This is a genomic window from Bradyrhizobium sp. NC92 (genome assembly GCF_025200865.1).
GTDB lineage: Bacteria > Pseudomonadota > Alphaproteobacteria > Rhizobiales > Xanthobacteraceae > Bradyrhizobium.
In genome coordinates, this window is the sequence record NZ_CP104171.1 from 281,293 (window position 1) to 338,305 (window position 57,013).

The window sequence follows — 57,013 nt, forward strand, 5'->3', positions numbered from 1 at the left end:
TTTCACCACGATTGGCGGCTTCGTTTGTCCCGGTGTGGGATTCCTCGTTTTTGAGCCCTGTAATTCAAGCGCCAGCACCGATCGTGTCGGCTGGGTGGCAGGTGCCGGTGTCGAGTGGGCCTTCGCCCCGAACTGGTCGGCCTTGATCGAGTACACTCACTACGGCTTCGACAGCAAGCGCGTGGGGTTCGCCAATCCAGTCGCCGCCACCACCGCGTTGATCGATATTCGTCAGGACATCGATATCGTGAAGGTAGGCATCAACTATCGGTTCGGCGGATCACCCGTCGTCGCGAAGTACTGATTGATCGCGTCAGCAGACAAAGGGAGCGGCCGGGGACTCTAACCTCGCGCCGCTTCCATGCGATTCACGATCCGCTGCCCGATCGGGCTCTTCAACCAGGCCTGGAAACCTGGCCTGTCCCAGGTCATCCGACGCAGCACCAGAAGCGATCCATCCGTGTGCGATCGCACGGGATTGTCGGGTTCTGGCTCGAGCGTCCATCCGAGCTTCGACAGATATTGAATGGTCGTCTGGTTGCGCTCCAGCACGAACGCGCGGATGCGGCTCAACTTGAGATCGTCGAACACGAATCTGAGCAGCGGAATGAAGGTGTTCACCGTAGCGCCGGCATTACGGTGCTCCTTTTCGCCGATGACGGCGCTGACGAGCGCCTCGCTCGCCGCTGCGTTGATGTCGAGGCGAATGAAGCCGACATGGATGCGGCTGCCGCGCTCGAAAATCCCGAGCAGCAGCCGTTCGCGCTGATCGAAGGATTTGATGTAGTCGGCGATCTCCGCCTTGGTCATCGCGCGCGGTGACGTGTTGAGCACATGCACCGTCCAGGGGTCGGACAGCCAGTCCGCCCAGCGCTGCGAGGCGTCATCGCGCTTGATGGTGCGCAGGAAATAGCGCCCGGCCGGAAACCACAATTGCTGCTTGGCGAGACGCTCCACTTTCGGCGGCATGCCGCATCTAAGCAGTTTCGAGTCGGACGATCAATTTGGATGGCTCAACGTGCAGGTCTCGAGCGGCGACGCCTTCACGGGCGCCGCTCGTGCGCTTCAGCAGACCGTCGGTAGCAGGCGCCGGACTTCCTCGAGCAGTTCGGGAACCGCCGTCTTGTCACCCGCGAGGTGCTTGAGCAGCGCACTCTGGAATAGACCGTCGAACAGCGCATAGAGCGCGCCTGGCGACGACGCCGGCCGCTTGCCGCCGAATTCGGCGTAGCGAGAGGCAATGCGCCAGATCATCGCTTCCAGGCTCTTGTCGATCTCGAGCACATCCTTGCGAAACGCCGCCTCGAACATCGCCTGCGAGCGCAAATCGTACCAAAGCCGGTGCATGCGGGCTTCGTTCTGCAGCGTTGCTGCGAGCTTGGCGAGGAAGCCCTCCGTCAATTCGTCGCGGCTCGTTGCTGTCGCGACGACCTCGTCATAGCGCGTCACGCACTTCGCCTTGTAGTGGCGAACGCAGCAGCAGATCAGGTCGAGCTTGTCGCTGAAATAATAATGAAACACGCCGTGCGTGAACGCCGAGTTCTGCGCGATCTCCCGCAGGCTGGTCCGGGCGAAGCCAAGCTCTCCAAGCGTCTCGAGCGCGGCCTCGGCGAGCTCGATGCGCCGCGCGTTGAACTTGTCGTCCCGCACGATCTCCGCCACGGCCTCTCGCTTCGCCGCCCCTGTCGCTTGCCGCGCCATCGTCGCGCTGTCTCCCGTCTCTTGGTCACCACGATCACATCGTCGGTCATCGTCTACAGACCATCCTCTTTGACAACTGTCAAATTTTTACCTTGACAACTGTCAAGTCCCGGGAGGAGTGTGCGCGCCAAGAAATTTGGACAGTCGTCAAGACGCCAGCACATGGAGGAAATGCACCCACCGGCGCCGCGCCGCCGGAACGGACTCGCATGCCGTTGCGCAACCGCGCCGGCACCGTGCTGCCAGCCGCAGCACGCACCGATCATCAGCGAACAGATCAGTTCAACAGATCAGTCCAAGCAAAGGGAGGACGTGCGATGAGTGAGAAGAGTCTTGATGGCCGCAAAGCCCTGGTCACCGGCGGAGCCCGCGGGATAGGAGCCGCCATTGCAGAGGCACTGGCGCGCTCCGGTGCGGCAGTCATGATCGGCGACATTCTCGATGACGTCGGCAAGGACAGCGCCGGCCAGATCGCCAGGCTCGGTGTGAAGACCGGCTTCGTGCATCTCGATGTCACCGACGATGCGCAGTGGGAGAAAGCGACTGCTGCGACCATTGCCACCCTCGGCGGCTACGACATCCTCATCAACAATGCCGGCATCGAGATCACGTCGCTCGTCAGCGAGATCAGAGCCGAGGATGCGCGGCGGATGTGCGACGTCAACATCGTCGGCACCGTGCTCGGCATGAAGCACGCATTCCGCGCGATGCGGCCGGGCGGAGCGGCGGGCAAAGGCGGCGCGGTCGTCAACATCGCTTCCGTCGCGGCGACGATCGCCTTCCCGAGCATCGCGGTCTATTCCGGTACCAAATCTGCGGTCGATCGCATGACACGGGTCGCTGCGATGGAAGCCGGCAAGCTCGGTTATGGCGTGCGCGTCAACTGCATCTATCCCGGCTTGATCCCGACCGACATGGGCCTGCAGCTGGCCAACGACATCGTGAAGATCGGTCTCGCGCCCGACGTCAACGCCGCGGTCGGCTCGGTGGTGGAGCAGACGCCTCTCGGCAAGCTCGCGGAGGTCGGCGACATCGCCAATGCCGCGGCGTTCCTGTGCTCGAACGAGGCGCGCTTCATCACCGGCATCGGACTGCCGGTCGATGGCGGCATGGGCATGTGAGCTGCAACCTGACAACGAACATTTCGGAGGAACGAGAATGAGCGCGAAGAAGCCCGTCATCGTCTATGGAGCGTCCGGCTACACCGGCCGCCTGGTCTGCGAATACTTACGCGAATACAACATCCCCTTCATCGCCGCCGGCCGCAGCGCGGAGAAGCTCAACGCCGCAATGAAGGCGAACGTGGCCGGCATCGAGACCGCCGACTACGAGGTGGTGGAAGTGCCGCACACCGTGAGCGCACTGACCGAGTTGTTCAACGGCGCCTCGGTGGTGCTCAACACCGTGGGTCCCTTCGCCAGGTTCGGAGGCGAGGTGGTGCAGGCGTGTTGGGCTTCCCGATGCCACTACACCGACACGACAGGCGAGCAGGACTGGTTGATCACGCTCGAGCAGGAGTGGAGCACCAAGTTCGCCAATGCCGGCCTGCTGCTCGCGCCGGGCATCGCGCAGATGTACACCACCGGCGAGATCGCCGCGCAGCTGTGCCTGGAGACGCCCGGCCTCGACACACTGGATATCGCCGTGTTCTGGGGCGGCAGCCCGACCATCGCCTCGACCCAGACCATCCTGGTCAACGCCGCGATGGCAAAAGCCTACTATTTGGAACAGAACAAGTATGTCGAGCATCAGCCCGACGCCGGTCTCTACAACCTCGCCATCCCCGGCCAGCATGAGCTGGCGCTGGCGCTGCCTTGGGGCGGCACCTCGCACCCGGTGTGGTTCAAGCGCGATCCGCGCGTTGCCAACGTGAAGGTGCTGGGCGGCGTGTTCAACCGCGCGCTGATGCTGGGCGTGCCGCAGATCGTCGCCGCCGCGCTGGATGCGACCAAGGACATGAGCCCCGACGACCGCTATGCCGCGTTGGCGCAGACTGCCGCCGGCGTGATGAACACCATGCCGCCGCGGGAGAACCCGCGCGTCAACAAGTCGCTGGATTCGGTGCATGCCTCCGGCCCGTTGGGGCGCGCGCACTGCGTCATCAACGGCAACAGCAATTACAAGCAGACCGGCTTGCTGCAGGCCTATGCCGCGGCGCACCTGCTGCAGCAGCCGCCCAAGCGCGTGGGCTTCGCCTCGGGCTGCCAGGCGTTCGGTCACCACGAGCTCCTCGGCCAGCTGCGGAGCTTCGGGCTGGTCAGCAGACCGATCCTCACCGTGCACGACTGAGCAGGATCGCGGGTGGCGCGGTCGCGCGCCACCCACCAGCCGTTTCGGGGATTGATCATGCGCTTTATCGATTACCTCGACAAAGGTGCCTCGCTCGGCGCCGATGCGCCGTGCCTGACCATGGACCGGCGCGATCTCAGCTATCGCGAGGTGCAGTTGCTGAGCTACCGGGTCGCGCGCGGGCTCGCGCGATCGGGTATTGCTGCTGGCGAGAAGGTCGCAATCCTGTCTGGCAACGATCCGGTCGCGTTTGCGTGCGTGTTTGGCATCTCCCGCGCGGGCTCGGTTTGGTGCCCCATCAATCCGCGCAACGAGGTGGCCGAAAACCGGCTCATCCTCGACCAATTCGACTGCAACCTGCTGCTGTTTCATTCGAGCTTCGCGCCGATGGTCGAGGCGGTGCGTGCAGAGCTGCCGAAGCTGCGCGTCCTGGTCTGCCTCGATGCCGAGCTGCCCTTCGCGCCCTCGTTCGACGGCTGGCTCGCTGGCCTCCCCGCCGACCCATATCAACGCGAGACGGTCGACGATCTCGCGATGATTCCCGGCACGGGCGGCACCACCGGAAAGCCGAAGGGAGTCATGCTGTCGGGCCGCAACATCGAGGCCATGACGGCACTGACGCTGATGGGCTATCCCTTCAAGGGCCGTCCGGTCTATCTCGCGCTCGCGCCGTTGACCCATGCGGCCGGCGTGCTGTGCTTTCCGATCATGGCGCTCGGCGGTCGCATCGTGATCATGCATCACCCCGACATCGCCGAATTCCTCGATTTGATCGAGCGCTACCATGTCACGCACACCTTTCTGCCGCCGACATTGATCTACATGCTGCTCGATCATCCCAGGCTCGACTCCGCGAAGCTCGGGTCTCTGCAATGCTTCTGGTACGGCGCGGCACCGATCTCGGCCGCACGGCTTGCAGAGGCGCTCCGGCGCATCGGGCCGATGGCGCAGCTGTTCGGTCAGACGGAAGCGCCGATGATGATTTCGATGATGGCACCTGGCGAGCATTACAATGCCGATGGCACGATCGCGATGGAGCGCCTCGCCTCGGCGGGGCGAATCAGCCCGTTGGTGCAGGCCGGCATCATGGATGGTGACGGCAATTTGCTGCCCACCGGTTCACGCGGCGAGATCGTGGTCCGCGGCTCGCTGGTGATGCAAGGCTACTACAAAAACCCCGAGGCCACGGCGGAGGCCTCCGCGCATGGCTGGCACCACACCGGCGACATCGGCTACGTCGACGACGAGGGCTACCTCTATATCGTCGATCGCGCCAAGGACATGATCATCACCGGCGGGTTCAACGTCTACTCGATCGAGGTCGAGAACGCGCTGCGGGCGCATGAGGCGGTCCAGGATTGCGCCGTGATCGGCCTTCCGGACGACAAATGGGGTGAGCGGATCGTCGCCGTGGTGCAGCCCCGTGCCGGCCAGAGCGTCGATGCGACGGCGCTGGCGGCCTTCGTCAAGCAGCGGATCGGCAGCGTCAAGACACCGAAGCAGATCGAAGTCTGGCACGATCTGCCGCGCTCCAAGGTCGGCAAGGTGCTGAAGCCGGATATCCGAGCGCGGCTGGCAGGTCGCTCAGGCGGCTAGAGCGTGATGAATTGAGGCTTGATCGCCCAACGACGAAGGTGCGCTCCCTCTCCCGCTTGCGGGAGAGGGTTGGGAGAGGGTGCTTCCGCAATGGGACAATCCCCAAGAGGAGGAAGCCCTCACCCGGCGCGCGGGACGATGCTTCGCATCGCCCGGACGCGCCGACCTCTCCCGCAAGCGGGAGAGGTTGCACCGAGTCCGCGGCAATCGATTCGACCTAAAGCCATTCCGCTCTAATCCGAGAGCCGCTCCAGCACGTCGCGCACCAGCCCTTGCAGAAGATCGAGCTTGTAGGCCGTCATCGGCAATGGTTTGGCACCCGAGCTCGCCGCTTTCGCCGCTTCCGCGATCGATGCCGCGTTGGCAGTCTTGCCACTGAGCGCGACTTCCACGGCGGTGAGGCGAAGCGGCGCGGGCGCGACGCCGCCGGCAGCGAGACGCACGAGCTGGAACTTGCCGCCGGCGATCACGACGCGGGCGCAGAGCTCCACCAGCGGCCATTCCGCATAGGTCCGGCTGATCGCCCGCTTGTAGGAAGCGCGCTCGCCCTCGAGCGGAGCGGGAAGCGCAATGCTCTTGATCATCTCGCCTGCTGCGAGTGTATGATCGGCGTGCGAGATCGAGCCGTCGCCGAGCAGGTCGGCAATCGTCAATCCGCTGCGCCGGTCCGTGGTGATGGTCGCATCATAGGCGAGCAGAGCCGCCGCCATGGTCGAAGGATGCGGCGCGACACACGGGCCGAGATCGAAGGCAACGCCATAGAGGTGATTGCCGGACCGGGCGGGGCAGGTGCTGCCGCCTTTCTTCAGGCAATCGATGTCGGCCCGGCGGAAATACCAGCAGCGTGAACGCTGCGCGAGATTGCCGCCGAGCGTTGCAACCTGGCGCACCTGTGGCGTGGCGAGCCCTTGCGCGCTCGCCGCAATACCGGGATAGGCAGCGGCGATGCGCGCGTCGGTCGCGATCGTGGCGATGGTGGTCAGCGCGCCGATCCGGGCTGCTCCGTCGGCGTCCCAGGTGATCGTCTTGTCGCCGCTGGCCGAGATATCGATCAGCATTCCCTGCGACACGCCGCTGCGGCGGCGTTCGCTGAAGTCGGTGCCTCCGGCGCGGAATTCCGGCGTGGGCTTGGCAGTGGGCTTGGCGGTCATGACGGCGACACTCATGCTGCATCCCTCCCTTTCAGCGCGGCCACCAGACGATCGGGCCGGAACGGAATTTCGGTCAGTCTCACGCCGATCGCATCGCGGATGGCGTTGGCGATCGCGGGCGAGGTCGGCACGGTGGCGACTTCGCCGATGCCGACGCTGCCGCCCGGCACATGCTCGAAACCGGCCTCGTCGAAATGCACTTCCAGTTTCGGCATGTCGGCAATCCCCGGAATGCGGTAGTCCTCCATGCTGCCGCTCAGGATGTGGCCGCTCGAAGGATCGGTCTCCCGCGACTCATAGAGTGCGTAGCCGATGCCCTGGATCACCGCGCCCGCGGCCTGGCTTCGCGCCAGCGTCGGCGCAGCGAGCTTGCCGACCGCGAGGCCCGTATAGGCGTTGAGCACGCGCACATGGCCGAGCCAGGTATCGACCTCGACTTCCATCACCTGGACCGAGCTCGGCACGCCGGCGCCGACCACCATGTGGTTCATCAGACGCAGCACCCAACCGAACACCCGGCCCATGATGCCCGCCTCGTGCAGCGCGGGCCTGACGCCGGGCGGCGGCCTGCCGTCCTCCTGGCGTCTCGCCGACACGGCGATATCGGGAGAAGCCGCGATCATCTCGCGCCACGGCGCGTTCGAGCCCGGAGCAGGTGTGCGAGACGCGGTGCGCTTGATTTCCGCTTTCAGCTTGTCGATGGCAAGCAAGGTCGGCGGCACCACCGAGGCGGTGACGCGGCTGCCGCCGGAGCCCGGTCCGGGGGGAAGGTTGGAGCGGCCGATGCGAACGTCCACATCCTGCGGCTCGAGATCGAACGCCTTCGCGACGGTGTTCGCGATCACGCTGCGCGTGCCCGTGCCGATATCCTGTACCGCGCAGCTTGCGACGATGCGTCCGCCCTTGATCGCGAGTTCGACCGAGGAGCCGGTCTGCCAGAGATAGAGCCAGTAGCCCGTGGCGACGCCGACGCCGCGCCGGTAGCGGCCGGTTTGCGAGGCGGCCGGCTTGCGGTTCTTCCACACGTCGAGGCCGGCGGCCCAGTCGTACAATCGCTGGCGGTTGGGATCGGGATCCCAGAGCCTGCGCAATTGAATCGGATCGACCTTCATGCGCAGCGCCGCTTCGTCGACCGCCTGCTCCAGCGCAAACGACATCGGCGGACCGCCGGGGCCGCGGAACGGCGCGCCGGGCGGCAAATTGCTGAGCACGTCGAAGTCGACGAGCTCTTTTGCTTCGGCCGGATAGATCAGCCGCGCCAGGCCGGCGATCAGCGAGTTCACGGCGGCGCCGGTATCGGCATGGGCGGTGAGCGACAGCGCCTTGAGGCGGCCTTCCGCCGAAGGCAGCAAGGACAGCTTCAGCTCGGCGGCCGGACGATAGCCGGCGACGGAAAGCTCTTCTTCACGATCGAAGGCGACACGCACCGGCGCCTTCGCGGCGCGCGCAAGCTCGATTGCGGCGATGGTCTCCAGCCCAACGCTGCCCTTGGAGCCGAACCCGCCGCCGACATGATCGGCGATCACACGCACCTTGTCGTGCGGAAGGCCATAGCGCTTGGCGATCTTCTCCATGCTCTCGTGAATGGCCTGGGTCGAGATGTGCACAATGAGCTGATCGCCGTCGAACCTGGCCACCGCGGCATGTGGTTCGAGGCTTGCGTGCTGTTGCGTCGAGACGCGGAAGGTCTCCTCTATCAGCAGCGGATTGCGTTGCTGGCGCGCCTCGTCGAGCCAGCTCTTGGCCCGCTTGGCTTTTTGCGAGAACGGCGCCGAAGGCCCACGCACATTGCCGTTCCACGACACCGGAGCGCCGCCGGCGCCCTCGGACACGTTGCCGGCACGCTTGCGGTCCTTCTTTTCGAACACGACGGGCGCATCGTCGCGTCGCGCTGCATCGAGCCCGATCACGGCGGGCAAAGGCTCGGGCTTGAAGCTGATCGCGGCAATGGCCTTCAGTGCGGTGCCGCGATCCCTGGCCGCGACGGCTGCAATCGGCGCGCCGACGAAGCGTACCATGTTGTCATCCTCGAGCAGCGGAACGACCGCGGCAACACCGGCAATGGCGCGCGCCGGCGCCAGATCAAGCCCGGTGATCCTCGCATGCGCGACGTGCGCGCGCAGGATGACGCCTTCGAGCTGGCCGTCATGGTGGATGTCGACCGTGTAGCGGGCCAGTCCCGTCACCTTGTCGCGGGCTTCCAGCCGCGGCGCGATGGGATCGATGCCGTCGAAGCGGCCTGAACAAGCCTCCGCCACCGCGCGAAAAATGCCTTCATAGGCGCCGCAGCGGCAGAGATGTCCCGATAGCGCGGCGGCGATCTCCTCGCGCGAGGGCGTCGCCGCGCCCTTGGTCGCGCGCCAGCTGTCATGGAAGGCGGTGGCATCGACGACAAAGCCGGGCGTGCAGAAGCCGCATTGCAGGGCGTCGTGCGCCATGAACGCCTTCTGCACGGGATGCAATCCGGCTGCTCCGACGCCCTCGATAGTCGTCAGCGATTTGTCGGCGGCCGCCTGCGCCGGCAACAGGCAGCTCACGACCGGCGTGCCGTCGAGCAGCACGGTGCAGGCGCCGCAGACGCCGGAGCCGCAGACGAGTTTGGTGCCGGTGAGGCCGCCATCGCGGATCACGTCGATCAAGAGCGCATCCGGATCGTCGGGCAGCACCAGGGGCCGTCCATTGATGGTCGTGGTGGTCATTTTCGAACTCCCGGTTTGCGGTGGGACTTCTTTGCGGACGGCGCCATTGCGCCGGCGATCAGCATGCGCAGCATGGTCTCGAGCTGTTTCAGGAACGCATCGACCGGCTGCATGGAAGGGAAAGCGGATTTGGTGCCGTGGATCGCCATCTCGACGCAGCGCGCGAGCTCGCGCACGCTGACGCCGCTTTCGAGGTTAAGCTTTCGCTTGCGGCACACCCGCGCGATCGTGGTTGCGATCTCGTCGGCGAAACGGTTGGAATAGCTCTGGTAGAGGTCGCGCGCCTGCGCGAGGTGCTCGGAAAACAGCTCCTCGGTGTGGGGCGAGTCCTTGAGCGAAGCGAGCAGCGACTGCATCCGCGCGCCGATCTCGGCGACCAGGATGTCGGCAAGCTCGAGGCCGGCCTCTTCCGCCGCCTTCGCTGCCGCGATTTCGGCAGCGAGCCCCTGCTCGTAGATCCGCTCGAGCACGGCGCGAAACAGCGCCTCCTTGGAGGCGAAGTGATGATAGAGCGCCTGCCGCGTCAGTCCGGCTTCCTCAGCCGCCTGCTCGATCGAGGAGCGGCGGAAGCCGTGGCGCCGGAACACGCGCAAGGCAGCGTCGAGGATCCGGTCCTGGGGAGGGGCCTTGGCCTGCATTTTGTCAGATTTGACAAACATGAAGGAACCGTCAAATCACGGATTGATGAGTTTCGCGCAAGAGTCCAGGGACGCCCCGCACCCAGGGCTATCGCAATTGAGGGTTTTTCCCTGCGGCCATCCTTCGAGACGCCCGCCTGAGGCGGGCTCCTCAGGATGAGGGCGGGGTGCGCGGCAGCAGTTTCAAAGGGCACTGACGCTGATGAGGCCTCATCCTGAGGAGGCGCGTCAGCGCCGTCTCGAAGGACGAGGCGTGCGCGCAGGCCGCCGCCACAAGTCATATGTGATAGCCAATGCCCCCACCCGGGCAGGGACATCACCTCTCAAATGAAAGCGGGCACGCCTTCTTGCGAATGCATGCCCGCCAAAACTCTATTCGTGCGAGGGGCGCGTGCTTTAGTGCACGCTCACCGCTTGCAGCTCGTTGCTCCAGGCGTTGGCGACCGCGGCTTCGCGGCTGTCGGTCAGCATGATCGGCGTGCCGTCGGCGGCATGGAGGGCGAACAGCTTGAGGCCAGGCGCGATCTTGGGCGCCTCGGGGAACAGGTCCGGCACGTCCTCGGAACGGATCTGCTTCACATAGGCGATATGGCCTTCGCCCAGGGTTGCCAGCGTCTCAGGAGAGACGTTCTTGGCTTCGTATTCGAACGCAACGTGACCTTCACTCATGGTCTCGACTCCTCTGGAACACTAAGCGGTCGAGTCCGCTACTCGTTCCATTATTCGTGCTCATTGATAGCGATTGTCTTAACGATCCGCTCCGGTTCAGGCCGGGCCAGATCGATCGACAACAGCCCGTTCTTCAGATCCGCACCCAGCACCAGCATCCCCTCCGCCAGCACGAAGGTGCGCTGGAAGTGGCGCGCGGCGATGCCGCGATGGATGTATTGCCGGGACTTGTCGTCCTGCTGCCGCCCGCGGATCACGAGCTGGTTTTCCTCAATGGTTACATCGAGTTGGTCGCGCGTAAATCCGGCGACCGCCAGCGTGATACGCAAACGCTCGGGCTGGCCGTCCGCGCCGCCGCACCTCTCGATATTGTAGGGAGGGTAGCCGTCGGCACCTTTGACGACGCGGTCGAGCACGCGCTCGATCTCGTCGAAGCCCAGCAGGAAGGGACTGGAGAGCGTTGGAACACGAGACATAGTTTACAAAGTCCTCTCGAAGCGACTTTGGTGCATCAGGGCCCGATCAAGGCGCCCCTTGGTCAGCAATATGGGCATGTTCCCCTGTGGGTTCAAGCAGGTAGCGGGGATCGCTGTGGATGGGCGATTTTCCCCAGTCGCCGGATGTCTCCGGTTCGTCATGGCCGGCATGACCAATTTCGAGGCGATTTATCCCAGCAAAAACAAACCCCCTCCTACTGTGCATGGGGTTGTTTTCGCACTTTTGTTGTCTGGCCCTCCGGAGCCCTCAGGCCTCGATCCGCTTCCGCCCGTCGCCGCTGAACAGATGCAGCTTCGCCCGCACTGCCGCCACACGGATTCTCGCGCCGATGGCGGGCGCCTGGGTTCCGGGAATGCGGACGATGACCTCGCCGGGCGGCAGCTCGCCGGGCGTGGCGGCGACGCGCTGGTCCTCCTGCTCGCGGGAGCCGTAGACGAAGGTCTCGGCGCCGACGCGCTCGATCGCCTCCACGGTGAGCGGCAGGGCGACGCCGCCGGCCGGCGTTTCGTCGGTGATGACAAAGTCCTCCGGGCGGATGCCGAGGATGCCGGCATCGGCAGCAGTGCTGCCGGCGAGCTGCGAGCGGATCTCCTCGGGCCGCGTCGACATCAGGTTCATCGGCGGCGCGCCGATGAAGGAGGCGACGAAGGTCGTCGCCGGCTTCTCGTAGATCGCCAGCGGATTGCCGACCTGCTCGACCTGGCCGCCGTTCATCACGACGAGAATATCGGCGAGCGTCATCGCCTCGAGCTGGTCATGGGTGACGTAGATCGACGTCGTGTTGAGCCGGCGCTGCAACTTGCGGATCTCGACCCGCATCGCGATGCGCAGCTTGGCGTCGAGGTTGGAGAGCGGCTCGTCGAACAGGAACACCTTCGGCTGGCGCACGATGGCGCGGCCCATGGCGACGCGCTGGCGCTGGCCGCCGGAGAGCTGGCGCGGCTTGCGCTCCAGCATGGCGGAGAGCTCGAGCACGCGCGCGGCTTCCTCGACGCGAGTCTTGATCTCGGCCTCGGCCATGCCGCGGTTGCGCAGGCCATAGGCCATGTTGTTGTAGACGCTCATATGCGGATAGAGCGCGTAGTTCTGGAACACCATCGCGATGTCGCGATCGGCGGGTTCGATCTGGTTGACGACGCGGCCGCCGATGTCGATCTCGCCGCCGGTGACCGTCTCCAGCCCCGCGACCATGCGCAGCAGCGTGGACTTGCCGCAGCCGCTTGGTCCGACCAGCACGCAGAACTGTCCGTCGCCGACATCGACGTCGACGCCCTTGATGGCCTCGAAGCCGCCGGGATAGGTTTTGCGGACGCTGCGCAGGGTGACGTTGGCCATAAGTCTCTACTTCTCCGTCTCGACCAGGCCGCGCACGAACAATTTCTGCATGGCGACGACGACGAACACCGGCGGCAGCATGGCCAGCACGGCGGTTGCCATCACGATCGGCCATTCGGTCAGCGCGTCGGTGGTGGTGATCATCTTGCGGATGCCGATCTGGATGGTCTGCATGTCGTCGCGCGTGGTGATCAAGAGCGGCCAGAGATATTGATTCCAGCCGAGAATGAACAGGATCACGAACAGCGCCGCCATGTTGGTGCGCGACAGCGGCAGCAGCGTATCCCAGAAGAAGCGCAAGGGGCCGGCGCCGTCGATGCGCGAGGCTTCCAACAGCTCGTCCGGCACGGTCATGAAGAACTGGCGGAACAGCAGCGTCGCGGTGGCCGATGCGATCAGCGGCAGCGACAGGCCGGCATAGCTGTCGAGCATGTGCAGGTCGGCGACGATCTTGTAGGTCGGATAGATGCGGACCTCGACCGGGAGCATCAGGGTGATGAAGATGAGCCAGAAGATCGGCATCCGGAACGGGAAGCGGAAATACACGATCGCATAGGCCGAGATGATCGAGATCGCGATCTTGCCCACCGCGATCAGCAGCGCCATCACCAGCGAGTTCAGCATCATGTTGCCGACCGGCTCGCGGGTCGAGCCGCTCGTGCCGACGAAGATGGTCTGGTAGTAGGTCTCGAAGAAGTGGCCGCCGGGCAGCAGCGACATCTGCCCGTTCGCGATCACGGCGTTGTCCTGGGTCGAGGCGACGATTGCGATGTAGACCGGGAAGGCGACGATCGCGATTCCGATCCATAGGATGATGTGGGCGACGTAGCGCCGAAAGCCCTCTTCCTCGACCATCAGTAGGTCACCTTGCGTTCGACGAAGCGGAACTGGATGCCCGTGAGCACGATCACCATGATCATCAGGATCACCGACTGCGCCGCCGAGCTGCCGAGATTGCCGCCGAGCAGGCCGTCGGAATAGACCTTGTAGACCAGCGTCTCGGTCGACTTGCCGGGGCCGCCGCGGGTCATGGTGTCGATGATGCCGAACGTGTCGAAGAAGGCGTAGACGATGTTGACGACCAGGAGGAAGAAGATGGTCGGCGACAGCAGCGGGAAGGTCACGGTCCAGAACCTGCGCATCGGGCGCGCGCCGTCGATCGCGGCGGCCTCGAGCACGCTTCTGGGGATGCTCTGCAGGCCGGCGAGGAAGAACAGGAAGTTGTAGGAGATCTGCTTCCAGGCGGCGGCCAGGATGATCAGCGATGCGGCCTGGTCGCCGTCGAGCAGCGGATTCCAGTCGATGCCCAGAGTGCGCAGGTAGCGCGAGAGCACGCCGAGCGAGGGATGCAGCATGAAGATCCAGAGCACACCGACGACGGGCGGCGCCACCGCATAGGGCCAGATCAGCAGCGTGCGGTAGAGCATCGAGCCGCGCAGCGGCTTGTCCGCCATCACGGCGAGCAGCAGCGCGAACGACAGCGACGACACCGCGATCGCGAACGAGAAGAAGAAGGTGCGCAGGATCGCCTCGAAATAGGCGCGCTCCCTGAACAGCTCGAGATAATTGTCGAACCAGACGAAGCTGGTCGAGAGGCCGAAGGCGTCCTGGAGCAGGAAGGACTGGATCACCGCCTGCAAGGCCGGCCAGTAGAAGAAAATCAGGACGATCGCGAGCTGCGGCGCAACCAGCGCATAGGGCAACAGCTTCGACTGGAAAATGGCTTGCTTTTGCATGATGCCCCAGAGAAGCGGCAGGCCGGTGACGGCCTGCCGCTGGTCGCCTTACTTCACGGCGGTCTTTTCGAACTGGCGCAGCATGGTGTTGCCGCGCTCGACGGCGGCGTCTAGCGCCTGCTTGGCGGTCTTCTTCCCCGCCAGCGCCTGCTCGATCTCCTCCGCCCAGACGTCACGGAGCTGCACCATGTTGCCGAGCCGCAGGCCGCGCGAGTTCTCGGTCGGCTCCTTGTTGGTCAGCTCGAGCAGCGGCGTCTCGAGATAGGGCTGGTCCTTGTAGAAGCCCTCGGCCTTGGCCTTATCATAGGCCGCCTTGGTGATCGGCAGATAGCCGGAGGCCTTGTGGATGTAGACCTGGCGATCGGTGTCCGAGAGGAAGGTGAGGAACTTCGCGACGCCCTTGTAATCGTCCGCCGGCTTGCCGCCCATCACCCAGAGCGAGGCACCGCCGATGATCGAGTTCTGCGGCGCGCCCTTGGCGTCCGGATAATAGGGCATCGGCACCGCGGTGAAGGCGAACTTGGCCTGCGCCTTGACGTTGCCGAAGAACGCCGACGAGGTCAGGTAGAGCGGGCATTCGCCCGACGTGAAGCGGCCTTCGCCGGTGTTGGTGCGGCCGGCATAGTCGTAGGTCTTGTCCTTCTGGAGCTCGACCAGGTTCTCGAGATGCTTGACCTGGAGCGGCCCGTTGAAGGAGAGCACGGTGTCGAAGCCGTCGAGGCCGTTGGCCTTGGTCGCCAGCGGCACGTTGTGCCAGGCGGACAGCTGCTCGAGATTGACCCAGGTGATCCAGGAATTGGAGAAGCCGCAGGTGGCATGGCCGGCCGCCTTCAGCTTCTTGGCGGCGTCGAACACGTCAGGCCAGGTCTTCGGGATCTCGACATTGGCCTTCTTCAGCTCGTCGAGGTTGACCCACATCACGGTCGACGACGAGTTGAAGGGGAAGGACAGCATCTCGCCTTTCGAGGTCGAGTAGTAGCCGGTGATCGCGGGCAGATAGGCCTTCGGATCGAACTTCTCGCCGGTCTCGGCCATCAGCTTGTAGACCGGCTTCACGGCGCCGGTCGCAGCCATCATGGTGGCGGTGCCGACCTCGAACACCTGCATGATGTGCGGCGCGTTGCCGGCGCGGAACGCGGCGATGCCGGCGTTCATCGTATCGGCGTAGTTGCCCTTGTAGGTCGGGATCACCTTGTAGTCGCTCTGCGTGGTGTTGAAGTCGTTGGCGAGCTTGACGATGACGTCGTTGTTGGCGCCGGTCATCGCGTGCCACCACTGGATTTCGGTCACGGCAAGTGCCGGCGAGGCGCCGAGACCAACCGTGAGCGCGACAGCCGCAGCCGCGCCAAAATGTCGAAGAGCCATCAAGAAAACCTCCCTTGCCCGTCACTAAGAAGCGCTTGCGCTAGCAGCGCCATATGACGTTCACATGACTGTGTAAGCGGGAGAAACGAAAGCAGCAAGCGCCGCCAAATGGGAAGTCGTCAAATAGGCGAACACGGAGCGGTCAGCCACCGCCGTTCGCGCTGCACATGCGTGCGCGCGCCGCAGTGCGGCATTGGTTGATGTGAAGGGTGAGGGCCCCTAGCGTTTCCGCTCGGGACCGCAGACCGTGCCTTTTTCGACCATCGCGTCGATCTCGGCCTTGGAGTAGCCGAACTCGCCCAGCACCTCGGCCGCGTGCTGGCTGAATTTCGGCGGCACGCGGCGCAGGCTGGGCTTGCTGCGGTCGAGCCGGATCGGCGAGGCGACGCCCTTGTACCAGTCCTTCTCGATGATATCGCCACGCGCGATCGTGTGCGGGTTGGTCAGCGCCTGGTCGATCTTCTGCACGGGGCCAGCGGGCAGGCCGGCCGCGAGCAGGCGGTTGCACAGCGGCTCGGCCTCGTGCTGGCTGAACACGGCGGCAAGCTCGGCGCGCAGCGCCTCGCGATTGGCGATGCGGTCCTTGTTGCGGGCAAAGCGCGGGTCGGTGCCGAGCTCGGGCTTGCCGATCTCCTTGGCGAGCTTGCGGAAGGTGCCGTCGTTGCCGACGCCGATGAAGATGTTGTCGGTCTTGGTCGGGAAGATGGCGTAAGGCACGAGGTTCGGATGCTCGTTGCCGGTGAGCGAGGGCGGCTTGCCATGCATGAAATAATTCGCGGTGTGCGGATGCATGATGGCAAGGCCGGTCTCGTACAACGTCGTCTCCAGGAACTGGCCCTGGCCCGAACGCTGCCGCTCCGACAGCGCCATCAGGATGCCGATCGCCGCATAAAGTCCGGTGGTGATGTCGACCAGCGGCACGCCGATCCGCATCGGCCCGCTCTCGGGCGAGCCGGTCGCCGCGATCATGCCGGTCATGGCCTGGATGATGGCGTCATAGCCGGGATTGCCGCCGCGCGGGCCGTCAGCGCCGAAGCCGCAGATCCGGCAATGCACGAGGCGCGGAAATTTCTTGCCGAGGACGTCGTTGCCGATGCCCCATTTCTCCAGCGTGCCCGGCTTGAAATTCTCGATCAGGACGTCGGCCGTTTCCAGCATCTTCAGCAGCACGACACGCCCGCCTTCGGAGGCGAGGTCGAGGCCGATCGAGCGCTTGTTGCGGTTGATGCCGACGAAATAGGCCGCATCCTCCTCGTGGAACGGAGGGCCCCATTCGCGCACCTCGTCGCCTGCGGGCGGCTCGACCTTGATCACGTCGGCGCCATGGTCGGCGAGGATCTGGGTGCAGTAGGGACCGCCGAGCACGCGCGTGAGATCGATGACGCGCAGTCCGCTCATGGCACCCGTTGCGGCTTCGGAACTCATGCCTTCGCTTCTCCTGTGTCGACGTTTGAGCCCAGGCCTAGCGAGGTTTGTTTGCGCCAGCAATGGGCCCTCGCGTAGGGCCGCATGCGCGGCTGCGCTGCCATGCCGCGCGGTGGCAAATTCAGTCGGAAGCGGCCGGCCCGAGGGGGATCCCGGGCCAGCCAATCCGCGCTGCCGATCAGACGACCGTCAGGCGAACGTCGACATTGCCGCGCGTGGCATTGGAGTACGGGCACACCTGGTGCGCCTTGGCGACCAGCGCCTCGGCCTCCGCGCGGGCAAGGCCCGGCAGCGAGACGGCAAGATCGATGTCGAGGCCGAAGCCGCCTTCCGAGCGCGGGCCGATGCCGACGGTCGAGGTGACGGAGGCATCGGCCGGAACCTTCGGGCCGCCCTGCGAAGCCACGAACTTCATCGCGCCGATGAAGCAGGCGGCATAGCCGGCCGCGAACAGCTGCTCGGGATTGTTGCCGGCGCCGCCGCCACCGCCGAGCTCCTTCGGCGTGGTGAGTTTGACGTCGAGCGCGCCGTCGAGGGTCGCAGCATGGCCGTCGCGGCCGCCGGTGGCCTTGGCGCTGGTCTTGTAGAGGACGTTCACGGACATTTTCGTCTCCTCGGGTCTTTCCAGGTTGGGGTGCCAGCTTTATCGCAGGCAATTTAGATTGCGCGCAATCTAAATCGGCGCGTCTCACATTTAATTGTTCGCAATTGAATGCGCCGCCGGCCGGGCCCAGAATGGGAGAAACGTACGAGATTCGTCATGGCCCGGAAATCAACGGCGGTCGACCCGCTTCGCCTCGACAACCAGATCTGCTTCGCGGTCTATTCCGCCACGCACGCCTTCAACCGCGTCTACAAGCCGCTGCTCGATCGGCTCGGCCTGACCTATCCGCAATATCTGGTCATGCTGGTGCTGTGGGAGCGCGACGACGTGCCGGTGAAGGACATCGGCGACAAGCTGTTCCTGGATTCGGGCACGCTGACGCCGCTGCTCAAGCGGCTCGAGGCCGCCCATCTCGTCAAGCGCACCCGCTCGCGCGAGGACGAACGCCAGGTCCTGATCGCCCTGACGCCGCAGGGCCATGCACTGAAGGAAAAGGCGCGCGCCGTGCCGCACTCGATCCTGGCGGCATCGGACTGCTCGGTGTCGGAGCTGGTGGCGATGAAAGACGAGATCGTCGCGCTGAGGGATCGGCTGAATGCGGTGATCGGGGAGTAGGGGTTAGAGCCGCTTCTTGGCGAAGGCGCGACCGGACGCTGACTTCAAGTACTTCTCGAATGCGACGGCCTGCTTCTCGTTGCTGAATGCGACGTAAGTCTTGAGACGCCAAGGCCCGTATTTCGAGGTGTGGGGCACCTCGCCAGCATTGTGCTTTGCCAGTCTGGTTCGCAGGTCGTCGGTGATCCCGACATAAAAGTGAAGGGAATCGAGGAAAGTGAAGGGAATCGAGGCTCTCAGAATGTAGACGTATTTCACGGCACACTCCCCAGTCGTCGAGGGGGAGCTTACACCCGCGTTCTATCTGATGGGGCCCGGCTTCGCCCTTCGGGCTACGCCGCGGCAGCCTTCGCTCACTTCGCTACGATGGAGCGGGGCTGGCTTGCCGAGCCGTAGCTCGCGAAGCGAGCGAAGGCTGGTGGAGCCAGGCGGGATCGAACCGCCGACCTCTTGCATGCCATGCAAGCGCTCTCCCAGCTGAGCTATGGCCCCTTAACCTTAGACGGGGTGAACCTGGTCGATCACCCCGGACCGGCGAGCCTATCCGACTCGCGCGGTGCACCCTTTTTCACAGATCAGGGCTGATCTCAAGTCTCTTCATCACCTCCAACATCACCAATGATGTCGGTCACGTCCTCATCGCCCTCTTCCTCGTCGGCAATGAAGGTCGAATCGTCGTCATCATCGTCGTCGAGGGTCTCGTCGACCTCGATATCGTCCTCCGATTCGGGCACGACGGCCTTGACCTTGCCGGTGTTCTCCTCGGCATCGGCCTCCTCGAGCGAGACCAATTCCTCGGCCTCTGCCGGCTCCGGCGCGTTGTCCTGGGCCATGTTGCGGGCCTCGGCCCCACGAGGCGCGCGCGCAGGAGCAACCGGAGCGATCGGCACCACTTCGCCGGTATAGGGCGAGATCACCGGATTCTTGTTGAGGTCATAGAACTTCTTGCCCGTGGTCGGGCAAATACGTTTGGTTCCGAGTTCGGACTTGGCCACGGCAGGAATCCTGGGAATGTCTGAAAAGCGGTGCTTCACTTGGCTAGTTGGCGGCCCGCTGTCAATAGCGCATTACGGGAGAACGACATGCCCGTGACGGGGCGCGGACCATGTGATACCTGCGCGCCAGCCCATCGGGCCTATTCAAGGACACAATCTTGACCCATTCCGACCAACCGAGACCGCTCCAGTCTCGCGCCAGCGGTCCCCTGACCGGGAAAGTACGGGTGCCCGGCGACAAGTCGATCTCCCACCGCGCCCTGATCCTGGGCGCGCTCGCGGTCGGCGAGACCAGAATTTCGGGCCTGCTCGAGGGCGAGGACGTCCTCAACACTGCCAAATCGATGCAGGCGCTGGGCGCCAGGGTCGAGCGCACCGGCGATTTCGCCTGGAGGGTCAACGGCGTCGGGGTCGGAGGCTTCGCCCAGCCCAGGGCGCCGCTGGATTTCGGCAATTCCGGCACCGGCTGCCGGCTGGTCATGGGCGCCGCCGCCGGCTGCCCGATTTCGGCGGTGTTCGACGGCGATGCCTCGTTGCGCAGCCGTCCCATGCGCCGGATCCTCGATCCCTTGGAAAAGATGGGTGCCAAGGTCACCGCGGGCAGCGAGGGCGGGCGCCTGCCGCTGACCCTCCAGGGCGCGCGCGATCCGCTGCCGATCACCTACAAGACCCCGGTTGCCTCGGCCCAGATCAAATCGGCCGTGCTGCTGGCTGGCCTGGCTGCCCCGGGCGTCACCACTGTCATCGAGAGCGAGGCCAGCCGCGACCACACCGAGCTGATGCTGAAGCATTTTGGCGCGGATATCACTTCGGTGCAGGAAGGCCAGCACGGCCGCCGCATCACGCTGGTCGGCCAGCCCGAGCTGCATGGCGCCAATGTCGTGGTGCCCGCCGATCCCTCGTCGGCCGCCTTCCCGATCGTCGCGGCGCTGATCGTCGAGGGCTCCGATGTCGTGCTGTCAGACGTCATGACCAATCCGCTGCGCACCGGCCTGTTCACCACGCTGCGCGAAATGGGCGCCTTCATCGAGGAGAGCGAAGTGCGGGGCGATGCCGGCGAGCCGATGGCGCAATTGCGCGTGCGCGCCTCGAAACTGCGCGGCGTCGAGGTGCCGCCGGAGCGCGCGCCGTCGATGATCGACGAATATCTGGTGCTGGCGGTGGCGGCGTCGTTCGCCGAAGGCACCACGATCATGCGCGGCCTGCAGGAGCTGCGCGTCAAGGAATCCGATCGCCTGGAGGCGACCGCCGCCATGCTCCGCGTCAACGGTGTCAAGGTCGAGGTCTCCGGCGACGATCTGATCGTCGAGGGCCGCGGCCACGTCCCGGGTGGCGGCACTGTCGCCACCCACATGGACCATCGCATCGCGATGTCCGCGCTGGTGATGGGCTGCGCCTCCGATCAGCCCGTGACCGTCGACGACACCGCCTTCATCGCCACCAGCTTTCCGGATTTCATTCCGATGATGCGTTCGTTAGGGGCCGAGTTCTCATGATCATCGCCATCGACGGGCCCGCGGCCTCGGGCAAGGGGACGCTCGGCAAGCGTCTCGCCCACCATTACGGCTATCGTCATCTCGATACCGGCGTGATCTATCGTGCGGTGGCCTATGCCCTGATGCAGTCAGGGCACGATCTCAACGACGAGGCGGCTGCGGTGCAGGCCGCATTGGAGCTCGATCCCGAAAAGTTCGGCAATCCCGCGCTGAAGACCCAGAAAGCCGGCGAGGGCGCCTCGATCGTCTCGGCAATCCCTCGGGTTCGCGAGGTTCTGGTCAATTTCCAGCGGCAATTCGCCGCCGATCCGCCGGGCGCCGTGCTCGACGGCCGGGATATTGGAACCGTGATCTGCCCCCACGCCGACGTGAAGATCTTCGTGGTCGCCGACCCCAAGGTCCGCGCCCGTCGCCGCACCATGGAAGCCAGGGCGCGGGGCGAGGATGCGGACGAGGCGGCCGTGCTCGCCGACATCCTCCAGCGCGACGAACGCGACAAGAACCGGCCGATTGCGCCTTTAAAACCGGCCCCGGATGCTTACTTGCTAGATAACTCCCAACTGGATATAGAAGGCGGCGTCCGGGCCGCCATCGACATTATCGAGGCTGTCCGAGCGGGCCGGTCGCGGGGTTAAGCCGCCGCCGTCATTGGAGGAAGTGCCCGCTCCCGCTCTTTGAGGTCGATACGCTTCGTCCCGGTTTCGGGACCGGCGCGATCCAGGTTCCGGACAAAGCTTTCAACGTATCGAACGCGCGGGCCTCAGCCGGCCCGCTTCCGCTGCTCTGGTCGCAAGGCCGGGGCAACGAGCGGTCGCTCGAAGGTCTTGCGGACCTTCCGACACTGCGCGCGCGATGCGCCCATGAACCCAACGGCCGGCAAGACATCCGCAACTGGAGAACAAATGGCTTCGACTTCTGCTGATACCTATAGCCCGTCGCGCGACGATTTCGCCGCGATGCTCGACGAGTCCTTCGCAGGCGGCAACCTGCAGGAAAGCTCCGTCGTCAAGGGCAAGGTGGTTGCAATTGAAAAGGACATGGCCGTCATCGACGTCGGCCTGAAGACCGAGGGCCGCGTTGCGCTGCGCGAATTTTCCGGCCCCGGCCGTGACAGCGACCTCAAGGTCGGCGACGAGGTGGAAGTGTTCCTCGATCGCATCGAGAACGCCCTCGGCGAAGCCGTGCTGTCGCGCGACAAGGCGCGCCGCGAAGAGAGCTGGGGCAAGCTGGAGAAGGCGTTCCAGAACAACGAGAAGGTCAACGGCGTCATCTTCAACCAGGTCAAGGGCGGCTTCACCGTCGACCTCGACGGAGCCGTGGCCTTCCTGCCGCGCTCGCAGGTCGACATCCGTCCGATCCGCGACGTTGCGCCGCTGATGAACAACTCGCAGCCGTTCCAGATCCTCAAGATGGACCGTCGCCGCGGCAACATCGTGGTGTCCCGCCGCACGGTGCTCGAAGAGACCCGCGCCGAGCAGCGCCAGGAGCTGGTGCAGAACCTCGAAGAGGGTCAGGTCATCGACGGCGTGGTCAAGAACATCACCGACTACGGTGCGTTCGTCGACCTCGGCGGCATTGACGGCCTCCTGCACGTCACCGACATCGCGTGGCGCCGCGTCAACCATCCGACCGAGGTGCTCTCGATCGGCCAGACCGTGAAGGTCAAGATCATCAAGATCAACCACGAGACGCACCGCATCTCGCTGGGCATGAAGCAGCTGCTGGACGATCCGTGGCAGGGCATCGAAGCCAAGTACCCGCTGGGTGCCCGTTTCACCGGCCGCGTCACCAACATCACCGATTACGGTGCGTTCGTCGAGCTCGAGCCGGGCATCGAAGGCCTGATCCACGTCTCCGAGATGTCGTGGACCAAGAAGAACATGCACCCCGGCAAGATCGTGTCGACCTCGCAGGAAGTCGACGTGCAGGTGCTGGAAGTGGATTCCGTCAAGCGCCGCATCTCGCTCGGCCTCAAGCAGACCATGCGCAACCCCTGGGAGGTCTTCGTCGAGAAGCATCCGACCGGTTCGGTTGTCGAGGGCGAGGTCAAGAACAAGACCGAGTTCGGTCTGTTCCTGGGTCTCGAGGGCGACGTCGACGGCATGGTCCACCTCTCCGATCTCGACTGGAAGCTTCCGGGCGAGCAGGTGATCGACAACTACAAGAAGGGCGACATGGTGAAGGCCGTGGTGCTCGATGTGGACGTCGAGAAGGAGCGCATCTCGCTCGGCATCAAGCAGCTCGAAGGCGACCCCTTCGCCGAGCCGGGCGATGTCAAGAAGGGCGCGGTCGTGACCTGCGAAGTGCTCGAAGTGAAGGAGAGCGGTATCGAGGTGAAGATCGCCGGTACCGACTTCACCACCTTCATCAAGCGCTCCGAGCTCGCCCGTGACCGCAACGACCAGCGCGCCGAACGCTTCGCCGTCGGTGAGAAGGTCGATGCCCGCGTGATCCAGTTCGACAAGAAGGCCCGCAAGGTCCAGGTGTCGATCAAGGCGCTCGAAGTCGCCGAAGAAAAGGAAGCCATCGCGCAGTACGGCTCCTCGGATTCGGGTGCGACGCTCGGCGACATCCTCGGCACCGCGCTCAAGAACCGCGACAGCAAGTAAGCGAAACGTCCGTTTTGCTGCATCAAGGCCCCGGCGCAAGCCGGGGCTTTTTTGTTGCGGCATACGCGACTGTCGTCCCGGGGCGCGCGAAGCGCGAGCCCGGGACCCATAACCACAGGATCAAGTTTGGCGAAGACTCGTTGTTTACAGCTCGCGCGACTACTCCTCCCTTGGGTATGGGTCCCCGCCTCCGCGGGGACGACGTCTGAATATGTGGCGGCCTCCTGCCCGCACCGCCGCCAGGCCTTGTTTTCTTCAAATTGCGCCGCAATTGATGTATCCAGATAGGCTGATGGTCACGCCGTGACGGCACAACGCGCCTGATCTTTCATTTGGAGATATTCCGATGTCGCTCGATTCGGACATCATCGTCGATCGCCGCAGGATTCGCCGCAAGCTGACGTTCTGGCGCGTCATCGCTGCGCTGATCGCGATCGCGGCGATTGCAAGCTTCGCACTGATTGCGACACCCGGTGCACGCGGCACCTTCGCATCGGCCGGCTCGATCGCGCGCGTCCATATCGAGGGATTGATCCGCAGCGATTCCGATCGCACGCAGGCGCTGGAGCGGCTCGAGAATTCGCAGGCCGCCGCCGTCATCGTTCACATCAACTCGCCCGGCGGCACCACGGCCGGCTCCGAGCAGCTCTATGACTCGCTCGTCCGTCTGAAGGCGAAAAAGCCGCTGGTCGTGGTGGTGGAGGGCCTCGCTGCCTCCGGAGGCTACATCACGGCGATTGCAAGCGACCACATCGTCGCCCAACAGAGCTCGCTGGTCGGCTCGATCGGCGTGCTGTTCCAGTACCCCAACGTGACCGAGCTCCTGAAGACCATCGGCGTGAAGGTCGAGGAGGTGAAGTCCTCGCCGCTGAAGGCAGCGCCCAACGGTTTTGAGCCGACCAGTCCCGAGGCGCGCGCCGCGCTCGACGCGCTGGTGAAGGATTCCTATGCCTGGTTCAAGGGAATGGTGAAGGAGCGGCGTGGCATGGATGACACGCAGCTCGAAAAAGTTGCCGACGGCCGCGTCTTCACCGGGCGCCAGGCGATCGATCTCAAGCTGATCGACCAGATCGGCGACGAGAAGACGGCCGTGACCTGGCTGGTCGAGCAGAAGGGCGTCAAGAAGGGGCTTCCCGTGCGCGATTACAAGCTCCAGCCGCGCTTCGGCGACCTGCCGTTCCTGAAGACCGCGGCCGCATTGACGCTGGAAGCGCTCGGTTTGGGCTCGATCGCGCACCAGATCGGGCAAACCGGCGTCGCACAGGCGGTGGATCGGCTCGGAATGGATGGCATGCTGGCCTTGTGGCAGCCGGCTGCGTCCAACTGACCGTCGGCAGGCGAGTTCCAGAGCTTTTTCCCGTCCGGCGCGTGCCGGCGCAGCCTGCTTTTTCGGCATTTGTCACGTATTTTCACGACGCCCAACCTTGATTTAGCGTCTTGACAGATCACGGTATTTTCACGGAAATGGTCATCCGCATGCTTCCGGGTCCTATCTCTCGATGATCAAATCCGAACTTGTTCAGCGTATCGCCGAGCACAACCCGCATCTGTACCAGCGGGATGTCGAGAACATTGTGAATGCGATTCTCGAAGAGATCGTAGCGGCGCTTGCACGCGGAGATCGCGTCGAGCTGCGCGGCTTCGGTGCCTTCTCGGTCAAGCATCGCCCGGCGCGCGCCGGGCGCAATCCACGCACCGGCGCCCATGTGCCCGTCGATCAGAAGAGCGTTCCGTTCTTCAAGACCGGCAAGGAAATGCGCGAGCGGCTCAACCGCGACCATCCGGATCCCGGCGGCGCAGACTGAAGCGCGATGTGAGCGCGCTTGAGGGTTTTTCGCGGTCGCACAGGATGCGGCCGCAAGCTTGATTCAAGGCGAGCGAAGCGAGATGCGAAAGTTCCTGACCGCGCTGATCGTGATTCCGCTGGGCCTGATCCTGGTGGCGTTCGCCGTCGCCAACCGGCATTTCGTCACCGTCTCCTTCGACCCCTTCATTGCCGACGACCCATCGCTGTCGATTACCCTGCCGCTGTTCCTGCTGCTGATCCTGGCGGCGGCCCTGGGCGTCGTCGCGGGCGGCTCCGCCGTCTGGTTCGGCCAGCGGCGCTGGCGGCGCGCGGCGCGCCGGAATGACGCGGAGGCCCGGATTGCCAGGGCCGAACTGGCCGATCTGCGGGCCCAGGCGACCGCGGCGAAGCCGGCGTCCCAGCGCCTTCCCGTTCCCTCCGGGATGGGCCTGTACGGGCCCGTCGGGCGAGACAAGCAGCGCGCGACGTTGTAGAAGCGGCCCCGACCGAAAAGCCCCGTTTTCCGGCCGCGGACCTGCGGCCTCTACCTGCTTTGAGACCATGTCCCTGCTCGTCAAGATCTGCGGCCTGTCCACGCCCGAGACGCTCGAAACGGCGCTCGGCGCCGGCGCCGACATGGTCGGGTTCGTGTTCTTCCCGCCGTCGCCGCGGCACCTGTCCCTGGAGCTCGGCCGCGATCTTGGCCGTCAGGTGCAGCGGCGTGCGCTCAAGGTGGCGCTCACGGTCGATGCCGATGACGCAACGCTCGACAACATCATGGACGCGCTGTCGCCGGACATTTTCCAGCTCCACGGCAAGGAGAGCGTCGCGCGGCTGCGCGACATCAAGCACCGCTTCGGCCGCCCGGTCATGAAGGCGGTGCCGGTCGCAACCTCAGCCGATCTCGCGGTGCTGCCCGGTTACGCCGCCGTCGCCGACCGCATCCTGTTCGACGCGCGCGCGCCGAAGGATGCGACGCGGCCCGGCGGTCTCGGGGAACCCTTCGACTGGCACCTGCTCGAAAACCTCGATCTGAAACTGCCCTACATGGTCTCGGGCGGGCTGCACGCCGACAATCTCACTGAGGCCCTTCGCGTCACCCGCGCCGGCGGCGTCGACGTGTCCTCCGGTGTCGAGAGCGCCCCCGGCGTGAAAGACCCGGAGATGATCAAGGCCTTCATCCGCGCCGCCCGCGCAAGCAAAGATGCAAGTCAAGAGTTGAGTGTCCGATGAACATCGCCAAGCCAAACTCCTACCGCAGCGGCCCGGACGAGCGCGGCCATTTCGGCATTTTCGGCGGACGCTTCGTCGCCGAAACGCTGATGCCGCTCATCCTCGATCTGGAGAAGGCCTACACCGCGGCCAAGGCCGATCCGGCGTTTCAGGCCGAGATGAACGGCTATCTCAAGAACTATGTCGGCCGGCCCTCGCCGCTCTATTTCGCCGAGCGCCTCACCTCACATCTCGGCGGCGCCAAGATCTACCTCAAGCGTGAAGAGCTCAACCACACCGGCTCGCACAAGGTGAACAACGTGCTCGGCCAGATCATGCTGGCGCGTCGCATGGGCAAGAAGCGCATCATTGCCGAGACCGGCGCGGGTCAGCATGGCGTCGCCACCGCGACGCTGTGCGCGCGCTTCGGCCTCGAATGCGTGGTCTATATGGGCGCCGTCGACGTCGAGCGGCAGCAGCCCAACGTCATCCGCATGGAGATGCTGGGCGCGAAGGTGATGCCGGTGCAGTCGGGCACGCGCACGCTCAAGGACGCCATGAACGACGCGCTGCGCGACTGGGTCACCAACGTGCACAACACGTTCTATTGCATCGGCACGGTGGCGGGCCCGCATCCCTATCCGACGCTTGTGCGCGATTTCCAGTCGGTCATCGGCGACGAGACCAAGGCGCAGATGCAGGAGATCGAGGGCCGCCTGCCGGATTCGCTGGTCGCCTGCATCGGCGGTGGCTCCAACGCGATGGGCCTGTTCCATCCGTTCCTCGACGATCCCACGGTCGAAATCTTCGGCGTCGAAGCTGCCGGCCATGGCCTCACCCAGCTGCATGCCGCCTCGATCGCGGGCGGCCGTCCCGGCGTTCTCCACGGCAACCGCACCTATCTCTTGATGGACGCCGACGGCCAGATCCAGGACGCGCATTCGATCTCGGCCGGTCTCGATTATCCCGGCATCGGCCCCGAGCATTCCTGGCTGCACGAGGTCGGTCGCGTGAATTATCTCTCCGCAACCGACGACGAGGCGCTCGCCGCGTTCCAGCTGCTGTCCAAGCTCGAAGGCATCATCCCCGCACTCGAGCCCGCGCATGCCATTGCCAAGGTGATGGAGCTCGCGCCGAAGCGGCCCAGGGATCACCTGATGGTCGTCAATCTCTCCGGCCGCGGCGACAAGGACGTCCCGCAGGTCGGCGACATCCTGAGGGGCAAGAAGTGACCACGCGTATCGATACCCGTTTCGCCGATCTGAAAAGCCAAGGCCGCGCGGCCTTTGTCACCTATGTGATGGCCGGCGATCCCGACCCCGCGACTTCGCTCGAGATCGTCAAGGCGCTGCCGAAGTCCGGCGCCGACGTCATCGAACTCGGCATTCCCTTCACCGATCCGATGGCGGATGGTCCCTCGATCCAGGCTGCAGGCCTGCGTGCGCTCAAGATCGGCATGACCTTGAAGAAGACGCTGGAGCTGGTGCGCGACTTCCGCAAGGACGACAATGTCACGCCGCTGGTGCTGATGGGCTATTACAATCCGATCTACATCTACGGCGTCGACAAGTTTCTGGCCGATGCCAAGACATCAGGCGTCGACGGCCTGATCATCGTCGATCTGCCGCCGGAGGAAGACGACGAGCTCTGCATTCCCGCTCTGAAGGCGGGCCTGAACTTCATTCGCCTCGCGACCCCGACCACCGACGACAAGCGCCTGCCCGCGGTGCTCGCGAACACATCAGGCTTTGTCTATTACGTCTCGATCGCCGGCATCACCGGTGCAGCAGCGGCGGACGCCAATGTCGTCGGCGAAGCTGTCGCGCGCATCAAGCGGCATACCAGGCTGCCGATCTGCGTCGGTTTCGGCATCCGCACGCCGGAGGCGGCGCGTGCCATTGCCGAGAAGGCCGATGGTTCGGTGGTCGGCACCGCGCTGGTCGATGCGCTCAAGAACAGCCTCGATGCCGAGGGGCGGGCGACCGCCAAAACCGTTAACGCCGTCGCCGAACTGACGGCCGCCCTGGCCCAGGGCGTCAAGGGCGCACAGCACGCGGCGGAATAGGCCATAATTCCGCTGTTGGGACGGGCGACACGGCGGCTTGCCGGGCAGATGTCCGGCCGCCATATATCCTTCAGGCGATTCCCAGCGGGATCGCACATCGGAGCAAACCATGAACTGGCTTACCAATGTGGTCCGGCCGAAGATCCGCAACATGCTGCGGCGGGAGACGCCGGAGAACCTGTGGATCAAGTGCCCGGATTCCGGACAGCTCGTGTTCTACAAGGACGTCGAGGCCAACCAGTTCGTCATCCCCGGCTCGAACTACCACATGCGCATGGGCGCGGTGGCGCGTCTCAAGTCGATCTTCGACAACGAGACCTGGTTCGACGTCGCGCTGCCCGAGGTCACGCCTGACCCGCTCAAGTTCCGCGACGAGAAGAAATATGTCGACCGCATCAAGGATGCGCGGGCGCGGACCAATTTGAACGACGCGGTCAAGGTCGGCTATGGCAAGCTCGAAGGTGCCGCCGTCGTCGTCGCCGTGCAGGATTTCGACTTCATGGGCGGCTCGCTCGGCATGGCCGCGGGCGAAGCCATCGTGCGCGGGATGGAGCTCGCGGTCGAGAAGAGGTCGCCGTTCATCGTGTTCGCGGCGAGCGGCGGCGCGCGCATGCAGGAAGGCATCTTGTCCTTGATGCAGATGCCGCGCACCACCGTTGCGGTGCAGATGCTGCGCGAGGCAAAGCTGCCCTACATCGTCGTGCTGACCAATCCGACCACCGGCGGGGTCACCGCGTCCTATGCGATGCTCGGCGACGTGCAGATCGCCGAGCCCGGCGCGCTGATCGGTTTTGCCGGCGCGCGCGTGATCGAGCAGACCATCCGCGAGAAGCTGCCAGAAGGTTTTCAGCGTGCCGAATATCTCAAGGAGCACGGCATGGTCGACATGGTCGTGCACCGTCACGAGCTGCGCCCGACCCTGGCGCGGCTCTGCCGCCTCTTGACCAAGGCGCCGGCGCAGGAAGGGGCATCGAAGTCCGTGCAGCCGGTCGCAAGCCCGGCGCAGATCGTATCCGCCGCCGAGACGGCGCCGGCTGCGCCGCACGCGTGAACGCCTCCCCCGACCGTGCAAAGACACCGCTCGACGAAGTGATCGGGCGGCTGTCGGCCCTGCATCAAAAGCGCATCGATCTCGGGCTGGAGCGGATGCACCGCCTGCTCGATCGGCTCGGCCACCCCGAACGCAAGCTGCCGCCGGTGATCCACATCGCCGGCACCAACGGCAAGGGCTCGACGCTGGCCTATCTGCGCGCGACGCTGGAAGCTTCAGGCCTGCGCGTCCACGCCTACACCTCGCCTTATCTGGTCCGCATCAACGAATGCTTCCGGCTTGGACGCGTCGGCGGCGGTGTGCTTGTCGACGGCGACGAGCTGCTTGCCGCGCTTGAAGAGGTCGAACGCGTCAATGCCGGCGAACCCGCGACATTGTTCGAGCTGAAGACTGCGGCAGCCTTCCAGCTGTTCGCGCAGAATCCGGCCGAAATCGTGCTGCTCGAAGTCGGCCTCGGCGGCCGGCTCGATTCGACCAACGTGGTCGATCAGCCTGCGGCCTGCGTGATCACGCCTGTCAGTATGGATCACATGGATTTCCTCGGCGATACGCTGGCATCGATTGCCGGCGAGAAGGCCGCGATCATCAAGCGCGGCGTGCCCGTGATTTGCGCCGAGCAGATGCCGGAGGCGATGGCCGTGATCGAGGCGCAGGCGAGGCGCATGCGTGCGCCGCTGTTTGCCGCAGGCGAGAGCTGGCACGTCAATGTCGAGCGCGGACGCCTGGTCTATTCCGACGACCGCGGCTTGATGGATCTGCCGGCGCCGCGTCTGTTCGGCCGCCACCAATTCGCCAATGCCGGGCTCGCGATCGCGACGCTGCGCGCGCTTCCGGACCTGAAGGTCAACCACGCCGCGTTCGAGGCCGGCATCCTCAGTGCCGAATGGCCGGCGCGGATGCAGCGCCTCACCTCGGGCGAGCTGCTGTCCTGGGGTCCGCAGGGCTCGGAGATCTGGCTCGATGGCGGCCACAATGCCGAAGGTGGCCGCGTGGCAGCGGCGGCGGTCGGCGATCTCGAGGAGCGGGTGTCGCGGCCGCTGGTGATCATCGCCGGCATGATGGCCAACAAGGATGCGCAGGGCTTCCTCGCCAATTTCGCCGGCCTCACCCGTCACATCATCGCAGTGCCGATCCCCGACATCGAGAATGCGATGCCGGTCGACCGTCTCGTTGATGCCGCGCGCAGCCTCGGCATGCGCGTCGAGCCCGCCCCCGGCGTCGAAGCCGCTCTGCGCGCCCTGGCGCAGCTCGCCTACGAGCTGCCGCCGCGCATCCTGATCACCGGCTCGCTGTATCTCGCCGGCCACGTGCTGGCGATCAACGGCACGCCTCCTGCATAGACGGTCTCGTGTCCCGGACAAGGCGCATCGCGCAAGCGATGAGCTGCAGAGCCGGGACCCAGAATGCCGCAACATGGGCCCCGGAGCAGTGCAGCGCTAAAGAAGCGCTGCACTGCGTCCGGGGCACGAGAGTGAGAAATGCCAATGCGCTTTGCCGCGATTGCCGACATCCACGGAAACTACCTCGCGCTTGAGGCCGTCCTCGCCGACATCCGCGCGCTCGGCATCGCCGACATCGTCAATCTCGGCGACATGCTGAGTGGCCCGCTCGATGCGCGCCGCACCATCGAGATCCTGATGCCGCTCGACGCCGTGCACGTCCTCGGCAATCACGACCGTTACTTGCTCGACCGTCCGCCGGAGAAGATGGGCTCGTGGGATCGCCCCGCTTACGAACAGCTCGATGCCGCCCACCTCGATTGGCTGCGCGCGCAGCCGATGACGCGGGTCTTCCGCGAGCAGGTTTTCCTTTGCCATGCGACGCCCGGCAGCGATGAGGTGTACTGGCTCGACACCGTCCACCCCGACGGCGCGGTGGCGCTGTCGCCGCTCGATCGGATCGAGCAGCTCGCGCAGGGCGTCACGCAATCGCTGATCCTGTGCGCCCACACCCATCTCGCCCGCGCGGTGCGCCTGCGCGACGGCCGGCTGATCGTCAATCCCGGCAGCGTCGGCAGCCCCGGCTATCGCGACAAGCATCCGGTCCCGCATGTCGTCGAAGCCGGCACGCCGCACGCGCGCTATGCGATCCTCGAACGCATCGATGCTGCCTGGCAGGTGACCTTCCGGCATGTCGCCTACGATCACGAGGCCATGGCCGCACTTGCGCAGCGCAACGGTCAGCCGGAGCTGGCGAACGCGCTGGCGACGGGGTGGATCAAGTAGAACCGCTCGTGTCCCGGACAAGGCGCATCGCGCAAGCGATGAGCCGCAGAGCCGGGACCCAGGATGCCGCGACATGGGCTTCGGCTCTGCAGAGCATCGCCGAAGAGGCGCTGCGCTGCGTCCGGGGCACGAGACCGCGTCACTTCAACAGCTTCATCGGATCGGCCGCCTTCTGCTTCAGCTGCTCGAAGGTGCATTGCCGCGGCGCCTTGTCGGGACGCCAGCGCAGGATCGAGGTGCCGTGGCGAAAACGTTCGCCGCTGAAATGGTCGTAGCAGACCTCGATCACCAGCTTCGGCTTGAGCGGACACCACTTTGCGGAACGCTCGGTCGACCAGCGGCTCGGCCCGCCCGGCGCGTTGCCGGTGAAGCCGGGCTCGCCGATCAGCGCTTCGAGCCGATCGGTCAGAGCCGGCTTGGCCTCCGCCTTGATCGCCGAGGTGAAGCCGACATGGTGCAACAGGCCGTCATCGTCGTAGAGCCCGAGCAGCAGCGAGCCGACGACGTTCCGGCCGGCGATCTTGTTGGTGGCATAGCGGAAGCCGCCGACCACGCAATCGGCGCTGCGAAATTTCTTGATCTTCTGCATGCCGTCGCGATTTCCGCCCTGGTAGGGCAGGTCGATCCGCTTGGCGATGACGCCGTCCGAGCCGCCGCCGGATTGCGCCAGCCATTTGTTTGCCGTGGCGTAGCTCATCGTCGTCGGCGAGAGACGGAAGAGGCTGCCCCTGAGATTGGCTTTCGCGAAGGCTTCCAGCGCCGGCCGCCTTTCGCGCAGCGTCTTCTCGGCCAGACCTTTCTCTCTGGATGTCGCGAGCAGATCGAAGATGAGGTAGAGCGCCGGTGTCTCCTGCGAGAGCTTCTTCACGCGGCTTGCCGCCGGATGAATGCGTTGCAGCAGCGCGTCGAAGGAAAAGCTCTTGCCGTGCGGCACGACGATCTCGCCGTCGAGCGTGAAGCGGTCGGCCTTCAGCTCCAAGGCCGCGGCGACGACTTCCGGGAAATAGCGCGCGAGGTCCTCGCCGGATTTGGAGCGCAGATCGACGTCGCTGCCGTTGCGCGACAGCAGGCAACGGAAGCCGTCCCACTTGGGTTCATATTGCCAGTCCTTGCCGCGCGGGATCGCGTCGACCGAACGCGCCTCCATTGCGGCGAGAGAGGTGCGCTTGCGGTCGCGCTTTCGGGGAGGAGCAGGCAAGGGCGGGACTCGTCATACGCTGAACACGCCCCATCAACGCAAAACGGCCGGCTTTCGCCGGCCGTTGTCGAAAATAATCTTGCGCCAATAATCCTGCGCCAGTGGATCAGACCGCGGAGGTGATCCACTGCTGCAGCTTCGCCTTGGGCGCAGCGCCGACCTGGCGCGAGGCCATCTCGCCGCCCTTGAAGATCATCAGGGTCGGGATCGACATCACGCCATACTTCGAAGCGGTCTTCGGGCTCTCGTCGACGTTGAGCTTGACGATCTTGACCTTGTCGCCCATCGCGCCGGCGATCTCGTCGAGCGCGGGTGCAATCATGCGGCAGGGGCCGCACCATTCGGCCCAGAAATCGACGACCACGGGGCCGTTCGCCTTGAGCACTTCGGCTTCGAAATCGGCGTCGGAAACCTTGCTAACGGCCATTGGGAGTACCTCACTCGGTTGAAAGCGAATCGGCGCGACCTGGAATCGCGCCCGGGATCATGCGGTCAACCTATGAACGGCCCCTTGCCGGGTCAAGGACGCTCACACCGAGATGAAGGGATGCCAGCGCCGCGTCCAGCGCGGGGGCCGAAATCTCCATATATTCAAGGGCCTCGGTCCAGAGCAGGACGGCCCTGACCGGCTTTTGGGGATAAAGTCGCGACAGCACCGCCCGGTACAGCGCAAGCTGGCGGACATAGGCGGCCGGTGCCTCGGCCGCGCTCTTGGGCGCGCTCTGGTTGGTCTTGAAGTCGACGATCAGGACCTCCTCGGGGCGCACGACCAGCCGGTCGATCTGCCCCGACACCAGGGCCGGGGTGCGGCCCGGCCGCTCCAGCCGGCCGGCAATGGCCACCTCCGCCCGGCTGCCGGCGGCAAAGACCGGCGCAAAGCGCGGGTCCGTGATCAAAGCGAGCACCTTGTCGGCCAGTGCGATGCGGTCGGGCTCCGGCCAGTCCGAGGCGTTGCGCGCCATGAAGGCGAGCGCGGCCTCGCGCCGGCGCTCGCTGGCGATCTCGGGCAGCGATTGCAGCAAACGGTGAACAAGCGTGCCGCGTTGCAGCGCCAGCGCGCGCGATTGCACCGATTCGCCCGGTCGGACGCTGCGGCCATCCTCGGCAGACTGGCCCGAGGGGCGCACAGCATCCTCGTCGATGGTCTCGCGCGGCGCCGGTGTCCGCAGCCAGTCCGGCAAGGCGATGGTCTGGTGCACGGAGGTCGCCGGCGCGCCCAACGCCGCGACATCCTCCGGGCGTGCGAACCGGGTCACCTTGCCGAGCGGCGTCTCGACCACCTGCTTGTCGAGGCCCGAGCCGGCAAGCCCAGTGTCGACGAGGTCGTACCAGCTCAGCTTGCGCACCGTCTTCATGTTGCCGGGCATGCAGCCGCCGACGATCAGCCGGTCGGCCGCGCGCGTCATCGCGACATAGAGCAGGCGGCGATATTCGTCCTCGGTCTCCTCCAGCATTGCCTTGCGCGCCTCGGCGACGGGTTTGGGATCATCAGCTTTGCGGCCGGCCCAGACCACGACCTCGCCGCCATTGCCGCGCGGCACATGGATCAGCCGCAGCCGCTGCGAGTCCGCGGGCGAGGACGTGGTGTCGACCATGAACACGACCGAGGCCTCCAGGCCCTTGGCGCCGTGCACGGTCATCACCCGCACCTCGTCGCGCGAGATCTCCATGTCGCGCTTCACCTCGGTATCGGCCGAGCGCAGCCAGGCCATGAAGCCCTGCAGCGAGGCCGGCGCCTTGCGCTCGTAGTTCAGTGCCAGCTCCAAAAATTCGTCGAGCGCGTCATTGGCCTCGTGGCCGAGCCGGCGCAGGATGCGCGCACGTCCGCCATCGCCGCCCAGCAGCCAGGCGTAGAACGCGAACGGCGTTTCCTCGCGGGCACGGATTTCGCAGGCTTCCAGGCGTCGCAACGCCGTGGCGAATGTCTCGCTTGTGGCCGCATGGTCGCCGAGCGCGCGGCGCAGCGATCCCTTGCGGTCATGGGCAAGCGTGAACAAATCGTCGTCATCGAGCCCGAACAGCGGGCTCTTCAGCGCCACTGCGAGCGCGAGATCGTCCTGCGGCAGCAGCAGCGCGTCGGCAAGGTTCATCAGGTCGATGATCGCGATGTGCTCGGTGAGCTTGAGCCGGTCGGCGCCGGCGACCGGAATGCCGGCGTGCTTCAGCGCCTGGATCACGGCGTCGAATGCGTTGCCGCGGCGGCGCACCAGGATCAGCATGTCGCCATAGCGCAAGGGACGACGCTCGCCCTCGTGCCCTGTCAGCGTGCCGCTTTCGACCAGCCGCTTGATCTCGGCCTGGATGCGTCTTGAAAGCTTGACCTCGGGGCTGGTGACGGCGACGCCGTCGAACGGCGCACGCCAGCCCTCGATCTCCTGCCGATCGTCGGCCTCCGCAAGGTCCCACAGCTCGATCACGCTCGGGCCGGCATCGGCGAGCGCGTTGTGCAGGGGATGGCCGATCTCGACCGAGTGGATGCTCTTGTAGATCGCGGGATCGCGGAAGACGTGGTCGACCGAATGCAGGATCGTTGCGCCCGAGCGGAACGAATAGGTGAAGGCGACCGGATCGAATTTCAGCCCGGCCGCTGTGAACTTGCGATGCAGCTCACGCCGTCGTGCGTCGAACTCGTGGGGAGCCGCGCCCTGGAACGAGAAGATCGACTGCTTCTCGTCGCCGACGGCGAAGATGGTGCGGTTCAGCCCATCGCGGGCGCCTTCGCCGGCGGTGAACTCGGAAATGATGTGCGCGACGATGTCCCATTGCCGCGGGCTGGTATCCTGGGCTTCGTCGATCAACACGTGATCGACGCCGCGGTCGAGCTTGTAATGCACCCAGCCCGAGGCGATGCGGTCCAGCATCGCCAGCGTCTTGTCGATGAGGTCGTCGTAGTCGAGCAGGCCGCGCTCCTGCTTCTCGCGGCGGTAATTCGCGGCGGCCGCGGTCGCGATATGCAGCAGGGCCGCGGTCCGGTCGCGAACCGTCACGGCGCGGCGCTTCTCGATCAGCCCTGCAAGGCGCTGCGCCTCGGCTTCGAACAGGCGGGCCACGGACGGATTGTGATCGCAGAACTTCTTGGTCAGCACCGCCTTGCGCGGCAGCTTGTCCTCGGTGAGGAACACGGACAGATAGGCATCGACCTGATCGCTGCCGGAAAACACCTTGGCGGCGCGCAGCCGCGCTGCCTGGTCATTGTCGGATTTGCTGCCGTCCTCCAGCGCGAAGGCAATGTCGTCCCAGCGCGCGCGCGGCAGGAACGGGCCATCGAGAATCTCCGACTCGACGGCCTCGATCCGATCGCTCGTGTCGACGCCCAGCACCGCCGCCATCTGAGCGGCAGCGGCTTCCGCGTTGCCGGCTTCGTCGGTCCAGGCCATGAAATGATCGCGGCTGAGGCACGCCTCGCGCACGACCTCCTTGAAGGTGACATCAGCGGCGCTCGCCATCGCCGTCAGCAGCGCGCGGCCGGTGACGCTCTCCGGATCGCGCGCGGCCTCCAGCAGGACCTTCAGATTGGCGCGCTCCATCATGTCGGTCTGGTCGCGCTCGTCGATCACGGCAAAGCGCGCGGGGACATTGGCCTCGAACGGAAATTGCTGGAGCAGGCGGGTGCACAGCGCGTGGATGGTCTGCACCTTCAGCCCGCCCGGCGTCTCCAGCGCGCAGGCGAACAGTTTTCGGGCGTCGCGGCGCAGTTTTGCGCCGGGATGCGGGATGCCGACCGCGCGGATCGCCGCGTCGAGCGCATCGTCGTCGAGCGTCACCCAATGGCCAAGCGTGGTGAACACGCGCTCCGCCATGTTGGCGGCCGCGGCCTTGGTGAAGGTGATGCAGAGGATTTTTTCCGGCGGCACGCCCGACAGCAATAGGCGGATCACGCGCTGCACCAGCACATGCGTCTTGCCCGAGCCGGCATTGGCCGAGACGAAGGCCGATGCAGTCGGATCGGACGCACGCGCCTGCCGCGCGCGCACCTCGTCAGGGATGGGACGCGGCGCCTTCACCATTCCTCGATCCCCAATCCGCCAGCCGCGGACCATTCCTTGATCCGGGCAAGGTCGTCATAGGTGCCGTAGCGGTTCGCCCACATCGGCAGGTTCAGCGAGGTATAGGCCTGGTTCTCGTCCTCGAAGGCGCGGATCAGCGCTTCCAGCTTGGCTCTTGCCTCAGCCGCCGCGGTGTCCGGCGGCTGCGGCTCGTCGCCCGGCTTGTACTTGAGCTCGAGGATGCGCTCCTCGCCCGGCGGGTTGTTGCCGCTGAGGCGGACATAGACGAGCTGGCTCACGGAGGCGCCGGCGTCGATATCAGGGAAGCCGCCCTCGCGCAGGATCGCAGCTTCCAGCGTCAGCTGCGGCGACAGGCCCATGCGGACCTGCTTGCCGGTTGGCGGCTGACCGGTCTTGTAGTCGAGGATGGCATAGAAGCCGCCCTGGCGTCGCTCGATGCGGTCGGCGCGCGCCGAGAGGCGGAAGCTGCGCTGAGGATCAAGCATGATCGAGATCTCGCCACGGGTCTCCGCGACGATCGCCTCGATCGCCTCGCGCCGCGCCGTCTCCCATTCGCCGAACCAGCGCGCGATGCGCTGGAAGCGCGGCCACCACAGCGCCCTTGCCTCGGGCCGCTCCATCAGCGGCGCAAAATGCTTCTCGCCGATCGCGCGCAGCACCCGCGCGGGATCGTCCGGCAGACGCGTCGCGTAGCTTTCCGTGAATTCGCCGATGGCATCGTGAATCGCCGAACCGCGATCGGCGGCCGAGAGCGGCATGTCGACGGGGTCGAGCGCATCGAGCCGCAAGATACGTTTGGCGTAGATCGTGTAGGGATCGCGCAGCCAGTCTTCGATCTCGGTGACGGACATCTTGAGCGGCCGTGTCGCGCGCGGCGGCCGCGGCTCGGGCTGCTTGATCGGTTTCACCTCGGCGGGCTGGTCGAGCGCCGCAGCGAACTGCACGTATGTCTCACCGGCGCGAATGGCCGCCTTCCAGAGCTCGTCGCCGGCCACCGCCTCCAGCCGATGCAGGAAGCGCGAGGCCACCGCCGGTGCGCCGCCGGCCTTGGCGGCGTGGGTGAGGATCACCTCGTCGCCACCGAGCAATTGCGCGAAGTCATGGGCGGAGAGGCCGATACGGCGCTCCGGCAGATCGAGCCCAAGTTCATGTCGCATCGGCCGGCTGAGCCAGGGATCGATGCGCGGCGCCGGCGGCCAGACACCTTCGATCAGGCCGCCGATGATGATGCGGTCGGCCTGCATCAGGCGCGATTCCAGGGGGCCGTAGATCTGCAAGCGTGCGCCCGGCCTGTCGCGCCGCCGCACCGCGCGATCGCCGAACGCGGTCTGGAAGACGTCCGCGTAGTCCGCTAGCTGCACCAGCAATCCGCTGGTCGAGCCGCCGCGCAAGAGGTCGTCGAACGCGCCGGCGAGCGCAAGTCCATCGCGATCCTCGAAGGCGAGCGGGATGCCCTGCTCGTCGCGCGACAGCTCGATCATGATCTCGCGATGCCGATGCGCGAGCTCGGCGAAGTCATAGGGCTTCGCGGGCGGCAGGCTCTCGATCGGCGCCAATGCCTTCTGCAGGGCATCGACCAGAGCTTGGATGCGATCGAGATCTTCGGCCTTGAGACGCGCCCGCGGCTCGGCGCGATGCAGCGCGGAGACCTCGCTGCGCCACAGCTTCGCCAGCTCCTCGCGGAAGCGGTTGAATTCGCGCAGGAGGCCGGCCGTGCCCGCAGGCGGCCGCGTGCCGCGCAGCACGGCAAGCTCCAGGCTCTCGATTGCCATCTTCCACGCGCCCGGCGCGCGGCCGAGCCGGCATAGCGGATGCTTCAGCATCGCCAGCAGCGTCGGCGGCTCCAGGCCCTTGGTCGCCGCCTCTGCCGCGAGGCGCGCAAACGTGCCGGCGGAGGTTTCCATCAGCACGTCGCCGCCGGAATCGTCGAAGGCGAGATCCCATCGCGTCAGCGCCGCCATCACCCGCCGCGCCAGCGCGCGGTCGGGCGTCACCAGCGCCGCGGATTTATCGATATGGCGCGCCTCGCGCATCGCGATGGCGATCGCGAGCGCTTCCATCTCGGGATTGGGCGCTTCGACCACCGCGAGGTTCTGCATGCCGCCCGCGATCTTCGCGGCGACGTCAGGCTGCTTCAGCCGGTCGTGCCAGACCTCGGTCTTGGCGGACGGCCGCATCGATTCCGATGCAAGGATGTCGCGGCCGCCTTCGGCTGGCGGGTGGAGAATCTCGACGTCGCTGCGCTTGATGCCAAAGCGATCGAGCAGCGCATGCATCGCATATTGCGGATGGTTCGACGCCGGATGCTCCGCGAGCTTGCCGAGCGAGTCGCGCACGCCGCCGATGCTGCGCCAGGCGTCGTCGTCGAGATCGGTGTCGAGGCCCGGCAGCACCACGGCGCCATGCGGCAGCAATGCGACCGCATGGAGAAATTTTGCGGTGGCCGGCATCGAGCCGGTCGAGCCCGCCGCGACCACGGGTCCATTTGGATGCGCGGTCAAGCGCCTCGCTTCCGCGGCGATCAGAAGATCGCGCCGCGCGGCCGGCTCGATCCGGTTGATCTCGGCGAGATGATTGGGCCAGGCGATGCGGGCGATGCGCAGGAATTCGAGCGAGTGCTGCCAGTAGCGGTCGAGGTTGTCGGGCACCAGCCCATCGAGCGCGCTCCAGTCGACGCCGCGTGTCACCATGTCGTCGATCAGGCGCGCGAGGTCGCCGGCGAGAGCCAGCGTCGAGGCGGGCCCGCCGACCACCAGCGGCGCCAGCACCGGGCCCTTGGCCCAGGCGGCGACGAGCTGCGCCAGCGTCAGGCGCCGTTCGAGCTCGCCCAGGCGCGGCGGAATGTCGAGCGGCGCGGTCCCGGAAAACTGTTCGCTCTCGCCGGCGAAAGCGAGCTCGTCCTCGTCGATGTCGCCGAGCGCGACGATGCGCGGCAACACCACCGCATCCGCCTTCATCTCGTCGAGGAATATCTCGCGGACGACGCGCATCGCGCGCCGCGTCGGCAGATACAGCGTGGCGTCCGCCAGCCGCGCCGGTTCCTTGCGCGCCTCGAACCCCTCGACCAGCCGCCCGTCGAGCAGGGCCGTGACGACCGTGCGCAGGAACGGAACTGAGATGGGAACGCTGAAAACGCGCATGGGCTGCCTGATTCGAAGGATCAGGCAATATAGGGAGACGGGGTCAAATGGTCATGGGTATGGGCGAGTAGTCCCCGCTGTTCGTGCGACGAGCACAGGTCTCGTAGGGTGGGCAAAGCGAAGCGTGCCCACGCATTTTTTGCGGTCGACAGAGATGGTGGGCACGGCGCAAGGGCGCCTTTGCCCACCCTACGGCACCGTGCCTGGAGCGCCCCTACGCCACGCTCTCCAAAAACGCCTCTTCCGCGGCGTGCACGGCATCGGGCGTGCCGACATGCATCCAGACGCCGTCGAGGCGCAGGCCGAACAGCCGTTCCTGCTCGTTGGCGCGATCGAACATTTTCGTCAGCGAGAATTCGCCCTTGGGCGCGTCGGCAAAGATCGCCGGCGACATGATCGCCGCGCCGGCATAGACGAACGGAACGACCTCCTTCTCCTTGCGCTTGCGCAAGGCGCCGTCCGGCAGCATGCCGTAATCGCCGCGGCCGCCATAGCCGATGCTGGTCGCGGTCGGCGCCATCAGGAGCAGGATGTCCATGCGATCAGGGTCGAAGTTTTCGGCGAGCCGCGTCAGGTTCGAGCGCACGCCGTCGATCCACAGCGTGTCGGAATTGACGTGGAAGAACGGCGCATCGCCGAGCAGCGGCAGCGCCTTGACGACGCCGCCGCCGGTGCCGAGCACCTGGTCGCGTTCGTCCGAGATAGTGACATGCGGAAGCTGACGCGATGCGACGTGGTCGATGATCTGGTCCGGCAGGTAATGCACGTTGACCACCGCCTCGGTCACGCCGGCCTGGCCGAGCTTGTCGAGCACGTGGTCGAGCAGGGGCTGGCCCGCGACCGGCACCATCGGCTTCGGCATCCTGTCCGTCAGGGGGCGCATGCGCAGGCCAAATCCTGCGGCGAGCACCATGGCTTTGGTCGGTTTGACGGACATCCTTCGCCTTCTCAGACCTTTCGCGTTCGCAGCAATCCTAACACGAGGCTCGATCTGCCGCACCGCATCTCGACCGCCTTAACCACCCGCCGTGACGGTTGTACGACGGGTGTTGCCGTCACGCCCCAACGGCTGTGGAACGGACCTTCTTCTTCTTGTCGCCCACTTTCAGGAAATTGACGCCGATCTGGTCGCCGTTGACCCAGGCCAGCTCGCAGCGCCGGTAGGCGAGTCCGGTGGACGAGAGCAGGAGAAAGAATTCCTTCAGATGGAGCCCTTCGACCGAGCCGTCGATGGTCAGCTTGGCGCCGGTCTCGGAGACATCCTCCATGGTGCAGTCGCGCCGCCAGGTGCCGTCGATTCCCATCATCTGGGCCGAAAACCCGCGCTCGAAAATAACCCGGCTATTTCCGCGCTGATCCGCTTTCGCTGCCATCTGCCCCGCTCCAGCCCCGTAATTTCCGGCTGCCTCGGCGCCAGAGTAGCGACATCTTGGCTAACGGCCGGTAAATCGGTCCTGAATCAGCCTGGCGGCGGGACGTTGGCGAGATACCAGTTGCGCAGATGGGCGAGCGCGGGATGGGCCATCGAGCGCTGGAGATAGGTCCAGATCCGCGGCTGGTGGCGCAGATAATGCGGCTTGCCGTCGCGGCGGTTGAGCCGGGCGAAGGTGCCGAGCAGGCGCGTGTTCCGCTGCGCCGACATGATCGCGTAGAGCTCGGCGAAGCCGGCGGCGTCGAAGCTCGAATCTTGCGCCCGCCGCGCCTTGATGTAGCGCGACAGCAGCGTCAGCTCGATGCTCTCGGGCACGTCGATGCGGGCGTCCTGGAGCAGCGACACCACGTCGTAGGATTGCGGCCCCAGCACGGTGTCCTGGAAATCGATCACGCCGACGCGTTCGATGCCGCTGCGCTGCCCGAGCCAGATCAGATTGGGCGAGTGATAGTCGCGGATGATCCACGTCTTCGGCGCCGCCAACGGCCCCTTCAGCAATTTGCGCCACATCGCAAAAAATTCCGCGCGCGTCGCCTCGCTCAGCGGCGCGTTGCGATCGGGCAGATACCATTCCGGCATCAGCCCGATCTCGATCAGCAGCGCCTCGACGTCGAAGACGGGGATCGCGTAGGTCTGCCCGCCCAGCGGCAGTGTCTCCGGCAGCGCTTTGCCGTGCAGCATCGCCAGCACGTCGGTCGCGGCTTCGTAGCGCTCGAGAATCGGTCGCGGCGGATCGCCCTCGATCACGCCCTCGTTGCCGAAATCCTCGGTGATCAGGAAGCCATGGTCGAGATCGGAATGGTGGATGGCCGGCGCCGAGATTCCCTGCGCGCGCAGACCTTCATCGATGGCGACGAAGGGTCTTACGTTCTCGGCCAGATGCACCGCGGCGCTGTAGGATTTTCCGTCGTAGAGCGCCGCGCCATCGGGGCGCTGCGGAAAGTTCATGAGGATGACGATTTCCTCATCGCGCACGAGCCGCGCATAGGAGCGCGTCGAGGCGTCGCCGGCCATGCGCTTGCGCATCGCATCGATGTAACCGGATGCGTCGAGGAATTCGCGCAGCGCCTTCAGCCGCGCGACTTGCGCGGCGCCCTTGCCATGGCCGGTGATGTCGGCGGCACGTGCGTTCGCGCCCAGTGCCGGCCGGTGCGTCAGCGCGATGTCGATGCGGTCCTCGGGCATTGCCGACGGGGCGCGCTCGGGCCATTCGATCAGTACCAGCGTGGCATCGGGCAGCGGCGACAGCCCGATCTCCTCGAGCTCGCTCTCGTCCTCGACACGGTAGAGATCGGCGTGCAGCACCGGGAAGGGCGGCAGCTCGTAGCCCTGCACCAGCGTGAAGGTCGGGCTCGGCACTTCCAGCGCGTCATCGCCGGCGAGATAGCGGATCAGGCTGCGCGCCGCCGCGGTCTTGCCGGCGCCGAGATCGCCGGTGAGGGTGATGACGTCCCCGGGACCGACCAGCAGCGCGAGGTCGGCCATCAATTGCGCCGTGGCCGTCTCGTTGTGAAGCGCGACGGCGAATGTGGTTGTTTCCGTCATTCGGCGGCGTCGCGGTGCGCCGCCTGGTCGGTCGGGAAGTCGCAGATCACAACCGTGCCCCGGCCGACGATCGAATCCACCCGCACCTTGCCGCCATGCAGCTCGACGAAGGAGCGCACCAGCGACAGGCCGAGCCCGGCGCCGCGATGACGCGAGCCCTGCGAGCGGCTTTCGAACCAGTTGAACACCTTGTCCTTCATGTCGGCAGGTATTCCAGGGCCCGAATCTGTCACGGTGAAGACCACGCTGCGGTCGGTGCGCCGGGCGCTGATGCCGACGGTGGAATCCTGTGGAGAAAACCCGACGGCGTTGGCGAGGAGGTTATAGAGCACCTGCACCACGCGCTTCTCGTCGCCGACGAAGCTGCCGACATCGGGCGCGATCTCGACCTTGAGGCGGATGCGGTCGGTGGCGAGCCGGTCCTGGATGCCCTCGGCGGCAAGCTCGATGGCCTTGCTGACATCGACCTGCCCGAGTTCCAGCTTCATCGCGCCGGCGTCGATGGTGGCGAGATCGAGGATGTTGTTGGTGAGCGCGAGCAGCGCGTTGGTCGATTTGGTGACGTAGTCGAGATATTCGGCCTGCTTCGGCGTCAGCGGTCCGGTCGAGGGATCGCTGAGGAAATGCGCAAAGCCGATGATGGTGGTGAGCGGCGAGCGCAGCTCGTAGGAGACGTGGTGGACGAAATCCACCTTCATCTGGTCGGCCGCCTCCAGCGCCTCGTTGCGCTCGCGCAGCGCGCGCTCGACATTCTCGGTGTCGGTGATGTCCTGGAACGTCAGCATGGTGGCGCCGTCGGGCAGCGGCCGGATCATGCCGTCGAGCACGCTGCCGTCCTTGCGTTCCAGCTTCAGCGGCACGTCCGCGCGGTTCTCGATCGAGGTGATGGCCTCGCGGATCTGGCGCCAGACTTGCGGATCGTCGAACAGCTGATGGCACCAGCCTTCCACGGTCTGGATGTGCGGCTCGTCGCGCATGGCATCGCTCGACAGCTTCCACATCCGGACGAAGGCCGGATTGAACAGCTGCGCCTTGCCGTTGCTGCCGAACACCGCGACGCCTTCGGCGAGACTGTCCAGCGTCTCGCGCTGGACGCGGATCAGGCCGTCGAAGCGGCGGGCGAGGTCGAGGCTTTCGGTGACGTCGTCGAACAGATAGGTCACACCGCCCTCGGGGTTCGGCGTGGTGACGACCGAGAGCGCGCGGCCGTCGGGCAGGAACCAGGTGTCCTTGGCCGTCTCGACCGCGCGATAGGCCTCGTGCAGCTTGGCTTTCCAGGCGCGGAAATCCGGCTGCTCCGGCAGCTTGCGCGCGGCGCGGAGCTGGTCGAGCACGCTGGAATCGTCCGGATGGGCGTCGAGGAAGTTGCGATCGAGATCCCACAGCCGGCGATAGGAATCGTTGTAGAAGGCGAGGCGCCGCTGGCCGTCGAACACGGCAACGCCGGAGGAGAGCTGGTCGAGCGTGCGGCGATGCGCCTCCGCCATGCGCACCAGCGCCGAGCTCAGCGCATCCGCCTCGCTGGCATCGATGGCGACGCCGACGCTGCCGCGGCCGACATTGACAGCGCGCACGTCGTAGATGCGCCGCTCGCCGCCGACCACGATCGGCAGCCGCGAGGTGAAATTGGCGGCGTCCTTCAGCCCCCGCTCCATCGCGGTGCGGTCGGCGCTGTCGAGCAGCTCGAGCTTGCGCTCCTGGGCATCGATGGCGCTGGTCGCCTCGGTGGCGCGCACATAGGCCGGGTTGGCGTAGGTCAGCGCGCCGTTCTCCCCCTTTGCCCAGATCGGCCACGGTGCGGCCGCGGCAAAGCCGCGAAGCATCTCGGTCTCGTCGGAGAGTGCCTTGTAACGCAGATGGGTCTCGGCGAGATCGCGGCGCAGTCCGGACAGCTCGCGAATGCGGACGATGGCCTGGCCGCCGATGGCGCGCCCGATCGCTTCCAGCATATGGCCTTGTGCAGTAGTCAGTGTCAGCTGGAACCCGTCGCCGCGCTCGCGCAGCGCATCGACCGCATGGTCCATCTGCAGCGCCGGTTCCGGCGGCAGCCAGGTTCCGAACGCCAGCACGCGCTGCGGCGAGGAATCGCGCGGCAGCACCAACGCGATGTCGCCGGAAATCTGTGCGCGGTTGTCGCCGGCCGGCCACGAGATCAGGATCTGCGGCTCGGCGAACAGCAGCGCGCCGAAGCGGTCGGCCTGGAGCTGCAGTTCCCCGATCCGGGCGCGCAGCCGCGCCTCGTTCGTCGCCGTGCGCACCCGCGTGCGCATCAACAGGATCGCGGCCACCACCGAAAAGCCGAGCAGGGCCAGCGCGGTGGCGAGCACCGCGAGTTCCTGCCGGTTCAAATCCATCACGAGGGAAAGGGTGTCGATGAGTTCGGCGGCCTCGGCCGGCGCAGCCGGCAGCAGCGCTGCGAGAGCGCCTCCCACCAAGCCGTTGCGCGCCAGCGATGTGCACGACAGCAGCGTCCGACGCATCGACACGATCACGCCTGACATAGTTGCCCCAAGACCGCACGAATTGACGCGCGGCGACCCCCGTCGCGCGCGAATCAAAAGACAATACCCTCACCGCGACTCCGCCGGTAAGAGTCCAGATCGTGAACGCAAAGGCGGGTCCCAAAAAAGTGCCCCGCGCGCTGTTCCGGCTCACGTGATTCTGCGGATGATTCGGCTGGGATTGCCGTGCGTTACCGTGTCATGCGGATTGCCTGCCACGATGGCGGTGCGCTCCCTCCCGCGCTTGCTGGGGAGGGCTGGGGAGAGGGTGTCTCCGCAACGGGACATCGCCAGCCGCGCTCTGCGAGCGCGACGGCCTCTCCCGCAAGCGGGAGAGGCAAGAAAGCTAGCGCCCGGTCGAGCCGAAGCCGCCGGCGCCGCGATCGGTCGCGGACAAGGTGGCGACGGGAACCAGCGCGGCCTGCAGCACCGGCGCGATCACCATCTGGGCGATGCGTTCGCCGCGCTTGATCACGAAGGGCGTGGTGCCGTGATTGATCAGGATCACCTTGATCTCGCCGCGGTAGTCCGCATCGATCGTGCCCGGCGAATTCAGGACGGTGACGCCGTGCTTGGCCGCAAGCCCCGAACGCGGCCGCACCTGTGCCTCGTGCCCGGGCGGCAAGGCGATCGCGAGGCCCGTCGGCACCAGCGCGTATTGGCCTGGTGCGAGCGTCATGGGCTCGTTGTCCGGCACGGCGGCCATCAGATCGAGGCCGGCGGCATCGCTGGTCTGATAGGCCGGCAGCGGCAGCCCTTCAGCGTGGGCGAGGCGTTGCAGCTCGAGGGTAACCTTCGTGCTCAAGATGCGGTCTCCAGGGATTTGCCGGTCACGCTTTTCGCGATCTGCGCGACCAGTTCGATGGCGACCTGTTCCTTGGTCATCGCCGGCCAGGAATCAACTGCAATCTCGCCGTCCTGCGCAGCGTTCTTGCGGCTGAGCAGGTGGACCGTGTTGCGGTCGCCGCCCATCACCCCGGTGGCGGGCGAGACGTCGTTGGCGACGATCCAGTCGCAGCCCTTGCGCGCGAATTTTGCCTTGGCGTTGTCGATGAGGTGCTCGGTCTCGGCGGCAAAGCCGATCACGAGCGGCGGGCGCTTGTCGGTGAGCTTGGAGATCGTGGCGAGGATGTCGGGGTTCTCGACGAGCTGAAGCGGCGGCATGCCGGCTGCCGTCTTCTTCAGCTTCTGCTCGCCCTCATTGGCGACGCGCCAATCGGCGACCGCAGCGGCGAAGATCGCGACGTCGGTGGGAAGCGCGGCCTCGACCTGCTCCAGCATCTGCCGCGCCGATTCGACGTGCTTCACCGTCACGCCCGGGGGATCGTCGAGGTCGACCGGACCGCTCACCAGAGTAACCTCGGCGCCCGCGGCCTGCGCGGCGGCGGCAATGGCAAAGCCCTGCTTGCCGGAGGAGCGGTTGGCGATGTAGCGCACCGGGTCGATCGCCTCGTGAGTGGGACCTGCGGTGATCAGCACGCGCTTGCCGGCGAGCGGCTTCGGCATCGGCGGCCGCAGCAGCCGTTCGGCGGCATTGGCGATCTCGATGGCTTCCGACATGCGGCCCGTTCCGGCTTCGCCGGCTTCGGCCATCTCGCCCGCGTTCGGGCCGATCAGCACCACGCCGTCGCGCTGGAGCTGGGCGACGTTGCGGCGCGTTGCCGCGTTGCTCCACATCAGCGGATTCATCGCCGGCGCCAGCAGCACCTTGCGGTTGGTCGCAAGCAGGATGGCGCTGGCGAGATCGTCGGCATGGCCGTTCGCCATCTTCGCCAGCAGGTCGGCGGTGGCCGGCGCCACCACGATCAGGTCGCAATCGCGCGCGAGGCGAATATGGCCGGCGTCGAACTCGCTCTGCGGGTCGAACAAATCCGTGTAGACGCGCTCATGCGAGAGTGCGCTCGCGGCCAGCGGCGTCACGAATTGCTGCGCCGCCTTGGTCAGCACGCAGCGCACCTCGATGCGGCGCTCCTTCAACCTTCGGATCAGGTCGAGCGATTTATAGGCCGCGATACCGCCGCCGATGATCAGGGTGACGCTGGCCTCGCGAAGGGCGCCAGTGCGCTGAGGCGTCGGGGCGGCGGACGCGGCCGGCGGCACCGCAAACGGGGTCAGCGGCTCCTCGCGGCCGTCGATCAACTCCCGCAGGATGACCCGGACCTCCTCCTCGACCGACCTGTGGTTCTTGGCCGAACGCAGCCGCAGATAGGTTTTGACGGCGTCGTCGAGCTTGCGGATGGTCAGGCTTGCCACGACGCCCTCCGGCACGGAATGATAGCGATGCTATCATCTTCGTGATTGCAGTGCAATCACAGATTCCGGACGGCGATCAGAATCCCGATGAAGGTCGCGGCGATGATCCAGAGCGCCACGGTGCGCCAGCGGTTCTTGCGGCCCTCGCTGCGCCCCATGGCCGCGATGCTCTCCGGCGACAGCCTGATGCCCTCCCGCGTCATGGTCTCGAGCTGCTCGAGAACCTTCACCGACCGCTCGGCAATCTCCGGCATGCGCATCAGGACGCGCGCGATGTCGCCGGTCCCGGCAAGTGCGCCCTGCACCCGGCCGATCGGCCCGAGATTGCGCTCGATCCATTCGCGAACCACGGGGTCGGCAACCCTCCAGATGTCGAGCTTGGGATCGAAGCCGCGCGCCACGCCCTCGACCACCACCATGGTCTTCTGCAGCAGGATCAGCTCGGGCCGCGTCGTCATGTCGAACAGGCCGGTGACCTCGAGCAGCAGCGTGAGCAACCGCGCCATCGAGATCTCCTCGGCGGTGCGATTGTGGATCGGCTCGCCGATGGCGCGGATGGCTTGCGCAAAATTCTCGACCGAATGGTGCGCGGGCACATAGCCGGCCTCGAAATGCACCTCGGCGACGCGGCGATAATCGCGGGTGATGAAGCCGAGCAGGATCTCGGCGAGGAAGCGCCGCTCCTTCATGCCGAGCCGGCCCATGATGCCGAAATCGACCGCGACGAGGCGGCCGGCCTCATCCAGGAACAGATTGCCGGGATGCATGTCGGCGTGGAAGAAGCCGTCGCGCAGCGCGTGGCGCAGGAAGCTCTGGATCACCTTGCGGCCGAGATCGGGCAGATCGACCTGCGCCTCCGCGAGGCGCTTGTGATCGTTCAGCGCGATGCCGTCGATCCACTCCATCGTCAGCACGTTATGCGTGGTGCGGTCCCAGTCGACGGCGGGCACGCGGAAATCGGGATCGTCGCGCGTGTTCTCCGCCATCTCCGACAGCGCGGCAGCCTCTAACCGCAGGTCCATCTCCATCGCGACCGAGCGCGACATGGTGTTGATGACCTCGATCAGGCGCAGGCGCCGCGCCTCGGCCGAATAGGCCTCGGCCTTGTGCGCGACGAAGAAGAAATCCGAGAGATCGCGGCGGAAGCGTGCCGCGACGTTGGGCCTCAGCACCTTGATCGCGACGGGCCTGCGGATGCCGTCGCGCAACACCTCGCCGCGATGCACCTGCGCGATCGAGGCCGCCGCGACCGGCGGTCCGAAGCTCACGAAGACGTCCGTCAGCGGCCGCTCCAGCGAGATCGCGATCGTGGCCTTGGCTTCCTCCTGCGGGAACGGCGGCAGGCGGTCCTGCAGGCTTTCGAGATCGCGCGCCATGATGACGCCGACCACGTCGGGACGCGTGGCCAGGAATTGGCCGAGCTTGAGATAGGCCGGGCCCATCCGCGTCAGCGCGCGCGAGATCCGCGGGCCGTGCTTGGCGCCGCGGCGCTCAATGAGGCGCGCCAGCTTCAGCGCGAGCTGTCCCGGCGGCGGCACCAGGCTCGGATCGACCGCGCCGAACACGCCTTCGCGCGCAAACACGAGCGCGGCGCGGATCAGGCGCGCAATGTGGGTGACGGCAGAGATCACAAACGCCAGCCCGAATGCAGTGCGACGATGCCGCCGGAGAGCGTCTGCCAGCTGACGCGGGCAAAGCCGGCCTCGCGGATCATGTCGGCGAAGGCGGCGGGCTTTGGAAACTTGCGGATGGATTCGACGAGATATTGATACGATTCGGCGTCGCCCGTGACCATGCGCCCGAGCGGCGGGATCACCTTGAACGAGAACAGATCATAGAGCTTGTCCAGCCCCGGCATCTCGACGGTGGAGAATTCCAGGCACAGGAAGCGGCTGCCGGGCCTCAGCACGCGATAGGCCTCGCGCAGCGCAAGATCGATCCGTGGCACGTTGCGGATGCCGAATGCGATCGTATAGGCGTCGAAGCTGCGATCGGCAAAGCCGAGCGATTCGGCATTGCCTTCGACGAAATCGACCTGGGTGTCGAGATGGCGCTTGGCGGCGCGCTCCCGCCCCACAGCCAGCATGTCCGAATTGATGTCGCACACCGTGGCGTGGAAGCCGGGGCCGGCTGCCTTGGCGGCACGGAACGAGATGTCGCCGGTGCCGCCGGCGACGTCGAGCAGCGCGAACGCCCGGTCGCTCCTGGGCGGATCCAGCGCGGTGATCATGATGTCCTTCCAGACCCGGTGCAGGCCACCGGACATCAGGTCGTTCATCAAGTCATAGCGCGACGCCACGCTGTGAAACACATCGTTCACCAGCGTCTGCTTGTCCCCGAGGGGGACGTCCCTGAAGCCAAAATGCGTGGTTTCGCCCGGCCGATCCATTACTCTACTCCACAGGGCGGACCATAGCCTGCCCGCCGCAATGGCGCTATCACACCGCCCTCATAAGGTGAATGCCTGACCATGCCTGAATTGCCCGAAGTCGAGACCGTCCGCCGCGGCCTTCAGCCCGTGATGGAGGGTGCGAAAATCCTCAATACGGAGGCCCGCCGGCCGGATTTGCGCTTTCCGTTCCAGCCCGATTTCGTGGCCCGGCTCAAGGGGCAGGTCGTCACGGGGCTTGGCCGCCGGGCAAAATATCTCATGGCCGATCTCGCCTCCGGCGACGTGCTCTTGATGCATCTGGGCATGTCGGGCTCGTTCCGCGTCATCAAGCCGGACGACGAGGCTCACCCCGGCGAGTTTCACTATCCGAAGGCCAAGGACTCCGCGCACGATCACGTGCTGTTTCGGATGTCCTCAGGCGCCGACATCGTCTTCAACGATCCGCGCCGCTTCGGCTACATGAAAGTGATCGCGCGCAACGCGCTCGAAGACGAGCCGCTGCTGCGCGGCCTCGGCCCCGAGCCGCTCGGCAATGAATTCGACGCGGCGATGCTGGCGCGCTCTTGCCAAGGCAAGACCACCAGCCTGAAGGCCGCGCTGCTCGACCAGCGCGTGGTGGCCGGGCTCGGAAACATCTATGTCTGCGAGGCGCTGCACCGCTCGCATCTGTCGCCGCGGCGCATTGCTGCGACGCTGTCGACCAAGGCCGGACAACGTAAGGGCGTTGCCGGGGGCGAGCCGACGGATCATGCCAAGAGACTGGTCGGTGCGATCCACACCGTGCTGAACGATGCGATCAAGGCCGGCGGCTCCAGCTTGCGCGATCATCGCCAGACCACGGGCGAGCTCGGCTATTTCCAGCACTCGTTCAAGGTCTACGACCGCGAAGGCGAAACATGCACGACGCCGCGCTGCGGCGGCACGATCAAGCGGTTCGTGCAGAACGGCCGCTCGACCTTCTGGTGCCCGAAATGTCAGAAGTGATACCAATCGCAGCCAAAAGGCTGTGAGTCTCTGCAAGACGACGATCCCACCACGCCGTCATTGCGAGCGCAGCGAAGCAATCCAGAATCCCTCCGCGGCGACAGTCTGGATTGCTTCGCTGCGCTCGCAATGACGCGTGGGGAGAGCTTTCCTCAGAGCGCGAGGCGAAGCAATCCGGCCGTGGCCGGACTGCTTCATCGCTTGGGCTCTTTCAGCGGATGGCGAAGAGCCCTTCGCCCGAGCGATCGCCCCGCTCAGGACGCCAGTGTCGTGGTCTCGTCCGCCGCAAGCTCGCTGGCGACGTGCAGCATGCCGTGGGCAGCCGAGATGACCTGGTCGATCAGGACATCGGTGGTGGCTTCAAGCTCGAGCCGGGTCTCGATCCAGCGCCAGAGGCCGCGGATCTCGTCCGCCGATTTGCCGTTCGGCGCGAATTCGCTCACGGCAAGGCCGCTGGCGAGTGCGTCCTGGTGATCGTTGCGCATCACGATCAGCGGACGCGCGAGCACCTCGGCAAGGTCGAGCGCGGCTTCCTCGGCGAGCGCGGTCGCGGCGTTGTCGATGCGCTGGCCGCGGATCGGCGTCTGGTTCAGCACGAAGCTGTAGGGCCGCTTCCAGGCGCGGGCGACGCTGAGCGTCGAGACGGTCGCCTCGATGTCGGCGACACTGGGACGGGCCGGGATCAGGCAGAGGTCGGAATGGCGGATCGCGGCGGTGGTGGCGGCGGAAAGGCCGGCCGCGGTGTCGACGATCGCGAGCTGGAGGCCGCTATCGGCCAGCATCTTCAGGCGCGGCGCGATATCGGCTGCGTGATAGATCGGCTCGACGACGAGATCGTCGGTAGAGCGGCGGCGCTGCCAGTTGGAGAGGGTGCCCTGCGGGTCGGTCTCGATCAGGCGGACGGTGAAGCCGGCCTGCTTGGCGGCCAGCGCGAGGCCGATGGCGAGCGTGCTCTTGCCGCTGCCGCCCTTTTGGGTGGCCAGTACGATCGTATGCATTGAAGATCAATCCTTTGGAGTGCTGGGTCAGGGATACGCCACGCGAACGTGCATCGCTTCTGGATGCTGAGCGCTTCTCGCTCAGGACGTGCCGGCCCGATCCAAAGGGGATCGCGGAGGTCCGAATCAACGGTAAGGATGATGGCGGAATCGCGAATTCCAGCGAATCCGTACCACTACCGGCTCCGTAGTCGTACGTAAGCGCATGGGCAACCGTGCCCCGGACAAAGCGCAGCGCGAAAGCGATGCGCTGCAGAGCCGGGGCCCAGAGGGCAACAAGCGCGACTGTTGCTGATATGGGTCCCGGCTCAGCGGAGCGGCATTGCATGCCGCACCGCGTCCGGGACACGGGAGAGTAGTGCGCTCGCGCGGCCTACTTCCGCACGCAGATGACGCGCACGACGGAGGCCTTGGCGTCCGCCGACGCGCCATTCGCCGCGACCCCGTTCGCCTTCAGGAATCCGCGCACCGCCTCTGCCGAGACCATCAAAGCCTGTGACGCCGGTACCGATGTCGCAGGCCCTGCGACCATGGCCGGCTTCAGCAGCGCGATGCCGGCGAACCTGCCGTCGGCGTCGACGGCCGGGCTGCCGGAGAAGCCAACCGCCGGCGGCGGCGAGAGCGCGGAATTGCTGCCCGTCACCGGCGCCAGCGCGGCCTTGAGGCTCGACACTCCGGCCGCGCCGCCCTGGCTTTGCGGATCGGCGATGCCGACGACATCGACATTGGTCTTCGCGGCCCCGCCGGCGAGGCTGAGCGGTCGCAACCCGCGCGCGCCGTAGATGTGCAGCAGCGCCAGATCATGCTCCTTGTCCTCGGCGAGACGGTCGGCGCTGCCATGGCCCGCGATCGTGATCGCAAGGCAGCCGTCGGTGACGAGGCGGTCGGTGACAATCGCGCCGTCCTCGCTGACGACGATGCCGGTGCCGTATTCGACGGTCTTGCGCGGCGGCGGCCCGGCCAGCGGTCCCGACGGAAACGCGTTGAACGCGCTCGACATCGCGATCACGACCGGCTCGACAGTATTCTCGGTCGCCTGGTCGTAGAGGATCGTCATGGTGCGGACCTCGTCGCCCCTAAAGGTGCCGCGGACGTAGAATTTCTTCAGGCCCTGCAAGCCCGACAGCACGAAGAAGTCGGGCTTCACCACGGTGTAATCGACCTTGCGCCCGGACGGCTCCTTCTCAAGCTCGGCGAGCTTTGCAGAGGTCGGGTTCGCCTCCTTGCGGCGGCTGAGAACCACCTGCACCGTCCCTGTCGGCGAGGTCCATTTCGAGCCATTGGCGTCGCTTGCCTGCTGCGGCACCAGCTTGCCGGGAATGCCGAGCCGGGCGCCGCTGGTCGGCTCCGTCACGATCTTCCAGCCGACGCTCTCCTGCTTCTTTCGCGCCGTCTCGGCGAGCACGGCGCGCTCCTGCGGATTGAGCACGCCGGTCGGCTTGCCGCCCTTGGTCTTCTGGTATTCCTTGATGGCGTTGACCATGCGCTCGCTGACGTCGCCGGTGATGGCGCCGTTATACTGGCCGACCCAGGCGAGGTCGGACTGCAGCGCCAGCCGCTCCGCCTTTGCCATGGCATCGGCGGTCGCCGACGGCGTCTGCATTGCGGGAGGCTGGATCGGGACGGTCTGGACCGTTTTCGGCTTGGTGCCGGCGACCGGCGATGTCGTCATCTGGGCATGCGCGCCCGTGGCGGCTGCAAACACCAAGGTTGCCGCAAGCATCGATCTCATGACAAATCCAGCCAGCCCATTGAACGTCAAGACATTGAAAAGCATGCCATTGAAGCACATCTCGTTGGTCGCGAACAACGTAGCGGTGGTTCAGGCCCAAGGTCGAGCCGTTTACACAGGTCCTCATCCTGAGGAGCGGCCTCAAGGCCGCGTCTCGAAGGATGGCCCCAGGTGAGATCGGGGCCTTCATGGTTCGAGACGCGCGTTCCGCGCTCCTCACCATGAGGATCGAAAGCGAGCGCTTGGTAGGAGAGGCGTACGACGATGCTGAGCCCGGACGAACTCGAACGCTATGCCCGCCACATCGTGTTGCGTGATGTCGGCGGTCCCGGCCAGGCCGCGCTGAAGCGGGCCTCGGTGCTGGTGATCGGCGCCGGCGGGCTCGGCGCGCCCGCTTTGATGTATCTGGCCGCCGCCGGCGTCGGCACGCTCGGCGTTGTCGACGACGACGTGGTGTCGCTGTCCAACCTGCAGCGCCAGGTGATCCACACGACGCCCGACATCGGCCGGCACAAGGTCGAGAGCGCGGCCGAGCGGATCGCGGCGCTCAATCCACACGTCCGCTTCGTCGGTCACGCCACCTGGCTCAACGCCGACAATGCGCTCGGCCTGATCGGCGATTACGATCTCGTGCTCGACGGCTCCGACAATTTCTCGACGCGTTATCTCGTCTCCGACGCCTGCTTCTTCGCCAAGCGGCCGCTGATCACCGCGGCGCTCGGCACCTTCGACGGCTCGCTCACCACCATCCGTGCCCACGAGACCAACGAGCAGGGCGAGTTCAACCCGACCTATCGCTGTCTGTTTCCCGAAGCGCCGCCGCCCGGCACCGTGCCGGCCTGTGCGGAAGCCGGGGTCATGGGCGCATTGGCGGGCGTGCTCGGCTCGATGATGGCGCTGGAGGCGATCCGCGAGATCGTCGGCTTCGGCGACGGCCTCGTCGGGCGCCTGCTGATGATCGATGCGCGCGCGATGCGCTTCGAGACGCTGCGCTATGGGCGCGATCCGGCCAATCCGCTCAACGGCGATGGGCCTGTGATCACCGATCTCAGCGCTCACCGCACCTGATTGCGGCCGTTACGCCTTACAGCATGCTCGGCAGCACGCGATCCGGCGGCTTGTGGGCGTCGAGGAAGGTGCGGATGTTGATGATCACCTTCTCGCCCATCTCGACGCGGCCTTCGATCGTGGCCGAGCCCATATGCGGCAGCAGCGTCACCTTGCCAGCCTTGGCGAGCCGCACCAGTTTTGGATTCACCGCGGGTTCGTGCTCGTAGACGTCGAGGCCGGCGCCGCCGATCTCGCCGCCCTCGATCAGCTTGATCAGCGTGTCCTCGTCGGTGACCTCGCCACGCGCTGTGTTGACGATATAGGCGTCCTTGCGGATCAGCTTCAGCCGCCGCGCCGAGAGCAGGTGATAGGTCGCCGGCGTGTGCGGACAGTTCACCGAGATGATGTCCATCCGCGCCAGCATCTGGTCGAGGCTTTCCCAATAGGTCGCGCCAAGCTCCTCGGCGATCACGGGGGCGACGGGACGGCGGTTGTGATAGTGGATCTGCAGGCCGAAGGCCCGGGCGCGGCGCGCCACCGCCTGGCCGATGCGGCCCATGCCGATGATGCCGAGGCGTTTGCCCCCGATGCGGTGGCCGAGCATCCAGGTCGGCGACCAGCCGGCCCAGGGCTTGCCGTCGGTCAGGATCGAGGCGCCTTCGATCATTCGCCGGGGCACCGCCAGGATCAGCGCCATGGTCATGTCGGCGGTGTCTTCGGTCAGGACCTTCGGCGTGTTGGTGACGGTGATGCCGCGGGCATGGGCGGCTGTGACGTCGATATTGTCGACGCCGTTGCCGAAATTGGCGATCAGGCGGAGCTTGCAGTCGGGCTGATTCACGACCTCGGCGCTGATATGGTCGGTCACGGTCGGAACCAGCACGTCGGCGGTGCGGGCGGCTTCCGCGATCTGCTCGGGCGACATCGGCGTGTCGTCGAGATTGATCCGCGCGTCGAACAGCTCGCGCATCCGCGTCTCGATCGAATCCGGCAGCTTGCGCGTCACCACGACGAGGGGCTTTTTCTTCACCGACATGTCCTGCTCTCATGAGACATCGCAGGCCGCCTCTGTCGCCAAAGGCCGGTCGTTGAGGCCTCATTAACCCGGTTGTTCGACACTGCCCTTGCCGTGTCCGTCCCCGGCGTTTCTTCCAAGCTCACCCGACATTTCCGGCCGGAAAATCGGGGCCAATTGGTTGCTCAAGTGCCCGTTCTCTCTAGCAGAAGGCCGGGCCAAGACAAGAACCACGGCTTAGGGCTTGGAACCCGCGTGGGGCGGGGACAAGGGGCAGGCGCGGCAGGGTTTTTGGAATTTGGGGTGAGGGCCCGGTCTGCCGGGTCTTCGAAGGAGACGGGTTGATGGCGTTGGGGCGTTTTTGTGCGGTGATGGCGCTCGTTTGCACCTGGTTGAGCGCCTCGGTCGGCCCCTCGCATGCGGCGAAGGACAATACTCCGCAGACCGCCAGCGGCCTGCCGGTGCCGCGCTATGTCAGCCTCAAATCGGATCACGTGAACGTCCGCGCCGGCCCGACCAAGGACAATGACGTCGCCTGGGTCTACACCCGCGCCGGCCTGCCGGTCGAAATTACCGCCGAGTTCGAAAATTGGCGCCGGGTGCGCGATTCCGAAGGCGCCGAGGGCTGGGTCTATCACTCGCTGTTGTCGGGCCGCCGCACCGCGGTCGTCACCATGAAGCACAAAGACGATCTCGCGCCGATCTATGACCGGCCCGATCCCGACAGCGCGGTTGCGGCCAAGCTGCAGGCCGGCGTCGTCACCCAGGTCAAGAAATGCGCCGCCGGCTGGTGCCGCGTCATCGGCAATGGCTTCGACGGCTGGATCCAGCAGGAGCGCCTCTGGGGCGTCTATTCGGACGAGCAGGTCAATTGACGCCGATCGGCGTCATCCCGGGATGGAATGACGGGCAAAATGACAATGGCCGGGACAAGCCCGGCCATGACGATCGCATCAGCAATCTCGGATTAGCTCAGCGCTTTTTGCGCAGGCGCACGACCATGTCG

General features: G+C 65.8%; 51 protein-coding genes and 1 tRNA gene (2 of these 52 running past the window's edge). 20 read left to right on the forward strand and 32 right to left on the reverse strand.

Translation table 11 applies throughout. From position 1 onward, the window contains the following. Positions 1-304: the end of an outer membrane protein gene (locus tag N2602_RS01340; RefSeq protein WP_260381519.1), read on the forward strand. 536 nt of this gene lie to the left of the window's left edge; the window shows 304 of its 840 coding nt (coding positions 537-840); its start codon lies off the left edge, out of view; it ends in the stop codon at positions 302-304. A gap of 38 nt (positions 305-342) precedes the next feature. Here the strand turns inward: N2602_RS01340 and N2602_RS01345 are convergent, their stop codons facing one another. Further along, positions 343-969, reverse strand: a complete 627-nt coding sequence (locus tag N2602_RS01345) for a GNAT family N-acetyltransferase (RefSeq protein WP_260381520.1) — start codon at positions 967-969, stop codon at positions 343-345. 96 nt (positions 970-1,065) lie between these two features. Beyond that, the gene (locus N2602_RS01350; RefSeq protein WP_260381521.1) at positions 1,066-1,701 is read right to left on the reverse strand and encodes a TetR/AcrR family transcriptional regulator; all 636 of its coding nucleotides are present in this window, start codon (positions 1,699-1,701) and stop codon (positions 1,066-1,068) included. Between the two features lie 317 nt (positions 1,702-2,018). Here N2602_RS01350 and N2602_RS01355 point away from each other — a divergent pair, with 317 nt between their 5' ends. From N2602_RS01355 to N2602_RS01365, 3 genes are read left to right on the forward strand one after another with little or no spacing between them, the layout of a single operon-like run. Next, the gene (locus N2602_RS01355; RefSeq protein WP_260381522.1) at positions 2,019-2,822 is read left to right on the forward strand and encodes an SDR family NAD(P)-dependent oxidoreductase; all 804 of its coding nucleotides are present in this window, start codon (positions 2,019-2,021) and stop codon (positions 2,820-2,822) included. A 37-nt stretch (positions 2,823-2,859) separates the two neighbouring features. After that, positions 2,860-3,990, forward strand: a complete 1,131-nt coding sequence (locus N2602_RS01360) for a DUF5938 domain-containing protein (RefSeq protein ID WP_260381523.1) — start codon at positions 2,860-2,862, stop codon at positions 3,988-3,990. Between the two features lie 57 nt (positions 3,991-4,047). Then, on the forward strand, positions 4,048-5,586 hold the full coding sequence (locus N2602_RS01365) for an AMP-binding protein (protein WP_260381524.1): 1,539 nt from the start codon (positions 4,048-4,050) through the stop codon (positions 5,584-5,586). Between the two features lie 233 nt (positions 5,587-5,819). Here the strand turns inward: N2602_RS01365 and N2602_RS01370 are convergent, their stop codons facing one another. From N2602_RS01370 to N2602_RS01420, 11 genes are all read right to left on the reverse strand, one after another. Next, positions 5,820-6,752, reverse strand: coding sequence for a xanthine dehydrogenase family protein subunit M (locus tag N2602_RS01370; RefSeq protein WP_260381525.1), 933 nt, complete (start codon positions 6,750-6,752; stop codon positions 5,820-5,822). Continuing rightward, the gene (locus tag N2602_RS01375; RefSeq protein ID WP_260381526.1) at positions 6,749-9,436 is read right to left on the reverse strand and encodes a molybdopterin-dependent oxidoreductase; all 2,688 of its coding nucleotides are present in this window, start codon (positions 9,434-9,436) and stop codon (positions 6,749-6,751) included. Before N2602_RS01375 ends, N2602_RS01370 begins: the two co-directional genes overlap by 4 nt. Beyond that, positions 9,433-10,095, reverse strand: a complete 663-nt coding sequence (locus tag N2602_RS01380; protein ID WP_246571410.1) for a TetR/AcrR family transcriptional regulator — start codon at positions 10,093-10,095, stop codon at positions 9,433-9,435. Before N2602_RS01380 ends, N2602_RS01375 begins: the two co-directional genes overlap by 4 nt. 375 nt (positions 10,096-10,470) lie before the next feature. After that, positions 10,471-10,743 carry a DUF1150 domain-containing protein gene (locus N2602_RS01385; RefSeq protein ID WP_018645064.1) on the reverse strand — a complete coding sequence of 91 codons (273 nt, stop codon included), beginning with the start codon at positions 10,741-10,743 and terminating at the stop codon, positions 10,471-10,473. A 50-nt stretch (positions 10,744-10,793) separates the two neighbouring features. Then, positions 10,794-11,219, reverse strand: coding sequence for an Hsp20 family protein (locus N2602_RS01390; RefSeq protein ID WP_018323442.1), 426 nt, complete (start codon positions 11,217-11,219; stop codon positions 10,794-10,796). A 268-nt stretch (positions 11,220-11,487) separates the two neighbouring features. Further along, positions 11,488-12,576, reverse strand: coding sequence for a sn-glycerol-3-phosphate import ATP-binding protein UgpC (locus tag N2602_RS01395; protein ID WP_212257731.1), 1,089 nt, complete (start codon positions 12,574-12,576; stop codon positions 11,488-11,490). Positions 12,577-12,582: 6 nt separating this feature from the next. Then, positions 12,583-13,431 (reverse strand): sn-glycerol-3-phosphate ABC transporter permease UgpE, encoded by an 849-nt coding sequence (gene ugpE, locus N2602_RS01400; protein WP_172788610.1) that lies wholly within the window; start codon positions 13,429-13,431, stop codon positions 12,583-12,585. Next, positions 13,431-14,312: a sn-glycerol-3-phosphate ABC transporter permease UgpA gene (ugpA, locus tag N2602_RS01405; protein ID WP_260381527.1), complete on the reverse strand. Its 882-nt coding sequence runs from the start codon at positions 14,310-14,312 to the stop codon at positions 13,431-13,433. Before ugpA ends, ugpE begins: the two co-directional genes overlap by 1 nt. A 48-nt stretch (positions 14,313-14,360) precedes the next feature. Then, the gene (gene ugpB / locus N2602_RS01410; RefSeq protein WP_260381528.1) at positions 14,361-15,677 is read right to left on the reverse strand and encodes a sn-glycerol-3-phosphate ABC transporter substrate-binding protein UgpB; all 1,317 of its coding nucleotides are present in this window, start codon (positions 15,675-15,677) and stop codon (positions 14,361-14,363) included. Positions 15,678-15,896: 219 nt separating this feature from the next. Continuing rightward, the gene (locus N2602_RS01415) at positions 15,897-17,102 is read right to left on the reverse strand and encodes a CaiB/BaiF CoA-transferase family protein (RefSeq protein WP_260381529.1); all 1,206 of its coding nucleotides are present in this window, start codon (positions 17,100-17,102) and stop codon (positions 15,897-15,899) included. A 178-nt stretch (positions 17,103-17,280) separates the two neighbouring features. After that, a complete protein-coding gene (locus N2602_RS01420) occupies positions 17,281-17,706 on the reverse strand; it encodes an organic hydroperoxide resistance protein (RefSeq protein ID WP_018645071.1) in 426 nt (141 codons plus the stop codon). 156 nt (positions 17,707-17,862) lie between these two features. Between N2602_RS01420 and N2602_RS01425 the strand changes: the two genes are divergently transcribed. Next, entirely contained in the window at positions 17,863-18,321 is a 459-nt protein-coding gene (locus N2602_RS01425; protein ID WP_260381530.1) for a MarR family winged helix-turn-helix transcriptional regulator, read from the forward strand. A 3-nt stretch (positions 18,322-18,324) separates the two neighbouring features. On the opposite strand, the gene N2602_RS01430 is transcribed toward N2602_RS01425, so the two are convergent. The 3 genes from N2602_RS01430 to N2602_RS01440 all read right to left on the reverse strand — a co-directional run bounded on the left by N2602_RS01430 (position 18,325) and on the right by N2602_RS01440 (position 19,316). Next, positions 18,325-18,579: a GIY-YIG nuclease family protein gene (locus tag N2602_RS01430; protein WP_260381531.1), complete on the reverse strand. Its 255-nt coding sequence runs from the start codon at positions 18,577-18,579 to the stop codon at positions 18,325-18,327. A 158-nt stretch (positions 18,580-18,737) separates the two neighbouring features. Next, a tRNA-Ala gene (locus tag N2602_RS01435) sits at positions 18,738-18,813 on the reverse strand. 95 nt (positions 18,814-18,908) lie between these two features. Continuing rightward, entirely contained in the window at positions 18,909-19,316 is a 408-nt protein-coding gene (locus N2602_RS01440) for a TIGR02300 family protein (protein WP_172788606.1), read from the reverse strand. A gap of 158 nt (positions 19,317-19,474) precedes the next feature. On the opposite strand from N2602_RS01440, the gene aroA reads away from it, so the two are divergent. The 12 genes from aroA (at position 19,475) to N2602_RS01500 (ending at position 31,760) form a co-directional block, all read left to right on the forward strand. After that, positions 19,475-20,812 (forward strand): 3-phosphoshikimate 1-carboxyvinyltransferase, encoded by a 1,338-nt coding sequence (aroA, locus tag N2602_RS01445; protein WP_260381532.1) that lies wholly within the window; start codon positions 19,475-19,477, stop codon positions 20,810-20,812. Next, positions 20,809-21,447, forward strand: coding sequence for a (d)CMP kinase (gene cmk, locus N2602_RS01450; RefSeq protein WP_172788604.1), 639 nt, complete (start codon positions 20,809-20,811; stop codon positions 21,445-21,447). The genes aroA and cmk overlap by 4 nt, the downstream gene beginning before the upstream one ends. A gap of 267 nt (positions 21,448-21,714) precedes the next feature. Next, complete coding sequence (rpsA, locus tag N2602_RS01455; RefSeq protein WP_172788603.1) at positions 21,715-23,421, forward strand: 30S ribosomal protein S1; 1,707 nt, start codon at positions 21,715-21,717, stop codon at positions 23,419-23,421. Between the two features lie 346 nt (positions 23,422-23,767). Next, on the forward strand, positions 23,768-24,748 hold the full coding sequence (gene sppA / locus N2602_RS01460) for a signal peptide peptidase SppA (protein ID WP_260381533.1): 981 nt from the start codon (positions 23,768-23,770) through the stop codon (positions 24,746-24,748). 172 nt (positions 24,749-24,920) lie between these two features. Next, positions 24,921-25,226 carry an integration host factor subunit beta gene (locus N2602_RS01465; RefSeq protein WP_124162406.1) on the forward strand — a complete coding sequence of 102 codons (306 nt, stop codon included), beginning with the start codon at positions 24,921-24,923 and terminating at the stop codon, positions 25,224-25,226. Positions 25,227-25,308: 82 nt separating this feature from the next. Then, positions 25,309-25,701: a lipopolysaccharide assembly protein LapA domain-containing protein gene (locus tag N2602_RS01470; RefSeq protein WP_212257926.1), complete on the forward strand. Its 393-nt coding sequence runs from the start codon at positions 25,309-25,311 to the stop codon at positions 25,699-25,701. A 67-nt stretch (positions 25,702-25,768) separates the two neighbouring features. Then, entirely contained in the window at positions 25,769-26,440 is a 672-nt protein-coding gene (locus N2602_RS01475) for a phosphoribosylanthranilate isomerase (protein WP_260381534.1), read from the forward strand. Then, positions 26,437-27,651, forward strand: coding sequence for a tryptophan synthase subunit beta (gene trpB, locus N2602_RS01480; protein WP_260381535.1), 1,215 nt, complete (start codon positions 26,437-26,439; stop codon positions 27,649-27,651). The genes N2602_RS01475 and trpB overlap by 4 nt, the downstream gene beginning before the upstream one ends. Further along, positions 27,648-28,484, forward strand: a complete 837-nt coding sequence (gene trpA, locus N2602_RS01485) for a tryptophan synthase subunit alpha (protein WP_260381536.1) — start codon at positions 27,648-27,650, stop codon at positions 28,482-28,484. Before trpB ends, trpA begins: the two co-directional genes overlap by 4 nt. A 109-nt stretch (positions 28,485-28,593) precedes the next feature. Further along, complete coding sequence (accD, locus tag N2602_RS01490) at positions 28,594-29,535, forward strand: acetyl-CoA carboxylase, carboxyltransferase subunit beta (RefSeq protein ID WP_172788597.1); 942 nt, start codon at positions 28,594-28,596, stop codon at positions 29,533-29,535. Next, the gene (locus tag N2602_RS01495; protein ID WP_260381537.1) at positions 29,532-30,875 is read left to right on the forward strand and encodes a folylpolyglutamate synthase/dihydrofolate synthase family protein; all 1,344 of its coding nucleotides are present in this window, start codon (positions 29,532-29,534) and stop codon (positions 30,873-30,875) included. The genes accD and N2602_RS01495 overlap by 4 nt, the downstream gene beginning before the upstream one ends. 144 nt (positions 30,876-31,019) lie before the next feature. Continuing rightward, a complete protein-coding gene (locus N2602_RS01500) occupies positions 31,020-31,760 on the forward strand; it encodes a metallophosphoesterase (protein WP_260383817.1) in 741 nt (246 codons plus the stop codon). A gap of 139 nt (positions 31,761-31,899) precedes the next feature. On the opposite strand, the gene N2602_RS01505 is transcribed toward N2602_RS01500, so the two are convergent. From N2602_RS01505 to ubiE, 12 genes are all read right to left on the reverse strand, one after another. Further along, positions 31,900-32,907 carry an ATP-dependent DNA ligase gene (locus N2602_RS01505; RefSeq protein WP_260383818.1) on the reverse strand — a complete coding sequence of 336 codons (1,008 nt, stop codon included), beginning with the start codon at positions 32,905-32,907 and terminating at the stop codon, positions 31,900-31,902. 157 nt (positions 32,908-33,064) lie between these two features. After that, positions 33,065-33,385, reverse strand: coding sequence for a thioredoxin (gene trxA, locus N2602_RS01510; protein WP_008540017.1), 321 nt, complete (start codon positions 33,383-33,385; stop codon positions 33,065-33,067). Between the two features lie 70 nt (positions 33,386-33,455). Then, positions 33,456-36,965, reverse strand: coding sequence for a double-strand break repair helicase AddA (gene addA, locus N2602_RS01515; protein WP_260381538.1), 3,510 nt, complete (start codon positions 36,963-36,965; stop codon positions 33,456-33,458). Next, positions 36,959-40,105, reverse strand: coding sequence for a double-strand break repair protein AddB (addB, locus tag N2602_RS01520; RefSeq protein WP_260381539.1), 3,147 nt, complete (start codon positions 40,103-40,105; stop codon positions 36,959-36,961). Before addB ends, addA begins: the two co-directional genes overlap by 7 nt. A gap of 214 nt (positions 40,106-40,319) precedes the next feature. After that, on the reverse strand, positions 40,320-41,042 hold the full coding sequence (locus tag N2602_RS01525) for a nucleotidyltransferase family protein (RefSeq protein WP_172788593.1): 723 nt from the start codon (positions 41,040-41,042) through the stop codon (positions 40,320-40,322). A 118-nt stretch (positions 41,043-41,160) separates the two neighbouring features. Beyond that, positions 41,161-41,478, reverse strand: a complete 318-nt coding sequence (locus N2602_RS01530) for a PilZ domain-containing protein (RefSeq protein ID WP_036009083.1) — start codon at positions 41,476-41,478, stop codon at positions 41,161-41,163. Positions 41,479-41,564: 86 nt separating this feature from the next. Continuing rightward, entirely contained in the window at positions 41,565-43,082 is a 1,518-nt protein-coding gene (gene tsaE / locus N2602_RS01535) for a tRNA (adenosine(37)-N6)-threonylcarbamoyltransferase complex ATPase subunit type 1 TsaE (RefSeq protein WP_260381540.1), read from the reverse strand. Continuing rightward, positions 43,079-45,583 (reverse strand): PAS domain-containing sensor histidine kinase, encoded by a 2,505-nt coding sequence (locus N2602_RS01540; protein WP_260381541.1) that lies wholly within the window; start codon positions 45,581-45,583, stop codon positions 43,079-43,081. Before N2602_RS01540 ends, tsaE begins: the two co-directional genes overlap by 4 nt. A gap of 346 nt (positions 45,584-45,929) precedes the next feature. After that, on the reverse strand, positions 45,930-46,388 hold the full coding sequence (gene dut / locus N2602_RS01545) for a dUTP diphosphatase (RefSeq protein ID WP_260381542.1): 459 nt from the start codon (positions 46,386-46,388) through the stop codon (positions 45,930-45,932). Further along, positions 46,385-47,836, reverse strand: coding sequence for a bifunctional phosphopantothenoylcysteine decarboxylase/phosphopantothenate--cysteine ligase CoaBC (gene coaBC, locus N2602_RS01550; RefSeq protein ID WP_260381543.1), 1,452 nt, complete (start codon positions 47,834-47,836; stop codon positions 46,385-46,387). The genes dut and coaBC overlap by 4 nt, the downstream gene beginning before the upstream one ends. Positions 47,837-47,892: 56 nt before the next feature. Then, positions 47,893-49,467, reverse strand: a complete 1,575-nt coding sequence (gene ubiB / locus N2602_RS01555; RefSeq protein WP_212257712.1) for a 2-polyprenylphenol 6-hydroxylase — start codon at positions 49,465-49,467, stop codon at positions 47,893-47,895. Next, positions 49,464-50,225 carry a bifunctional demethylmenaquinone methyltransferase/2-methoxy-6-polyprenyl-1,4-benzoquinol methylase UbiE gene (gene ubiE, locus N2602_RS01560; RefSeq protein ID WP_172788587.1) on the reverse strand — a complete coding sequence of 254 codons (762 nt, stop codon included), beginning with the start codon at positions 50,223-50,225 and terminating at the stop codon, positions 49,464-49,466. Before ubiE ends, ubiB begins: the two co-directional genes overlap by 4 nt. A gap of 81 nt (positions 50,226-50,306) precedes the next feature. Between ubiE and mutM the strand changes: the two genes are divergently transcribed. Further along, positions 50,307-51,212, forward strand: coding sequence for a bifunctional DNA-formamidopyrimidine glycosylase/DNA-(apurinic or apyrimidinic site) lyase (mutM, locus tag N2602_RS01565; protein WP_260381544.1), 906 nt, complete (start codon positions 50,307-50,309; stop codon positions 51,210-51,212). Between the two features lie 254 nt (positions 51,213-51,466). Here mutM and N2602_RS01570 read toward each other — a convergent pair whose 3' ends face one another. Further along, positions 51,467-52,210 carry a ParA family protein gene (locus N2602_RS01570; protein WP_172788585.1) on the reverse strand — a complete coding sequence of 248 codons (744 nt, stop codon included), beginning with the start codon at positions 52,208-52,210 and terminating at the stop codon, positions 51,467-51,469. 373 nt (positions 52,211-52,583) lie between these two features. Beyond that, positions 52,584-53,942, reverse strand: coding sequence for a serine protease (locus N2602_RS01575; RefSeq protein WP_260381545.1), 1,359 nt, complete (start codon positions 53,940-53,942; stop codon positions 52,584-52,586). Positions 53,943-54,206: 264 nt separating this feature from the next. On the opposite strand from N2602_RS01575, the gene N2602_RS01580 reads away from it, so the two are divergent. Further along, positions 54,207-55,010: a molybdopterin-synthase adenylyltransferase MoeB gene (locus tag N2602_RS01580; protein WP_172788583.1), complete on the forward strand. Its 804-nt coding sequence runs from the start codon at positions 54,207-54,209 to the stop codon at positions 55,008-55,010. Between the two features lie 16 nt (positions 55,011-55,026). Here the strand turns inward: N2602_RS01580 and N2602_RS01585 are convergent, their stop codons facing one another. Next, positions 55,027-56,028, reverse strand: coding sequence for a D-glycerate dehydrogenase (locus N2602_RS01585; RefSeq protein ID WP_172788582.1), 1,002 nt, complete (start codon positions 56,026-56,028; stop codon positions 55,027-55,029). Between the two features lie 323 nt (positions 56,029-56,351). Between N2602_RS01585 and N2602_RS01590 the strand changes: the two genes are divergently transcribed. Further along, the gene (locus N2602_RS01590) at positions 56,352-56,882 is read left to right on the forward strand and encodes an SH3 domain-containing protein (protein WP_172788581.1); all 531 of its coding nucleotides are present in this window, start codon (positions 56,352-56,354) and stop codon (positions 56,880-56,882) included. Between the two features lie 97 nt (positions 56,883-56,979). Here N2602_RS01590 and irrA read toward each other — a convergent pair whose 3' ends face one another. Continuing rightward, positions 56,980-57,013: the end of an iron response transcriptional regulator IrrA gene (gene irrA, locus N2602_RS01595; RefSeq protein WP_036009037.1), read on the reverse strand. 455 nt of this gene lie beyond the right edge of the window; only the last 34 of its 489 coding nucleotides appear in the window; its start codon lies off the right edge, out of view; the stop codon is at positions 56,980-56,982.

What these genes read in the sequence shown, in the direction of transcription:
- N2602_RS01345 (WP_260381520.1), bottom strand. Translation starts at nt 969, where the DNA reads ATGCCGCCGAAAGTGGAGCGTCTCGCCAAGCAGCAATTGTGGTTTCCG.
- N2602_RS01350 (WP_260381521.1), bottom strand. Translation starts at nt 1,701, where the DNA reads ATGGCGCGGCAAGCGACAGGGGCGGCGAAGCGAGAGGCCGTGGCGGAG.
- N2602_RS01355 (WP_260381522.1), top strand. Translation starts at nt 2,019, where the DNA reads ATGAGTGAGAAGAGTCTTGATGGCCGCAAAGCCCTGGTCACCGGCGGA.
- N2602_RS01360 (WP_260381523.1), top strand. Translation starts at nt 2,860, where the DNA reads ATGAGCGCGAAGAAGCCCGTCATCGTCTATGGAGCGTCCGGCTACACC.
- N2602_RS01365 (WP_260381524.1), top strand. Translation starts at nt 4,048, where the DNA reads ATGCGCTTTATCGATTACCTCGACAAAGGTGCCTCGCTCGGCGCCGAT.
- N2602_RS01370 (WP_260381525.1), bottom strand. Translation starts at nt 6,752, where the DNA reads ATGAGTGTCGCCGTCATGACCGCCAAGCCCACTGCCAAGCCCACGCCG.
- N2602_RS01375 (WP_260381526.1), bottom strand. Translation starts at nt 9,436, where the DNA reads ATGACCACCACGACCATCAATGGACGGCCCCTGGTGCTGCCCGACGAT.
- N2602_RS01380 (WP_246571410.1), bottom strand. Translation starts at nt 10,095, where the DNA reads ATGTTTGTCAAATCTGACAAAATGCAGGCCAAGGCCCCTCCCCAGGAC.
- N2602_RS01385 (WP_018645064.1), bottom strand. Translation starts at nt 10,743, where the DNA reads ATGAGTGAAGGTCACGTTGCGTTCGAATACGAAGCCAAGAACGTCTCT.
- N2602_RS01390 (WP_018323442.1), bottom strand. Translation starts at nt 11,219, where the DNA reads ATGTCTCGTGTTCCAACGCTCTCCAGTCCCTTCCTGCTGGGCTTCGAC.
- N2602_RS01395 (WP_212257731.1), bottom strand. Translation starts at nt 12,576, where the DNA reads ATGGCCAACGTCACCCTGCGCAGCGTCCGCAAAACCTATCCCGGCGGC.
- ugpE (WP_172788610.1), bottom strand. Translation starts at nt 13,431, where the DNA reads ATGGTCGAGGAAGAGGGCTTTCGGCGCTACGTCGCCCACATCATCCTA.
- ugpA (WP_260381527.1), bottom strand. Translation starts at nt 14,312, where the DNA reads ATGCAAAAGCAAGCCATTTTCCAGTCGAAGCTGTTGCCCTATGCGCTG.
- ugpB (WP_260381528.1), bottom strand. Translation starts at nt 15,677, where the DNA reads ATGGCTCTTCGACATTTTGGCGCGGCTGCGGCTGTCGCGCTCACGGTT.
- N2602_RS01415 (WP_260381529.1), bottom strand. Translation starts at nt 17,102, where the DNA reads ATGAGTTCCGAAGCCGCAACGGGTGCCATGAGCGGACTGCGCGTCATC.
- N2602_RS01420 (WP_018645071.1), bottom strand. Translation starts at nt 17,706, where the DNA reads ATGTCCGTGAACGTCCTCTACAAGACCAGCGCCAAGGCCACCGGCGGC.
- N2602_RS01425 (WP_260381530.1), top strand. Translation starts at nt 17,863, where the DNA reads ATGGCCCGGAAATCAACGGCGGTCGACCCGCTTCGCCTCGACAACCAG.
- cmk (WP_172788604.1), top strand. Translation starts at nt 20,809, where the DNA reads ATGATCATCGCCATCGACGGGCCCGCGGCCTCGGGCAAGGGGACGCTC.
- rpsA (WP_172788603.1), top strand. Translation starts at nt 21,715, where the DNA reads ATGGCTTCGACTTCTGCTGATACCTATAGCCCGTCGCGCGACGATTTC.
- sppA (WP_260381533.1), top strand. Translation starts at nt 23,768, where the DNA reads ATGTCGCTCGATTCGGACATCATCGTCGATCGCCGCAGGATTCGCCGC.
- N2602_RS01465 (WP_124162406.1), top strand. Translation starts at nt 24,921, where the DNA reads ATGATCAAATCCGAACTTGTTCAGCGTATCGCCGAGCACAACCCGCAT.
- N2602_RS01470 (WP_212257926.1), top strand. Translation starts at nt 25,309, where the DNA reads ATGCGAAAGTTCCTGACCGCGCTGATCGTGATTCCGCTGGGCCTGATC.
- N2602_RS01475 (WP_260381534.1), top strand. Translation starts at nt 25,769, where the DNA reads ATGTCCCTGCTCGTCAAGATCTGCGGCCTGTCCACGCCCGAGACGCTC.
- trpB (WP_260381535.1), top strand. Translation starts at nt 26,437, where the DNA reads ATGAACATCGCCAAGCCAAACTCCTACCGCAGCGGCCCGGACGAGCGC.
- accD (WP_172788597.1), top strand. Translation starts at nt 28,594, where the DNA reads ATGAACTGGCTTACCAATGTGGTCCGGCCGAAGATCCGCAACATGCTG.
- N2602_RS01500 (WP_260383817.1), top strand. Translation starts at nt 31,020, where the DNA reads ATGCGCTTTGCCGCGATTGCCGACATCCACGGAAACTACCTCGCGCTT.
- N2602_RS01505 (WP_260383818.1), bottom strand. Translation starts at nt 32,907, where the DNA reads ATGGAGGCGCGTTCGGTCGACGCGATCCCGCGCGGCAAGGACTGGCAA.
- trxA (WP_008540017.1), bottom strand. Translation starts at nt 33,385, where the DNA reads ATGGCCGTTAGCAAGGTTTCCGACGCCGATTTCGAAGCCGAAGTGCTC.
- addA (WP_260381538.1), bottom strand. Translation starts at nt 36,965, where the DNA reads ATGGTGAAGGCGCCGCGTCCCATCCCTGACGAGGTGCGCGCGCGGCAG.
- addB (WP_260381539.1), bottom strand. Translation starts at nt 40,105, where the DNA reads ATGCGCGTTTTCAGCGTTCCCATCTCAGTTCCGTTCCTGCGCACGGTC.
- N2602_RS01525 (WP_172788593.1), bottom strand. Translation starts at nt 41,042, where the DNA reads ATGTCCGTCAAACCGACCAAAGCCATGGTGCTCGCCGCAGGATTTGGC.
- N2602_RS01530 (WP_036009083.1), bottom strand. Translation starts at nt 41,478, where the DNA reads ATGGCAGCGAAAGCGGATCAGCGCGGAAATAGCCGGGTTATTTTCGAG.
- tsaE (WP_260381540.1), bottom strand. Translation starts at nt 43,082, where the DNA reads ATGACGGAAACAACCACATTCGCCGTCGCGCTTCACAACGAGACGGCC.
- N2602_RS01540 (WP_260381541.1), bottom strand. Translation starts at nt 45,583, where the DNA reads ATGTCAGGCGTGATCGTGTCGATGCGTCGGACGCTGCTGTCGTGCACA.
- ubiE (WP_172788587.1), bottom strand. Translation starts at nt 50,225, where the DNA reads ATGGATCGGCCGGGCGAAACCACGCATTTTGGCTTCAGGGACGTCCCC.
- mutM (WP_260381544.1), top strand. Translation starts at nt 50,307, where the DNA reads ATGCCTGAATTGCCCGAAGTCGAGACCGTCCGCCGCGGCCTTCAGCCC.
- N2602_RS01570 (WP_172788585.1), bottom strand. Translation starts at nt 52,210, where the DNA reads ATGCATACGATCGTACTGGCCACCCAAAAGGGCGGCAGCGGCAAGAGC.
- N2602_RS01575 (WP_260381545.1), bottom strand. Translation starts at nt 53,942, where the DNA reads ATGAGATCGATGCTTGCGGCAACCTTGGTGTTTGCAGCCGCCACGGGC.
- N2602_RS01580 (WP_172788583.1), top strand. Translation starts at nt 54,207, where the DNA reads ATGCTGAGCCCGGACGAACTCGAACGCTATGCCCGCCACATCGTGTTG.
- N2602_RS01585 (WP_172788582.1), bottom strand. Translation starts at nt 56,028, where the DNA reads ATGTCGGTGAAGAAAAAGCCCCTCGTCGTGGTGACGCGCAAGCTGCCG.
- N2602_RS01590 (WP_172788581.1), top strand. Translation starts at nt 56,352, where the DNA reads ATGGCGTTGGGGCGTTTTTGTGCGGTGATGGCGCTCGTTTGCACCTGG.